The organism is Sphingobium chlorophenolicum (genome assembly GCF_000722875.1).
In the GTDB taxonomy this organism is placed as follows: domain Bacteria; phylum Pseudomonadota; class Alphaproteobacteria; order Sphingomonadales; family Sphingomonadaceae; genus Sphingobium; species Sphingobium chlorophenolicum.
The window spans coordinates 1-56,107 of sequence record NZ_JFHR01000029.1 but is presented as its reverse complement, the minus strand read 5'-3'; the positions used below and the strand labels follow the sequence as shown (position 1 = coordinate 56,107).

General features: G+C 64.6%; 52 protein-coding genes, 2 tRNA genes and 3 pseudogenes (1 of these 57 cut by a window edge). 27 read left to right on the top strand and 30 right to left on the bottom strand.

Annotation, left to right across the window (positions count from 1 at the left end):
* A protein-coding gene (locus BV95_RS13095; RefSeq protein ID WP_234703189.1) for a hypothetical protein crosses the window boundary here: on the top strand, positions 1-1,027 show its 3' portion. Its footprint begins 530 nt before the window's first position; the window shows 1,027 of its 1,557 coding nt (coding positions 531-1,557); its start codon lies beyond the left edge, outside the window; its stop codon occupies positions 1,025-1,027.
* Here the strand turns inward: BV95_RS13095 and BV95_RS13090 are convergent.
* Positions 1,001-1,702 carry a class I SAM-dependent methyltransferase gene (locus tag BV95_RS13090; protein WP_234703188.1) on the bottom strand — a complete coding sequence of 234 codons (702 nt, stop codon included), beginning with the start codon at positions 1,700-1,702 and terminating at the stop codon, positions 1,001-1,003. The genes BV95_RS13095 and BV95_RS13090 overlap by 27 nt on opposite strands.
* A complete protein-coding gene (locus tag BV95_RS13085) occupies positions 1,699-2,721 on the bottom strand; it encodes a glycosyltransferase family 2 protein (protein ID WP_037452547.1) in 1,023 nt (340 codons plus the stop codon). Before BV95_RS13085 ends, BV95_RS13090 begins: the two co-directional genes overlap by 4 nt.
* A gap of 155 nt (positions 2,722-2,876) precedes the next feature.
* On the opposite strand from BV95_RS13085, the pseudogene BV95_RS24980 reads away from it, so the two are divergent.
* Positions 2,877-3,536 (top strand): annotated as a pseudogene (locus BV95_RS24980) (integral membrane-like protein); the annotation flags it as partial.
* Between the two features lie 827 nt (positions 3,537-4,363).
* On the opposite strand, the gene BV95_RS13075 reads toward BV95_RS24980, so the two are convergent.
* From BV95_RS13075 to BV95_RS13060, 4 genes are all read right to left on the bottom strand, one after another.
* Positions 4,364-4,435, bottom strand: a tRNA-Gly gene (locus BV95_RS13075).
* Between the two features lie 95 nt (positions 4,436-4,530).
* Entirely contained in the window at positions 4,531-5,436 is a 906-nt protein-coding gene (locus BV95_RS13070; RefSeq protein WP_234703187.1) for a tyrosine-type recombinase/integrase, read from the bottom strand.
* A complete protein-coding gene (locus tag BV95_RS24560; RefSeq protein ID WP_234703186.1) occupies positions 5,436-6,428 on the bottom strand; it encodes a hypothetical protein in 993 nt (330 codons plus the stop codon). Before BV95_RS24560 ends, BV95_RS13070 begins: the two co-directional genes overlap by 1 nt.
* A gap of 430 nt (positions 6,429-6,858) precedes the next feature.
* Positions 6,859-6,933 (bottom strand) — tRNA-Val (locus BV95_RS13060).
* Between the two features lie 128 nt (positions 6,934-7,061).
* Between BV95_RS13060 and BV95_RS13055 the strand changes: the two genes are divergently transcribed.
* Entirely contained in the window at positions 7,062-8,396 is a 1,335-nt protein-coding gene (locus BV95_RS13055; protein WP_037452561.1) for a dicarboxylate/amino acid:cation symporter, read from the top strand.
* A gap of 7 nt (positions 8,397-8,403) precedes the next feature.
* Here BV95_RS13055 and cpdR read toward each other — a convergent pair whose 3' ends face one another.
* Positions 8,404-8,781 carry a cell cycle two-component system response regulator CpdR gene (gene cpdR / locus BV95_RS13050; RefSeq protein WP_037452534.1) on the bottom strand — a complete coding sequence of 126 codons (378 nt, stop codon included), beginning with the start codon at positions 8,779-8,781 and terminating at the stop codon, positions 8,404-8,406.
* Positions 8,782-8,916: 135 nt separating this feature from the next.
* Here cpdR and BV95_RS13045 point away from each other — a divergent pair, with 135 nt between their 5' ends.
* Both BV95_RS13045 and BV95_RS13040 read left to right on the top strand, forming a co-directional pair.
* A complete protein-coding gene (locus BV95_RS13045) occupies positions 8,917-9,825 on the top strand; it encodes an N-formylglutamate amidohydrolase (protein WP_051749764.1) in 909 nt (302 codons plus the stop codon).
* Positions 9,826-9,905: 80 nt separating this feature from the next.
* Positions 9,906-11,279: a porin gene (locus BV95_RS13040; protein WP_037452528.1), complete on the top strand. Its 1,374-nt coding sequence runs from the start codon at positions 9,906-9,908 to the stop codon at positions 11,277-11,279.
* Between the two features lie 66 nt (positions 11,280-11,345).
* Here BV95_RS13040 and BV95_RS13035 read toward each other — a convergent pair whose 3' ends face one another.
* Positions 11,346-11,969, bottom strand: coding sequence for a hypothetical protein (locus BV95_RS13035; RefSeq protein ID WP_037452525.1), 624 nt, complete (start codon positions 11,967-11,969; stop codon positions 11,346-11,348).
* Positions 11,970-12,057: 88 nt separating this feature from the next.
* On the bottom strand, positions 12,058-13,506 hold the full coding sequence (locus BV95_RS13030; RefSeq protein ID WP_037452522.1) for a sigma-54-dependent transcriptional regulator: 1,449 nt from the start codon (positions 13,504-13,506) through the stop codon (positions 12,058-12,060).
* A 195-nt stretch (positions 13,507-13,701) separates the two neighbouring features.
* Here BV95_RS13030 and BV95_RS24035 point away from each other — a divergent pair, with 195 nt between their 5' ends.
* The 4 genes from BV95_RS24035 (at position 13,702) to BV95_RS13010 (ending at position 15,763) form a co-directional block, all read left to right on the top strand.
* Positions 13,702-13,827, top strand: a complete 126-nt coding sequence (locus BV95_RS24035) for an aa3-type cytochrome c oxidase subunit IV (RefSeq protein WP_013848662.1) — start codon at positions 13,702-13,704, stop codon at positions 13,825-13,827.
* A gap of 111 nt (positions 13,828-13,938) precedes the next feature.
* The gene (locus tag BV95_RS13020) at positions 13,939-14,208 is read left to right on the top strand and encodes a proton-translocating transhydrogenase family protein (RefSeq protein WP_037452519.1); all 270 of its coding nucleotides are present in this window, start codon (positions 13,939-13,941) and stop codon (positions 14,206-14,208) included.
* Positions 14,209-14,216: 8 nt separating this feature from the next.
* Positions 14,217-15,011, top strand: coding sequence for an NAD(P)(+) transhydrogenase (Re/Si-specific) subunit beta (locus BV95_RS13015; protein ID WP_037452558.1), 795 nt, complete (start codon positions 14,217-14,219; stop codon positions 15,009-15,011).
* Positions 15,012-15,070: 59 nt separating this feature from the next.
* Positions 15,071-15,763, top strand: a complete 693-nt coding sequence (locus BV95_RS13010; RefSeq protein ID WP_037452516.1) for an aspartate/glutamate racemase family protein — start codon at positions 15,071-15,073, stop codon at positions 15,761-15,763.
* 268 nt (positions 15,764-16,031) lie between these two features.
* Here the strand turns inward: BV95_RS13010 and rplL are convergent, their stop codons facing one another.
* The 3 genes from rplL to BV95_RS12995 form a co-directional block, all read right to left on the bottom strand.
* Entirely contained in the window at positions 16,032-16,412 is a 381-nt protein-coding gene (gene rplL / locus BV95_RS13005) for a 50S ribosomal protein L7/L12 (RefSeq protein WP_013848666.1), read from the bottom strand.
* Between the two features lie 78 nt (positions 16,413-16,490).
* The gene (gene rplJ / locus BV95_RS13000; RefSeq protein WP_013848667.1) at positions 16,491-17,006 is read right to left on the bottom strand and encodes a 50S ribosomal protein L10; all 516 of its coding nucleotides are present in this window, start codon (positions 17,004-17,006) and stop codon (positions 16,491-16,493) included.
* A gap of 432 nt (positions 17,007-17,438) precedes the next feature.
* Positions 17,439-19,544 (bottom strand): RelA/SpoT family protein, encoded by a 2,106-nt coding sequence (locus BV95_RS12995; protein ID WP_037452511.1) that lies wholly within the window; start codon positions 19,542-19,544, stop codon positions 17,439-17,441.
* 113 nt (positions 19,545-19,657) lie between these two features.
* Between BV95_RS12995 and BV95_RS12990 the strand changes: the two genes are divergently transcribed.
* The 3 genes from BV95_RS12990 to BV95_RS12980 all read left to right on the top strand — a co-directional run bounded on the left by BV95_RS12990 (position 19,658) and on the right by BV95_RS12980 (position 22,137).
* A complete protein-coding gene (locus tag BV95_RS12990) occupies positions 19,658-20,137 on the top strand; it encodes a winged helix-turn-helix transcriptional regulator (protein ID WP_037452510.1) in 480 nt (159 codons plus the stop codon).
* Positions 20,138-20,233: 96 nt separating this feature from the next.
* Positions 20,234-21,340, top strand: coding sequence for a sensor histidine kinase (locus BV95_RS12985; protein WP_007687467.1), 1,107 nt, complete (start codon positions 20,234-20,236; stop codon positions 21,338-21,340).
* Positions 21,337-22,137, top strand: a complete 801-nt coding sequence (locus tag BV95_RS12980; RefSeq protein ID WP_037452507.1) for a LytR/AlgR family response regulator transcription factor — start codon at positions 21,337-21,339, stop codon at positions 22,135-22,137. The genes BV95_RS12985 and BV95_RS12980 overlap by 4 nt, the downstream gene beginning before the upstream one ends.
* Positions 22,138-22,239: 102 nt before the next feature.
* Here BV95_RS12980 and BV95_RS12975 read toward each other — a convergent pair whose 3' ends face one another.
* On the bottom strand, positions 22,240-22,656 hold the full coding sequence (locus tag BV95_RS12975) for a GtrA family protein (protein WP_037452505.1): 417 nt from the start codon (positions 22,654-22,656) through the stop codon (positions 22,240-22,242).
* Positions 22,657-22,700: 44 nt separating this feature from the next.
* On the opposite strand from BV95_RS12975, the gene BV95_RS12970 reads away from it, so the two are divergent.
* Positions 22,701-24,602, top strand: a complete 1,902-nt coding sequence (locus tag BV95_RS12970) for a hypothetical protein (RefSeq protein WP_037452501.1) — start codon at positions 22,701-22,703, stop codon at positions 24,600-24,602.
* On the opposite strand, the gene BV95_RS12965 is transcribed toward BV95_RS12970, so the two are convergent.
* Positions 24,564-25,022, bottom strand: coding sequence for a nucleoside deaminase (locus tag BV95_RS12965; RefSeq protein WP_037452557.1), 459 nt, complete (start codon positions 25,020-25,022; stop codon positions 24,564-24,566). The two genes, BV95_RS12970 and BV95_RS12965, sit on opposite strands and share 39 nt — an antisense overlap.
* Positions 25,023-25,097: 75 nt before the next feature.
* On the bottom strand, positions 25,098-25,319 hold the full coding sequence (locus tag BV95_RS12960) for a hypothetical protein (protein ID WP_013848674.1): 222 nt from the start codon (positions 25,317-25,319) through the stop codon (positions 25,098-25,100).
* A 148-nt stretch (positions 25,320-25,467) separates the two neighbouring features.
* Between BV95_RS12960 and rpmB the strand changes: the two genes are divergently transcribed.
* Positions 25,468-25,761: a 50S ribosomal protein L28 gene (rpmB, locus tag BV95_RS12955; protein ID WP_037452498.1), complete on the top strand. Its 294-nt coding sequence runs from the start codon at positions 25,468-25,470 to the stop codon at positions 25,759-25,761.
* A gap of 227 nt (positions 25,762-25,988) precedes the next feature.
* Here rpmB and BV95_RS12950 read toward each other — a convergent pair whose 3' ends face one another.
* On the bottom strand, positions 25,989-26,975 hold the full coding sequence (locus BV95_RS12950) for an esterase-like activity of phytase family protein (protein WP_037452496.1): 987 nt from the start codon (positions 26,973-26,975) through the stop codon (positions 25,989-25,991).
* A gap of 242 nt (positions 26,976-27,217) precedes the next feature.
* Here BV95_RS12950 and BV95_RS12945 point away from each other — a divergent pair, with 242 nt between their 5' ends.
* Positions 27,218-27,628 carry a glycine zipper 2TM domain-containing protein gene (locus BV95_RS12945; protein ID WP_013848677.1) on the top strand — a complete coding sequence of 137 codons (411 nt, stop codon included), beginning with the start codon at positions 27,218-27,220 and terminating at the stop codon, positions 27,626-27,628.
* A gap of 129 nt (positions 27,629-27,757) precedes the next feature.
* Here BV95_RS12945 and BV95_RS12940 read toward each other — a convergent pair whose 3' ends face one another.
* On the bottom strand, positions 27,758-27,985 hold the full coding sequence (locus tag BV95_RS12940) for a hypothetical protein (protein ID WP_013848678.1): 228 nt from the start codon (positions 27,983-27,985) through the stop codon (positions 27,758-27,760).
* A 214-nt stretch (positions 27,986-28,199) separates the two neighbouring features.
* Between BV95_RS12940 and BV95_RS12935 the strand changes: the two genes are divergently transcribed.
* From BV95_RS12935 to metH, 4 genes are all read left to right on the top strand, one after another.
* Positions 28,200-29,171, top strand: a complete 972-nt coding sequence (locus BV95_RS12935) for an ArsR/SmtB family transcription factor (protein ID WP_037452492.1) — start codon at positions 28,200-28,202, stop codon at positions 29,169-29,171.
* Positions 29,168-30,097, top strand: coding sequence for a methylenetetrahydrofolate reductase (metF, locus tag BV95_RS12930; protein ID WP_037452489.1), 930 nt, complete (start codon positions 29,168-29,170; stop codon positions 30,095-30,097). The genes BV95_RS12935 and metF overlap by 4 nt, the downstream gene beginning before the upstream one ends.
* Positions 30,098-30,234: 137 nt before the next feature.
* On the top strand, positions 30,235-31,281 hold the full coding sequence (locus BV95_RS12925) for a homocysteine S-methyltransferase family protein (RefSeq protein WP_037452487.1): 1,047 nt from the start codon (positions 30,235-30,237) through the stop codon (positions 31,279-31,281).
* 89 nt (positions 31,282-31,370) lie between these two features.
* Positions 31,371-33,971, top strand: coding sequence for a methionine synthase (metH, locus tag BV95_RS12920; RefSeq protein WP_037452485.1), 2,601 nt, complete (start codon positions 31,371-31,373; stop codon positions 33,969-33,971).
* Positions 33,972-34,079: 108 nt separating this feature from the next.
* On the opposite strand, the gene BV95_RS12915 is transcribed toward metH, so the two are convergent.
* The gene (locus BV95_RS12915; protein WP_409372088.1) at positions 34,080-35,237 is read right to left on the bottom strand and encodes a serine hydrolase; all 1,158 of its coding nucleotides are present in this window, start codon (positions 35,235-35,237) and stop codon (positions 34,080-34,082) included.
* Between the two features lie 157 nt (positions 35,238-35,394).
* Between BV95_RS12915 and BV95_RS12910 the strand changes: the two genes are divergently transcribed.
* Entirely contained in the window at positions 35,395-36,231 is an 837-nt protein-coding gene (locus BV95_RS12910; RefSeq protein WP_037452478.1) for an alpha/beta fold hydrolase, read from the top strand.
* A 267-nt stretch (positions 36,232-36,498) separates the two neighbouring features.
* On the opposite strand, the gene nadB is transcribed toward BV95_RS12910, so the two are convergent.
* Genes nadB through purM form a run of 5 tightly spaced genes read right to left on the bottom strand, consistent with a single transcriptional unit; the run spans position 36,499 to position 41,628 of the window.
* Entirely contained in the window at positions 36,499-38,103 is a 1,605-nt protein-coding gene (gene nadB, locus BV95_RS12905; RefSeq protein ID WP_037452475.1) for an L-aspartate oxidase, read from the bottom strand.
* A gap of 9 nt (positions 38,104-38,112) precedes the next feature.
* Complete coding sequence (locus BV95_RS12900) at positions 38,113-38,580, bottom strand: endonuclease domain-containing protein (RefSeq protein ID WP_234703185.1); 468 nt, start codon at positions 38,578-38,580, stop codon at positions 38,113-38,115.
* Positions 38,577-39,518: an ABC transporter ATP-binding protein gene (locus BV95_RS12895; RefSeq protein ID WP_037452472.1), complete on the bottom strand. Its 942-nt coding sequence runs from the start codon at positions 39,516-39,518 to the stop codon at positions 38,577-38,579. The genes BV95_RS12900 and BV95_RS12895 overlap by 4 nt, the downstream gene beginning before the upstream one ends.
* Before the next feature lie 45 nt (positions 39,519-39,563).
* Complete coding sequence (gene purN / locus BV95_RS12890; RefSeq protein ID WP_037452469.1) at positions 39,564-40,511, bottom strand: phosphoribosylglycinamide formyltransferase; 948 nt, start codon at positions 40,509-40,511, stop codon at positions 39,564-39,566.
* Positions 40,512-40,533: 22 nt separating this feature from the next.
* Positions 40,534-41,628, bottom strand: a complete 1,095-nt coding sequence (gene purM / locus BV95_RS12885) for a phosphoribosylformylglycinamidine cyclo-ligase (protein ID WP_037452466.1) — start codon at positions 41,626-41,628, stop codon at positions 40,534-40,536.
* Between the two features lie 43 nt (positions 41,629-41,671).
* On the opposite strand from purM, the gene BV95_RS12880 reads away from it, so the two are divergent.
* Genes BV95_RS12880 through BV95_RS12865 form a run of 4 tightly spaced genes read left to right on the top strand, consistent with a single transcriptional unit; the run spans position 41,672 to position 47,311 of the window.
* A complete protein-coding gene (locus BV95_RS12880) occupies positions 41,672-43,018 on the top strand; it encodes a translocation/assembly module TamB domain-containing protein (protein WP_037452462.1) in 1,347 nt (448 codons plus the stop codon).
* A complete protein-coding gene (locus BV95_RS12875) occupies positions 43,015-43,629 on the top strand; it encodes a P-loop NTPase family protein (protein ID WP_037452459.1) in 615 nt (204 codons plus the stop codon). The genes BV95_RS12880 and BV95_RS12875 overlap by 4 nt, the downstream gene beginning before the upstream one ends.
* A gap of 26 nt (positions 43,630-43,655) precedes the next feature.
* Positions 43,656-45,794 (top strand): RNA degradosome polyphosphate kinase, encoded by a 2,139-nt coding sequence (locus BV95_RS12870; protein ID WP_037452456.1) that lies wholly within the window; start codon positions 43,656-43,658, stop codon positions 45,792-45,794.
* A gap of 5 nt (positions 45,795-45,799) precedes the next feature.
* The gene (locus BV95_RS12865; protein ID WP_037452453.1) at positions 45,800-47,311 is read left to right on the top strand and encodes a Ppx/GppA family phosphatase; all 1,512 of its coding nucleotides are present in this window, start codon (positions 45,800-45,802) and stop codon (positions 47,309-47,311) included.
* A 182-nt stretch (positions 47,312-47,493) separates the two neighbouring features.
* Here the strand turns inward: BV95_RS12865 and BV95_RS12860 are convergent, their stop codons facing one another.
* The 4 genes and pseudogenes from BV95_RS12860 to BV95_RS12845 form a co-directional block, all read right to left on the bottom strand.
* Positions 47,494-47,784 carry a hypothetical protein gene (locus BV95_RS12860; RefSeq protein ID WP_037452449.1) on the bottom strand — a complete coding sequence of 97 codons (291 nt, stop codon included), beginning with the start codon at positions 47,782-47,784 and terminating at the stop codon, positions 47,494-47,496.
* Between the two features lie 109 nt (positions 47,785-47,893).
* Positions 47,894-49,135: an SAM-dependent methyltransferase gene (locus BV95_RS12855; RefSeq protein WP_037452444.1), complete on the bottom strand. Its 1,242-nt coding sequence runs from the start codon at positions 49,133-49,135 to the stop codon at positions 47,894-47,896.
* A gap of 31 nt (positions 49,136-49,166) precedes the next feature.
* Positions 49,167-49,918: pseudogene (locus BV95_RS12850) on the bottom strand (molybdopterin-dependent oxidoreductase).
* Positions 49,915-50,616 (bottom strand): cytochrome b/b6 domain-containing protein, encoded by a 702-nt coding sequence (locus tag BV95_RS12845; RefSeq protein WP_037452440.1) that lies wholly within the window; start codon positions 50,614-50,616, stop codon positions 49,915-49,917. Before BV95_RS12845 ends, BV95_RS12850 begins: the two are co-directional and overlap by 4 nt.
* Positions 50,617-51,017: 401 nt before the next feature.
* Between BV95_RS12845 and BV95_RS12840 the strand changes: the two genes are divergently transcribed.
* A complete protein-coding gene (locus BV95_RS12840) occupies positions 51,018-51,530 on the top strand; it encodes an outer membrane beta-barrel protein (protein WP_037452435.1) in 513 nt (170 codons plus the stop codon).
* 145 nt (positions 51,531-51,675) lie between these two features.
* Here BV95_RS12840 and BV95_RS12835 read toward each other — a convergent pair whose 3' ends face one another.
* The 3 genes from BV95_RS12835 to BV95_RS12825 form a co-directional block, all read right to left on the bottom strand.
* A complete protein-coding gene (locus tag BV95_RS12835) occupies positions 51,676-52,101 on the bottom strand; it encodes a hypothetical protein (RefSeq protein WP_037452430.1) in 426 nt (141 codons plus the stop codon).
* Between the two features lie 84 nt (positions 52,102-52,185).
* Complete coding sequence (gene rlmN / locus BV95_RS12830; protein WP_037452555.1) at positions 52,186-53,445, bottom strand: dual-specificity RNA methyltransferase RlmN; 1,260 nt, start codon at positions 53,443-53,445, stop codon at positions 52,186-52,188.
* A gap of 125 nt (positions 53,446-53,570) precedes the next feature.
* On the bottom strand, positions 53,571-54,050 hold the full coding sequence (locus BV95_RS12825; protein ID WP_037452427.1) for a hypothetical protein: 480 nt from the start codon (positions 54,048-54,050) through the stop codon (positions 53,571-53,573).
* Between the two features lie 168 nt (positions 54,051-54,218).
* Between BV95_RS12825 and dnaN the strand changes: the two genes are divergently transcribed.
* Complete coding sequence (dnaN, locus tag BV95_RS12820; RefSeq protein ID WP_037452421.1) at positions 54,219-55,331, top strand: DNA polymerase III subunit beta; 1,113 nt, start codon at positions 54,219-54,221, stop codon at positions 55,329-55,331.
* Positions 55,332-55,580: 249 nt separating this feature from the next.
* Positions 55,581-56,107, top strand: a pseudogene (locus BV95_RS12815) (diguanylate cyclase); the annotation flags it as partial.

The following is a 56,107-nucleotide window of genomic DNA, read 5'->3' as shown; positions in this document are numbered from 1 at the left end:
GCTCGCGATGGGAAGTCAGCTCTTCGCTGACCGGCGATCGCGTATGACCGGCTTGACAATATTCGTGCTATTTTCAGGCATGGATGCGCTTGGCGATCTGCTGATGCAGGGAATGCTCACAGGTCACATGGAAGATTGGGCGGAAATCCAGTATTCTTCGACCATCACCCTGCTGTTCTGGGTGCCGCAGCATGCGATCGCCGGGTGGGTGGGCGCCGTCGGATATATGATGTGGCGGGAAGGCCGGTTGCCCCTTGCGCCATGGCTCGCAATGCTGCCGCTGACAGCGCTGTGGTCTCCTTTGGGGCTGATGGGGGCGATGCCATTCGTTGCTCTGGCTGGATTGCGGACGATTATAGCACGCGTGCTTCGTCCGCGCGACGTTGTGGTTCCCGCAGCGTCGCTTGTCCTTTGCATACCCTCTCTCATTTATCTGGGTGCTGCATCGGATGACGTCGGCTTTCATTTGCAACCGATCCCCTTCATCCAGTGGATGCTGTTCCAATCGTTCGAAACGCTGCCATATCTGATCCCGCTGGCGATCGCCGGACGTTCGACGCGGTTCGGCAACGACAGCCTGTGGCTTGCCTTTGTATGGCTCATGCTGATTCCATTCGTCCAGATTGGCTGGTCGACCGATTTCATGATGCGCGGTTCTATCACTGCGCTGGCCCTGGTCACGGTGATGGTGAGCGATCACGTGGTGCAGCGGGGCGAAAAACGACGCTGGTTGTTGATCGTTTTGTCGGTTGGTAGCTTGACCGGCCTTGCGGAAATCCGGCGGGCGCTGGTTTATCCCGCAGCGCCGGAAGTGCGATGCAGCTTTTTCAAGGCATGGGATCAGACGTTCGCGGCCTTTCCCAAAGGTTCCTATATTGCCCCGTTGAATAAGGTGCCGGCGCTGATCCGTCCGCATCATCCCTTCCGAGCCACGGCAAATGAGCCGCCGCGCTGCTGGGATGGTTCCTGGAATCTGCCCTTCGACCCGCGAAATGCTCCGTCAGGCCGAAAGGATGGCGTAAAGTGACAGTCCCACCGGGAATGGAATACGCCCCAGAACATGTCGCTCGGCCGCAAAAACCCGCTGCAACGCGGCGTTGATAAGTGGTGAGGGGCGCGCATCCAGTGGAGCGTCACGCCGCAGCCACTGATGGGCGAAGCGCTGCGCCACGGCGAGCGGGAAAAGCAGGCTGTTGAAATATCCTGAGACTTCGACCTTCAGCCCAGCGGCACGGACCACTTGCAACAAGCCCTCATGGGTGTAGCGGCGCTTGTGATGGTGCAGCACGTCATGGTCCGACCAGAGCCAGGGCGCTGCGGGAACCGTTAGCAACAATCGCCCGTTTGGCGCCAGCCGTGCGCCCAGGGCGTGAAGCGATGCTTCATCCTGATCGATATGCTCCAGCACATCGAGCAGCGCGATCATATCATAGCGCGTGTCGCCGAAGCCGATCGCGTCTGGCAAAGCCCCCGGTTCGACACGACACAGTCCTCGCGCAGATGCCAGTGCGCGCGCGTCGGCGTCATATTCCATCGCATCGAGCGTACCAAATTGTGCCAGCAGCGGGATATTGCCGCCGGTACCACAGCCAGCCTCAAGAATATGTGCTTCAGGGGGCAGCGGCACATGGGCGCGGATCAGGCTATCGATGATAGCGCGGCGAGCCACAAACCACCAATGATCCTGTTCCTGCGCGCTCATGCTCGCATAGGCTGATCGATCCATTTGTCCTTTTCCTCGATATGCGGCTGCATGACAGGTCGCGGCGTCTGCTCGCTTTCCTCTGCCACAACATAAAGCGGCCGTTTACGCACTTCCTGTGCGACCCGACCCAGATATTCGCCGATGATGCCGAGGCTCATCAGATTAAGGCCGCCCAGCATCAGCACCGCAACCATGATGGATGCGTAGCCCGGCGTGTCGACCCCAGTCAGCACCGTGTGCAGCACGAGAAACGCGGCGTAGGCAAAGGCCATCAGGGCGATGCCGCCGCCGATATAGGACCAGATGCGTAGCGGCATGGTGGTCGACGCAGTGATGCCGTCCACCGCCAGCGACCAGAGCTTGCTGACACGCCATTTGCTGTTCCCCGCTTCGCGTGGGGCACGTTCATAATCGACGGTCGCCACGCGGAAGCCGACCCAGGAAAAAATGCCTTTTGTGAAACGCGCCTGTTCACCAAGCTGTTTGATGACGTCCACCGCCTGTCGATCGAGCAGCCGGAAATCGCCGACATTCTCAGGAATCGGATGGTCGGAAAGCCGGTTGATGATGCGATAGAAGCCTTGTGCACTCCAGCGCTTGAACCAGTCGTCGCTCGATCGATCCGCACGGCGCGCATTAACCACCTTCGCACCTGCCAGCCAATGGCGCACCATGGCAATTATGACTTCGGGCGGGTCCTGAAGATCGACGTCGATAGGGATGACGGCATCTCCCCGCGCCCGATCGATGCCTGCTGCCAGCGCAGCTTCCTTGCCGAAGTTGCGGGACAGGGTGATGTGCCGCACGTCGGGATCCCGGCGTGTGAGGATTTCCAGTATGTCGCCGGTCCGGTCGGTGCTGCCGTCATTGACAAAGAGATATTCTGCCTCGGCGTTAGGCCCAATGAGCGCAAGCGCTCGTGCAACTGCGGGGCGTGCGGCATCCAGAAACAGCGAGATAGTCTCCTGTTCATTAAACACCGGAACGACGATCGACAGCAACGATGGTTCAGCCATGCCTTCAGCCCCCCTGCGGGCTAACGCCCACCGCAGCTATCGACAAAAATGGTTAACAAAACGCCACCCGCTAGTGCAGCCTATAACACGTCCGAGGGAATGAACATATTTTTTACCATTTTTGGCGATCACGCCACAATGTATCAAATGGGCAGATGGCGCGGATGATCACCCGGAACAGCCTGGCTATTGTCAGCATTTTGGCGCTGGTGGCCGCGCTCGTCCTGTTGCCGACCTTTCTTCTGGGTCCCGGCTTTTCCCATTCTGTCACCTATAACTACGTCTGGACCAGTCAGTTCGGGACGGAGATAGCGAAAGGGAACTTGTACCCGCGATGGTTGCCGGGGAGTTTCGAAGGTCTGGGAAGCCCCGCCTTCTACTTTTACCCGCCGGTCGCATTCTGGATCGCCGGTGCTTTCGACGCGAGCGGCCTGTCTACGCTGGCAGCGATCAACATGGCTGCCTTCGTGACGCTGTTGCTGTCGGGCATTGCCATGTATTATTGGCTATCAGCGCGACGCACCTATCCGCTGATTGGCGCAATCCTCTATATGGTTGCGCCCTATCATCTCCTGGACTTCTATGTGCGAGGCGCACTGGCGGAATTCACTGCCTTCATATGGTACCCTCTCATCGCCTTGGCGATAGTTCGCCTTCCTGAACGCAGGGGTATTGTCCTGCTGACGCTGAGCTATGCCGGGCTTGTGCTGACACATTTACCGATGGCGATGCTGACAGGGTTCTTCCTAATCGCTCCGCTCGGTGTGTATAAAATCTGGCGGGACCGGGGCGCCTTTGGGCCTTTGGTCGTCAGCGGTGCACTGGCCGTGGGCCTTGCGGCTTTCTATCTTGTTCCCGCGCTGACGATGCAGGGCCAAATTTCCTCGCAGCTTCTGTGGGGACCTTGGTATAGGGCGTCGTCCTGGGGGTTGCTGGCACATGGTCCACTACTCCAGATGCTTTATATTCCGGTCCTCATCGGGGGTCTTGCGCTGCTGTCGCTGTCCGCACGTTCGATCTGGACGTTCATAAGCCTCTTGGCCTCATTGGCGGCGCTCGGTCTGATCCCCTTTATCTGGGACATCCCGCCCTTCAGCCAGGCGCAGTTTCCCTGGCGACTTCTCGGCCTGATCGAATTTGCTGCCATAACCGCAATTCTGAGTTGTCGTCCGAAGCCGATCCTGTTGGGCCTGGGCTTGGGCCTCGTCCTGTTCTCCTGCATCAGGTGGATTTCGGAGGCGTCAGAATATCTGAAGAAGCCGGTGCCTTACGCGATGATGGGGCGAGATCTACCAGATGCGGCCGAATATCTGCCTGTCGGGTTCGACACGGCAAAGATCACGGACTTCGAGCGCAAGCCGGACTTATCAGCCTGGCGCGGCGTCCGATCGAATGAAGAGGTCGTCGTGGAAGCGGCGGGCGAGATAACGATGCGCCGCGCTGCATTCCCGATTTGGCGCGTCATGCGAGGCGAAGAGGTGGTGCCCTATAAAGGTCCCGTCATCCGATTCCACGCTCGACCCGGGCATTACCGCTTAGAACGCGTATATGTGTGGCAGGAATGGGCGGGCCTTATCTTGAGCCTGTGCAGTCTGCTAATGTTCGGACTGGTTTGTAGCGGGCAACCAAGTCGGAAGGTCACTGGAGCGGGTAGCGGCACGAACCCGCATCACAAGCTTGGAAGGCTAGAGCTCTACCATTGAGCTATGCCCGCCCGCAGGTCCAGCGCCCTGCCATCTGTCAGCAGGGCTCGTCAACATCAAATCGCGGCGGCGAATCTGAGACTTGCGAACGTCATTGGCCCACTCGTCAGTCGAGTTTGTTGATAGCTGCGCGCATATGATCGACCCCCACGCTCGCATAGCGCTGGACCATCCGAAGCGATTTCCAGCCGCCCATATGCATGATCGTGATGAGGTCGATCCCGGCCATCACGCAGTGCGAAGCCCAGTGATGGCGCCAGTCATGGATGGTGAAGTCGTTGATCTCCGCCCGGATGCACGCTGTTTTGTGCTGGTTCCTGATCGGATTGCCGCCAGGAACTCGCGACAGTCGGGTATCCTGATAGGGTTTGCCGAACCGGTTCAGGAATACATGCCCCTTCATCCGCCGCCCCTGCTTTTCCCAGATCGGTAACAGCATCTCCTTCACGCGGGGGTGCATCGGGACTGACTGGATTACCGCGTTTTTCGAATGGTTGAGCCGGATCGCTTCCCGCTGCATGTCCACCCCGTTGACGCCCCACGGCATCTGTAGCGCGGTTTGGATGCGCGGCCCATGAAAAGCCAACATGGTGATGATCGGTTGGACGTGCGGCGCATAGGACGCAATCAGTCGATCGCGATCCTCTTTCGTCAGGAAGCGCACACGCTCATTGTCGAACGGGATGGCCTTGATCTTGAGCGGGGGAAGGTCATGCAGTTCGTAATAGGTGTTGATCGCCGCCTGGAATACCGCGCGGTAGCGGTCTTGGCCGCCGGGGGCATGCCCGGTCAGGTTGGCGAGCCGGAACGTCTCCCAAGCCCGTTTCGGTTCCCGCAGCGACAAGTCGCCGATCTGGGCGTTGAGCTTGCCGATCCGCAATATGTCTGCGGGGCAGGGCCGCTTCGCCTTCGCCAAATAGCTGGCGAAAGCATCCGCGATGGTGCCCTGCGCGACGATTGCGGCAGGTCCGAACATCAATTGATGGCGCAGCTTCGTCTCATATTCGGCCATCAGGTGCGACGCAGCATCTGCGTCACTTGTTCCTGAACTGAATTCTTTGACGACGATCTGCTTGTCGCCGAGCGTGACTGTGCCTCGGATATAGTAAATGCCGTTCTTCCCACGGGGGCGGATGGAGAGCATGTGATTTTTTCCAGTAGCAGCTGGTACTGCTCCTCTGTCGCGCGCATCTTTCCGCACGCATGGACGTAGGGCACACCATGTTTGTTGAAGATCCGGCGCATCCATTTCGTCGGCTCGGCACTGGTCATGCTGAGCCGCGAGAGGATGTCGCGCGGGGTAAGAAGTCGTTCGCCGGAGCTGGGGGCAAGGGTATGCGGTGGCGGCCGCGCGCCACCGGAAACCTCGGTGATGGCGCGGCTGCTAACCGCAGACACGGCCGATCGCTGCGGGGTAGCCGCAGGACGTTCAGGCGATGCCATGGGCATCGCGCCAGCCTGCAGCGCCTCACGCGGCGCAGCTGCATCGGCCGGACTGGCTGCCGCCGTTGCAGGGTCTTTTGTCGACATGTGGAAATCCCACTCGTCGGCGCGTACGAGTCCCCGGCCTAGCACTCGACGATAGCCGGAGACCCGCACGCGCCGTGCTTTTGGGTCGCCGTCGAGCCGGGCCTCGTCCGCTTGAGCGAGCGAGGCGCCTGAAAGAGTTATAGGAGATTTTTTCAGGACCGCCAGAGCGCCAGAATCCTGGCCCGCTGGATCATGGCCATTGAGCTTGCCGCGCAGGGACCCGGACGGGAAGGGCGACGGGGCCTTAGGCGTGGAGTTGAGGATTGCCGCCTTCGCTTCATCAGCGACCGGGGCTGCGGAACCGAACGGCAGCTGTTGGTGCAGCTTCGTCGCATATTCGGCTATCATCTGCGTCGCGGCCTCTGCGTCGCTCGTTCCTGAACTGAACCCCTTCACGAGGATCTTGTCGCCGCGCGAGACGCTGCTGCGATTATGGTGGATGCCGTTCTTCTCACGGGTATGGATGGAGGACATGTGATCTTTCCCAGTCGCATCTGATCTGGCGCCTGCGCCACACGGCTCTCGGCACGTGTGGCGCAGGACATCCCTGACTTCATCGAAATATGCGTGTTCCGTTCCCGGGCGCGGCGCGGATCCTGCCGGCCCGACCGAGGGTATCGCGCAACAGATAGGGGGCGGGTTCCGGGAGGGGCTCGGACCCCCATTGAACCAAGCGCGCGGCTTCCTCTGGTGCTGGCCGGAGCGATCAACCAAGGCTGTTTCAACCGCGTGCGCGACTCGGGATTTCGCCCTGATCGCCCGACCTCGGCGTGCCCAGAATTTGCCAAACGAGGGGGACGATTTGCCCAAAATCTGCCCAGAAATTTGGCTGCCCGGGCCGCTCCTTCGCCTTTTTCAGGCAAACAAAAACCCCGCCAAATCGTTGATTTGACGGGGTTTTCGATGGTGGGCGTGGCAAGGATTGAACTTGCGACCCCTGCGATGTCAACACAGTGCTCTACCACTGAGCTACACGCCCACGGTGGAGTGGGCCAATAGCGGGGGCCGACAGGCTACGCAAGCGGGAAATTGAGCCTCGCCGCTATTCTTCTGGACAGCAGCATGACAGGCCATATGCTGCGTTGCGAAAAGGGGACGCCAACCATCATGCTGCCATCGCCAACGCCGTCGGATCAGCCGATCACGCGCCTGCCATTCTACCGCCAGCTCTATGTCCAGGTGCTGATCGCCATCGCTGCTGGCGTGGCGATAGGGCATTTTTTCCCCGAAACCGGCGTGGCGCTGCAACCGTTGGGAGAGGCCTTCATCAAGCTGGTGAAGATGATCATCGCGCCGGTCATCTTCCTGACCATCGTGACCGGCGTGGCGGGCATGAAGGAACTGGGCGCGATCGGCCGGGTGGCGGCGAAGGCCTTCGCCTATTTCCTGACATTCTCCACCCTGGCGCTGATCGTCGGGCTGGTCGTCGCCAATGTCGTGCATCCGGGCGCGGGGCTGAATATCGATCCCGCCACGCTGGATGTGGGCAAGGTCGCCCAATATCAGCAGCAGGCGCATGACCGGACGCTGACCGGCTTCCTGCTGGACATCATCCCCGGCACGCTGATCTCCGCCGTGGCGGACGGGCACAATATCCTGCAGGTGCTGTTCGTCGCGATCCTGTTCGGCATCGCCCTCACCATGATCGGGGAAAAGGCCGATCCGCTGATGACGGTGCTCGAATCGGCCAGCCATGCCATCTTCAAGCTGGTCTCCTTCCTGATGAAGGCCGCGCCGCTCGGCGCTTTCGGCGCGATGGCCTTCACCATCGGCAAATATGGCGTGGGCGCGCTGGCCAATCTGGCGGGGCTGGTGGCGACCTTTTACCTGACGTCGCTGCTGTTCGTGCTGGTAGTGCTGGGCACGGTGGCGCGGCTGGCGGGGTTCAACATCCTGCACCTGATCCGATACCTGAAGGCGGAACTGCTGCTGGTGCTGGGCACCTCTTCATCCGAAGCGGCCCTGCCCAGCCTGATCGAGAAGATGGAGCGCGCCGGTTGCCGGAAATCGGTGGTCGGGCTGGTGGTGCCGACCGGCTACAGCTTCAACCTGGACGGCACCAACATCTATATGACGCTGGCGGCGCTGTTCATCGCGCAGGCGACCAATGTGCACCTCAGCCTGGAGGAGCAGATTTTGCTGCTGCTGGTCGCCATGCTCTCCAGCAAGGGGGCGGCGGGCGTGACCGGGGCGGGGTTCATCACCCTGGCGGCTACCCTTTCGATCGTCCCTTCGGTGCCGGTGGCGGGCATGACGCTGATCCTGGGCGTAGACCGTTTCATGAGCGAATGCCGCAGCCTCACCAATTTCATCGGCAACGCGGTCGCCACCGTCGTGGTGTCGGCATGGGAAAAGGGGCTGGATCGGGAGCGATTCGCCGCGGCCATGTCCGGACATCCCCTGCCGCCCACGCCGGATATGGAAGAGGTTGTCTCCGCCTGACCCGGCGTCAATTCTGGCCGGTCAGGCTTTCCGTGCCGAACATGCGCTCCACCTCCAGCACCAGATCGCGCAGGTGGAATGGCTTGGACAGCACCTTCGCCTGCGGCACCATCTTTCCTGCCTTCAGCGTGACGGCGGCAAAGCCGGTGATGAACATGATGCGCATGTCGGGTGCCACGGCGGCGGCGTGCTGGGCCAGTTCGATCCCGTCCATTTCCGGCATGACGATGTCGGTCAGCAACAGGTCGAACCGGTCGCCGTCGATATGCGGCACCGCCTGCGCGCCGGTGGAGACGGCGACGACGTCATAACCCGATCGCTCCAGAGCACGCGCCAGATAGGCGCGCATGCTGTCATCGTCTTCGGCTAGCAGAATTCGAACCATTGCCCCGTATGTCTCGCCCCAGGCCTGTGACGGCCAAACCCCCGTTCGCCTCCTTCGCGGATGGCGTGAAGCGCCTATATATGCGACAAGGTGTAAATATTATCCAGCCAAGTAACCATTTTTGGGCGGCGGCCCATGGAAGGAGACCTTTTGGGACAGAGCGCGCCGCCGGCCCCGACCGAAACCACGCCCGCCTACGATCTTTACGAGCCGGATGTCCCGCCCGGCCCGGTCGTCATTTCCGTGCCCCATGCGGGCCGGGATTATGAACCGGCGCTGCTGGCGCAGGCGCGGGTGCGGCAGGATGTGCTGCAAAGGCTGGAGGACCGCTGGGCCGACCTGCTGGCCTATCCCCTGATAGAGCGCGGTTTTCCGGTGCTGGTGGCGCGGGTGCCGCGCGCGGCGATCGACCTCAACCGGCATGAGCGGGAGATTGACGCCGGCATGGTCAGCGGCATTCCACGCGACATGCCCCTGCAAAGCAGCGCCAAGTTGCGCGGCGGGCTGGGCCTGATACCGCGCCGCATGCCCGGCGCGCATGAACTTTGGCAGCGGCCGCTCGGCTGGGCGGAGGTGGAGCGCCGGATCGACCGTTTCCACCGGCCCTATCATGCGGCGCTGTCCCGGCTGATGCGGGCGGCTCGGGACGCCCATGGCCATGCGATCCTGATCGACCTGCACTCCATGCCCCCGCTGCCGCCGCCCACCGCCGGGCAGGCTGCACCGAACATCGTGCTGGGCGACCGATTCGGGCGTAGCGCTTCGGCCCGCCTGATGACGCTGGCGGCGGACGTGGCGGCCGCCCATGGCCTGACCGCCGCCCAGAATCACCCCTATGCGGGCGATCATATGATCGATCGTCACGGCCGACCCGCGCACGGCCTTTACGCGATCCAGTTGGAATGCGACCGCAGCCTCTATCTGGACAGCGCCCTGGACCGGCCGGGGGCAGGGCTGCCCCGCCTGCAACAGGTGGTCGGGGCCATCGCCAACGCGCTTGCCCACGAACTGCCGCGCTCGACCTACGCCCTGGCGGCGGAGTGATTGTCATGAAAATGTCATGAAATCGACGCTGAACTGTAACGCAATCTTCATAATGGCATCCTGATTTTCAGGGGATCCCCATGTATCTAACCTCCCGATTGGCCGGCGGGCTGGCGATGTGCATCATCTCTTCGCCGGTCGCCGCCCAGGCCATCAGCGAAAGTGAAGCCGCCGAACTGCGCGCCCAGATCGCGGCGCTCAAGGCCCAGGTCGAACGGCTGGAGGCCCGGCTGGACAGCGCGCCGCCGCCGCCTCTAGCGCAAGCCCCCGCCGTCCAGCCCCCGGCAACCCCGCCGTCATCCGAAACGACCAGCATCGGCTGGAAGGGCGGCCCGGTCTTCAGCAAGGGCGCGGCCAGTTTCAAGGTGAAGGGGCGCATCCAATATGACGCCGGTTTGCTGATGACCCCGGAAAGCGTGCAGGATCGGGCCAAAGGCTATTCCAACGAACTGCGCCGCCTGCGCCTGGGCGGGGAAGGGCAGTTGGGCGGCGGTTTCGGCTATAAGCTGGAACTGGAACTGTCCGACAACAGCGTCGATCTGGTCGATACCTTCATCAGCTATGAGAAGGGCAAGTGGCTGGTCACGCTGGGCAATCAGAACGCCTTCCAGTCGCTGGACGAACTGATCAGCGATACCGGCGGATCGGTGATGGAGCGCGCCGCCTTCACCGACGCCTTCGGGTTTGAGCGGCGGCTGGGCCTGTCGGCGCAATATCGCTCCGGCCTGCTGCTGGCGCAGGCGGGCATATTCTCCGACAGCGCCGATTCGCTCACCAACGACGCGGACGGACCGGACGGGGGCGACGAAAATAACAGCTACGGCGTCGACGGGCGGATCGTGCTGGCGCCGAAACTGGGCAAGACCCAGTTGCATTTCGGGCTTTCGGGCCATTGGCGGGACTTTCAGCGGCTGTCCGAAACGCCGCAGCGCTACCGCCAGCGCGCCTATCTCCACAGCGCCAACAGCCGTTTCCTGTCGACGCCCCGCATCGCGGCGGACGGCGAAACCCATTATGGCGCCGAATTCGCGGGCGTGCGCGGGCCGCTCTGGTGGGCGGGCGAGGCGCACTGGCTGCGCGTGTCGCGCCCCGGCCTGGCCGATCCGACCTTCTTCGGCGGCTATGGCGAAGTGGGCTATGTGCTGACCGGGGAATCGCGGGGCTACAGGAACGGGATATTCGGCATAGTGAAGCCCGCCCGCCCGGTCGGCAGCGGGGGCTGGGGCGCGCTTCAGGCGACGCTGCGCTACGACTATCTCAGCCTGAACGACAGGGACATTGTCGGCGGCACGCAAAACGCCATCATCGCGGCGCTGGTCTGGACGCCGGTCGAATATCTGCGCTTCAACGTCAATTATGCGCGGCTGGACTATAGCGACGCGGCGATCCTGGCCGGAGGACGCAGGGATTATGGCGTCGACGTCATCGCCTGGCGCGCCGAACTGGATTTCTGACCGTCAGCTCGGCCGATGGCGGAGGGGATTGGCGCAGCCCGCGCCTTTTCCCCAGTCACCACGATATCAAGGCCGCGCAGCATTGCTCCCCGCCGCCGGAACCGCGCCTTCGGGCGTCCGGTCCCTGGGCGCGAAGATGCGCAGGCTGTCCAGCGTCCTTTCCGCCATCGCCTGATATTGCTCGCTCAGCATTTCGGGATAGACGAAGCTGGCCGTGACGATGGAGCCGTCCGGCTGCTTCATCAGGCGCAGGGCGACATTATTGCCTTCGCCGTCATTGGCCGTGCCGCGATATTCATTGTCGCCGACGAAATCGCCGCTGACCCCTTCGGACCCTTCATTCACCGTCGCGACGATCTGCTGCAACGTCTGCTCCCCATCCTTCTTCTGCCAGAAGATGCGGACATCCGCGCCCGCGCCGGGGTCCTGATAGACCATGCCGTCGGCATTGCTCGCGGCGGCGTCCTTTTCCCATCCTTCGGGGAAGGTGATGGAAAAGCCGCGCTCGACATTCACATAATTGCGGGATGCCGGGGTGTCCGCCTTGGCGCTGGCCATCGCCTTCGCGGCGGCGGCATTGGCGGCGGCGGCCAGTTCCTCCTGGCTCGGCAGATCCTCGACAGGTTCGGCGCGGCCGCAGGCGACCAGCAGCAACAGGGGCATGGCGACGGCAAGGGAAAAGCTCTTCATTCCCCTCCCAAAGCATAGCCGCCGCGACATTTCAACGCCGCAGCCGCCGATCCCGCGATGGGGCGATGGAGCGGCGGGGCCGCGCCGGTCAGGCTGCGCTGTCGATCCCCAGTTCGGCCAGCTTGCGATAAAGGGTCGAACGGCCGATCCCCAGCCGCCGGGCCACTTCGGTCATGCGCCCACGATAATGGCCGATGGCCAGGCGGATCACATCCGCTTCGATCTCGGCCAACTGGCGGACATGGCCGTCGCCTTCGAACAGGGTGATGCCCGCGGCTTCGCGATGGGGCTGCGGCACGGCGCGCAGTCGCGCATGCGGCGTGTCGCCCGTCGCCCGCCCCCGGATATGGGCCGCGATCTCCGGAAAATCCTGCGCCGTCAGCGCGTCGCCCTCGCACAGCACCGCCGCCCGGAACAGCGCATTCTGAAGCTGCCGGACATTGCCCGGCCAGTCATGCTGCATCAGCAGCGCCAGCGCGTCGTCGGTCAGGCCCAGCCCGCGCATTCCCGGCTGACCGGCGATGCGGGTGAGCAGGTGGCGGCACAGGGCAGGCACGTCGCCCAGCCGGTCGCGCAGCGGTGGAATGGTGAGTTGGACCACGTTGAGGCGATAATAAAGATCCTCGCGGAACCGCCCCGCCTCTATCTCGTCATGCAGCCGCTTGTTGGTGGCGGCGATGACGCGGACGTCGACATGGATCGGGCGGCGCGCGCCGATGGGCTGCACCTCTCCGTCCTGCAACACCCGCAGCAGCTTCACCTGTGCGTCCAGCGGCATTTCGCTGACTTCGTCCAGGAAGATGGTGCCCATGTCGGCGGCGACGAACTTGCCCACCTGCCGGTCGAAGGCCCCGGTGAAGGCGCCACGCTCATGACCGAACAGGTCGGATTCGACCAGATTGGCGGGAATGGCGCCGCAATTCACCGTGATCATCGCCTGCTTGTGGCGGGGCGATGCGGCATGGATGGCGCGGGCCAGAACGTCCTTGCCGACGCCGCTTTCACCCTCGATCAACACGGGCACGCGGGCGCGGGCGGCCTTGGCCGCGATGGCCAGCGCGGCGCGGAACTGCGGCGCGGCGCCCACCACATCCTCGAACGACAGGGCGGCGGGAATCTTCTCCGTCAGCGGCCGCAACTCGCCCTTGCCATGTTCGCCGTTCAATGTGGCGTTCAGCGCGGCGAGCAGCCTTTCCGGCGCGATCGGCTTGGCCAGATAGTCGGTCGCGCCCGCCCGCATCGCCTCCACCGCGACCGCGACATTATTGTGCGCGGTCAGGATCATGATGGGCAGGGCCGGGCGCCGAGCGCGCAATTCGCGGATCAGGCCGGTGGGTTCGTAGCTTGGACTCCACTGGTCCAGCAGCACCGCATCCAGCCGCATGCCGTCCTGCGTGCCCAGCGTCGCGATGGCGGTATCCCCGTCATTGGCGAAGATGGTGCGCCAACCGGCGCGGGCCGCCAGGGCGGAGACGAGCCTGCGCTGCGCAGGCTCGTCATCGATCAACATCAGCATCGGAACGCCGTCGCGCGCCATCTTACCCCTCATTTGCGACCTTAGCGCCCGAAGGTAGGGCAGAGGGGTAAAGACCCGCTTAACCGAAAAGATTTTCTTGCCCGCCCCGGCTTGAGGGGGGCATGGCTTGACGATAAGAGGATGCCGACGAACGGGCCGAACCCTTTTCGACCTGGCCTTTGCGGCCGGCGGCCCGGAAACAGAGAGGGACAGAGCATGGCGTCGGAATCTAATATGGACAGCGCGAACCAGACCTACGCGGGGTTCGTGGCCCTCATCAAATGGGGCACGGTCGCCAGCGTTGCGGTCGGCGCCCTGGTCGTGCTGCTGATCGCCAGCTAAGCCAGGCTGCGGGGCGATTGCGCCTTTCCTGAGGGATAGAGCATTGCCCCATCCTTCCCTGCCGCATCCCTTTTCTCCCTCGGCCAGCCGCGCAGGCAGGCGCGGCGGGGCTTGACTGTCCCTGTCCTGATCGCCTTTTCGGCCGCCTGCGTCCTGGGGGCGGTCGCGGCGTGGCGGGCGCGGCCGGATGACGGCTGGCCGCTGGTCGCCATCCTCCAGATGCTGTCGTCCGCGATAGTGATCGGCGCGCTCATCGTCGCGGCGGAGGCGGGCGGCAGCGCGGCGCGGACCCTGGGCCTGCTCGCCATCGTGGCGGGCAGTGCGGGGCTGTGCGGCGGCTTCATCGCGGCGCTGCGGTTCGGCGCGCCTCCTGAACCGTGATGGAAGACATGACTCCAACGGTCCTCACCGGCTGGTCGCTGGCGGCCCTGCTGTTCGCGGCGGCCCTGCTCGTGCCTTCAGCGCTTCGGCGACGGGCGCATCTGGCGCTGGCCGCGATGGTGGTGGCCGGGGCGGTGACGCTCTACAGCCATGATGTCATGGCCCTGCCGCACATCTGCGCGGCGCTGATCACCGGCGGCGCGATCGGGCTGGCGCTGGGGCGCGGCGTGCCCCGGTCCGCCCTTCCTGCGTTGCTGGCCGGGTTGATCGGCCTCGCCGGGCTGGCGGCGCTCCTCCTCGGCGGAGCAGCCTGGCGCGATCCCCACGCCTTCGGCTTATTGGACGATGCGACGGACCGGCTGCGCGTCGATGCCGCCGCCGCCATGGCCGCTGTCATCGCCTGGGGCGCGATGGCCTGCGCGGGCGCGGCGAGCATCCTGCGGCGTGGACCGGCCGGGCGCGGGCATGTCCTGACCGGGGGCGTGATGCTGTTGGCGACCGGCGGACTCGTCTGGGCGTTCGCCGCGACTCCGGAGGTCGGCCGCCTCCTGGCATGCGGCGGGGCGGCGCTGTTCGCGGGACGCGGGCTGACGAAAAGGGCCATGGACGCCGGGACCGGGCCTGCCCTGGCGCTGATCGGCGGCTTTTCCGGCTGGGCCGTCGCGGCTTCCGCTTTCCTTATGGAAAATATGGCGATGGCCGTCGCGGGCGGGCTGGCGGGCGCGGCGGGAAGCCTGTTCTGCGCGCGCCTTTGCGGCGGGCCGGGCAGGAAGGGGCTTGCCGACGCGGAACGCCATCCTTAACGCTTCGCAGGAAGAGGCAGGCCCTTTCGGCCCTGCGGCGCATTGGGGTAAGCGGATAAATGAGGAAGCTCGGTCTGATAGGCGGTCTTAGCTGGACGTCGACGGCGCGCTATTATCAGATCATCAACCAGGCCGTGTACCGCGCCAAAGGCGGCCAGCACAGCGCCCCGCTGCTGATCGAAAGCCTGGATTTCGCGGACATAGGCCGCTCCACCACTGAACAGGAATGGGCGCATGCGGCGCAAGTGCTGACCGCCTCCGCGCGCCGTCTGGAACAGGGCGGCGCGGCGGCGCTGCTGATCTGCGCCAACTCCATGCACCGCGTCTATGACGAGGTGCAGGCGGGCGTGGACATCCCGATCATCAACATTGCCGAGGCAGTCGGGCGCAGGATGCAGGCCGACGGCATCGAAAAGGCCGCGCTGATCGGCACGCGCAACGTGATGACGGAGAAATTCTATCGCCAGCGGCTGGTGGCGCACGGCATCTCCCTGCTGCCGCCCGACATGGAACTGGCCGAGCGGATCGACCGGATCGTCTATGACGAACTGACCATCGGCAAGGTCAGCCGCGAGTCCGAACGCTATATGAAGTCGGAATTGACCGACATCGCCAAGGAACAGGTGCAGGCGGCGATCCTGGCCTGCACCGAACTGGAGATGATCGTCGACGTGAAGGCGAACGTGCTGCCCATCTATGACGGCACCAGCATCCACGCCCGCGCCGGCGTGGACGTGATCCTGGGCGAATAGCTGCCACTAAATCCTCCCTACGCGCAGCGTGGGGAGGGGGACCATGCGCAGCATGGTGGAGGGGAAATTCGGAGGTCGTGCCCCATTCCCCTCCACCAGCCTTCTGCTGGTCCCCCTCCCCATCTCTCGATGGGGAGGAATAGGGCAGGTCCACCTTCCACCCCACACCATCACGCAAAGAAAAAGGGCGGCGCCATCAGGCACCGCCCCAATTCTCCCAGCGCGAGCCGGGCAGCTAGGCCCCGCAAGTGCGAGGCCCGACCCGAACTTACTTGAGTTCGACGGTCGCGCCGGCTTCTTCGAGCTGCTTCTTGAGCTTCTCGGCTTCGTCCTTGCCAACGCCTTCCTTGACGGCCTTCGGCGCGCCTTCGACCAGAGCCTTGGCTTCGGTCAGGCCCAGGCCGGTGATGGCGCGGACTTCCTTGATGACGTTGATCTTCTTGCCGCCGTCGCCGGTCAGGACGACGTCGAATTCGTCCTTGGCTTCTTCAGCGGGAGCGGCGCCGGCAGCGCCACCGGCCGGAGCGGCCACAGCGACGGCAGCGGCGGCCGAAACGCCCCACTTTTCTTCCAGAGCCTTGGAGAGCTCAGCGGCTTCGAGAACGGTCAGGGCCGAGAGCTGGTCGACCAGTGCATTGATGTCTGCCATGTTGATATTCCCTTCTGGGCGGGGCACAGGCCCCTTGAATGAGAGTTGAAAACGGTATTCCGGAAAAATCCGAAGCCCTCAGGCCGCGTTCTTTTCCGCATAGGCGTTGAAGACCCGTGCGAGCTGAGCAGCCGGCGCCTGGGTGACGGTTGCGAGCTTGGTAGCCGGGGCGACCAGAAGGCCGACCAGCTTTGCGCGCAGTTCATCCAGCGACGGCATCGAGGCGAGCGCCTTGACGCCCTCCGCGTTCAGCAACACTTCGCCCATCGCGCCGCCAACGATCTCAAGCTTGTCGTTGGTCTTGGCGAATTCGACCGCAACCTTGGCGGCTGCGACCGGATCGGCCGAGGAGGCGAGGCCAACCGGGCCGGTCAGCAGGTCGCTGATGCCGGTGTAGCTGGTGCCTTCAAGGGCGATCTTGGCGAGGCGGTTCTTCGTAACCTTGTAGGTGCCGCCGGCATCGCGCATCTTCTGGCGAAGCTGGGTCGACTGAGCGACCGTCAGCCCGAGGTTGCGGGTCACGACGACCACGCCGACATCGGCCAGATATGCGTTCAGCGCGGAAACGACCTCAGCTTTCTGATTACGATCCATGCCTTTACTCCACTTCATGTTCCCCGGAACGTCCGGAGAACGGCAAAAACCCGCGACTTGCGCGGGGCATTGGTCCGAAGGGGAGAGATCGACCGGCCCGCATCCCTCAGGAAAAACAGGCAGACCCGGACAGGCGCTTGCGCCCGGCCGGCAAAGAACTTTTCCCCGTCTAGGCTGGAAATTAAGAAGGGCATATTCCCTTCACCAACTGTCTCGGACGGAAGACCCCCAAGGGGGTCCGCTGAGCGCGCCCCTACAGATTTGGCCGCGCCCTGTCAAATCCTCCCTATGCGAAGCATGGGGAGGGGGACCGCCGCCGAAGGCGGTGGTGGAGGGGAAATGCGGAGGTCGTGCCCCATTCCCCTCCACCACCGCTTTCAGCGGCGGTCCCCCTCCCCATCTACCGATGGGGAGGAATAGGATAGGTCCGTTCTAAACCCGATCCGCCTGCACCACCGTATCCAACCCGCGCAGCGCCGACAAAATCCGGTTCAGATGCTGCGCGTCCGCCACCTCCAGATCGATGATGTCGGTGTGGAACGGCCCTTCGCGGTTCACCAGTTGCAGGTTCAGAATGTTCGCCTTGGTCGCGCCGAACACATTGGTGACGGCGGCCAGCGCGCCCGGCTGGTTCTTCACGATCACCGACAGCCGCGCCGTGCCGCCCTTCGACTTGCTGTCCCAGCTCAGGTCGACCCAATCATCGTCCTGATCCACCTCCAGCGAGCGGCAGTCGATGGTGTGAACCTCGATCGGCTCTCCGGTGCGGCGGACGCCGACGATGCGGTCGCCGGGAACGGGGTGGCAGCAGTCGCCCAGATTATAGGCGATGCCCGGCGTCAGGCCGCGGATCGAGACCGGAGCATGCTGGCGCGGATGAGCTTCCTCCATCCCCTCCGCGCTGGTGGAGCCGGGAATAAGCGCCTCCATTACCTCCGAATCGAGCAGGCGATGCGTGGCGATGGCGACCATCAGCGAAGCGCGATCATCCAGCTTCAGCCGTTTCAACGCCGCCTTCAGCGCCTTGTCGCCCAGTTCGCTCGCCAGTTCGGGGGAGAAACGGCCGATAATCTCTTCATAGAGCTTCTCGCCCAGCGCCACTTCCTCGCCGCGCTGCTTCTGGCGGATATAGCGGCGGATGGCGGCGCGGGCCTTGCCGGTGATGGCGAAGGTCAGCCAGCCCGGCTGCGGCTCCTGCCCCTCCGACTTCAATATCTCGACCTGATCGCCATTTTCCAGCGTGGTGCGCAGCGGCACGACCCGGCCGTTGACCTTCGCGCCCACCGTCTGGTTGCCCAGCGACGTATGCACCGCATAGGCGAAGTCGACCGGGGTCGACCCCTTGGGCAACTGGTGCAGTTCGCCCTTGGGGGAGAAGGCGAAGATGCGGTCCTGATACATCGCCATGCGCGTATGTTCGAGCAGTTCGTCCGCGTCCTGGCTCTGTTCCAATATTTCCACCAGGTCGCGCAGCCACGCCGCCTGATGGTCGCTGGCGTCGCCGCGCTGCTTGTAGGCCCAATGCGCCGCCAGACCCAGTTCGGCATCATGATGCATGTCGCGGCTGCGGATCTGCACCTCGATCCGGGCATTGTCCTGATGGATGACCGTGGTGTGCAGCGAGCGATAGCCGTTGCGTTTGGGCGTGGAGATATAATCCTTGAACCGCCCTGGCACCATTTTATAGGTCTGGTGGATGACGCCCAATGCGCGGTAGCAATCCTCCGTCGTCTCGGTGATCACGCGGAACGCCATGACGTCGGTCAGTTGCTCGAAGCTGATATGGCGCTCCTGCATCTTCTTCCAGATGGAATAGGGATGCTTTTCCCGGCCCGACACCGTGACCGGCAGCCCCTTGCCGCCCAGCAGCAGTTGCAGTTCCGCGCCGATCCGGTCGACCTTGTCATGGCCGCCTTCCTTCAGTTGTTCCAGCCGCTTGGTGATGCTGTCATAGGCTTCCGGCTCCAGTTCGCGGAAGGCGAGCAACTGCATCTCGCGCATGAAGTCGTACATGCCGATCCGCTCCGCCAGCGGGGCATAGATGTCCATCGTCTCGCGGGCGATGCGGCGGCGCTTCTGCTCATTCTTGATGAAGTGCAGCGTGCGCATATTGTGCAGCCGGTCGGCCAGCTTCACCAGCAGCACCCGGATATCGTCCGACATGGCGAGCAGGAATTTGCGCAGATTCTCCGCCGCCCGCTCATTTTCGGACATGGCCTCGATCTTGCTGAGCTTCGTCACGCCGTCGACCATCTTGGCGACGTCCTTGCCAAAGGCCTGCTCAATCTCCGCATAGGTGACCAGCGTATCCTCTATCGTGTCGTGCAGCAGCGCGGTCACGATGGTCTGGTCGTCCAGGTTGAAGTCGGTCAAAATGCCTGCGACTTCAATCGGATGGCTGAAATAGGGGTCTCCGCTGGCGCGCTTCTGGCTGCCATGTTTCTGGACCGAAAACACATAGGCGCGGTTGATCATCGCTTCGTCCGCATCCGGATCGTAGCGCTTTACCCGTTCGACAAGTTCATATTGGCGTAGCATTGCCCTACCGATTGTCCGCGATGACCCTTGCAGCGCAACAAAAAAATCCCATTTAGGGGCAAGTGCGATGCAGTTTTGCAACGCGGGTGGCTTTAAGCTATCAAGTGAAGACGATGACACAAAATCTTGCGCAGGATCTGGAACAATGCGCGCTGCCCAGCGCATTGGAGGTGATGGTCGAACGCTGGTCGTTCCTCATTTTGCGGGGCGCTCTTTCGGGAATCCGGCATTTCGAGGAGTTTCAGTCGATCCTCGGCATCGCCCGCAACATCCTGGCGAATCGGCTCGCGCGGCTGGTGGAAAACGGCATCATGGTGCGTCAGCCGATGCAGTGCGACCGGCGCAAGGTCGAATATCGCCTGACGCAAAAGGGCGAGGATCTGGCACCCGCCATGATCGCGCTGCGCCAATGGGGCGAAAAATGGGGCTGCGGTCCCATTTACTGCCAGGTGCTGGCCGACAGCCGCGATCGGCAACCGATCCGCAAGATGACCATCCAGGCCCATGACGGCCGGGAACTGGAGCCGAGCGACCTGATCTGGCTCTGCGTCGATGAGGAAACGCCGCTCCGGCAGGAAGCGGCCGCCGCCTGACGATAATGGGGGTGCGCCCTGCATCTGCCAGTCATGCTGAAACAAGTTCAGCATGACGGTTGTTCTGACAGCCCCTGATGCTTTAGGCTGACGCCAATGTCAGTGCATCGTTTCCAGCCCCAACCCTTTTTCGCGGACAAGAACCGCGCTTTCTGGAACCTCCAGTCGGTGGGATGGGCCGGGGCCTTCCTGCTGCGCGGGTCGTCCACCATCGCCAATGGGCAGCCGCTTTCCAGCCTGATCCCGGTGATGATATCGACCGTGTCGGGCTATTCGGTGACGCTGCTGATCGCGGTGGTGTTCCGCTTCCTCCAGCGTCAACGGCCGATCGTCACCTGGGGCGCGTCCATCGTCACCGTTGTGGTCGCGGCGGGCCTGGTGGCGTTCATCGACGCCTGGGTGTTTTCGACCCAGAACCGGGGCAGCGACACGGCGGGGCTGCAACTGTTCCTGGGCGCCTTCTACCTCTCCATGACCCTGCTGGGCGCATGGTCGGCGCTTTATTATGCGATCAACTTCTACCTGACGGTGGAGGAGCAGGCGGACCAGTTGCTCCGGCTGGAAAATCAGGCGTCCAGCGCGCAACTCGCCATGCTGCGCTATCAGCTCAATCCGCATTTCCTGTTCAATACGCTCAACAGCATCTCGACCCTGGTGCTGCTGAAGCAGACCGACCGGGCCAATGCGATGCTGTCCCGCCTGTCCTCCTTCCTGCGCTACACGTTGATCAACGAACCGACCGCGCAGGTGACGATCGAGCAGGAGATAGAGACGCTGAAACTCTATCTGGAGATTGAGAAGATGCGGTTCGAGGATCGCCTGCGCCCCGTTTTCAACATCGATCCGGCGGTGGCGCAGTCGCGCCTGCCCTCCCTCCTGCTCCAGCCGCTCGTCGAAAATGCGATCAAATATGCGGTCACGCCCAAGGAGGAAGGCGCGGAAATCTCCGTCACGGCGCAGCCTGCCGGTGAAAACGTCCGGATCATCGTATCCGATACGGGTCCGGGATTGAATGAGGGGTTCACCCGCCCGAACAATCCCGTCAGCGAAGGCACGGGCGTTGGTCTGGCGAACATCCGCGACAGGCTTATTCAGGCCTTCGGGGAACGACAGAGCTTCGAAACGCGTTCCACGCCTGGCGGCTTTTCGGTCCTGATCGAAATGCCGCTTAACCTGGATGAACCATCGAGAGTGGCCGCATGACCATAAGAACAATCCTCGTCGACGACGAAAGCCTGGCTATCCAAGGCCTTAAGCTGCGTCTGGAAGCGCATGAGGATGTCGAAATCGTAGAAACCTGTTCCAACGGCCGTGAAGCCATCCGCGCCATAAAGACGCACAAGCCCGACCTTGTGTTCCTCGACATTCAAATGCCCGGCTTCGACGGATTTTCCGTCGTGCAGGGGCTGATGGAGGTGGAACCGCCGCTCTTCATCTTCTGCACTGCTTATAGCGACCATGCGATCCGCGCTTTTGAGGCGCAGGCCGTCGACTATCTGATGAAGCCGGTGGAGGAAGGCCGCCTTGCCGACGCGCTGGACCGGGTGCGCCAGCGCCTGTCCGAAAAGAAGCAGGTGCAGGAAGCGGAAAAGCTGCGCGAAGTGCTGGCCGAAGTCGCGCCGGACGCGATGAACGATTTTGCGGGGGAGGGCGACGCGCCCGCCGCCAACCGCTTCGAAAAGCTCATCAACATCAAGGATCGCGGGCAGATTTTCCGCGTGGACGTGGATTCGATCGAACGGATCGATGCGGCGGGCGACTATATGTGCATCTATACCGCCGACAATTCGCTGATCCTGCGTGAGACGATGAAGGATCTGGAAAAGCGGCTGGACCCGCGCAATTTCCAGCGCGTGCACCGCTCCACCATCGTGAACCTCAGCCAGGTGCGGCAGGTGAAGCCGCACACCAACGGCGAATGTTTCCTGGTGCTGGAATCCGGCGCACAGGTGAAGGTCAGCCGCTCCTATCGCGACGTCGTGGCGCGGTTCGTGCACTAACAACCTCCCCTCCCGCAAGCGGGAGGGGCCGGGGGTGGGCAGCGAGCGAAGCGAGCTCCAGACGGCAGGGCGCAGGCAATCGCGCCCCCACGCCTTATTTCTTCACCGAAACACCCACTGCCGATTCAGCCCGAACACCAGCGCGGGCGTCACGAACAGCATGGCCGGGATGGGCGACCATTCCGGCCATCGCATATGGGTGACGCACAGCCACACCCACAGCGCGTTCAGCGCATAGCTCACCAGCGACACCGCGACGAAGCGAAACCCCCGCGCCGCCTGATTGTCGCGCCCGCCATGCCCGCGAAAGGTGAAGCTGCTATGCGTCACATAGCCGATCGCCACCGCCGCCAGATAGCCGATGCCGTTGGCGACCTGCGGATGCAGCCCCACCGGTGCGGCCAGCGTCCAGTAGATCGCCGCCTGGCAGGCCGTCACGAACAGCCCGGTCAGGCCGTAACGAACGATCTGCCAGAACAGCGCCTGTTTTTCCGGTGTGAAGATTTGTAGGATTTTCATGCCGCCCCGTTGCGCTTTGATGCGGAGCCTCTAATCCACCGGCCATGAAACTGCAAAGCTGGCCAGCCCTGCGCGCCCGTATCGCTCCCCTGGCGACGAAATTGTCCCATCATGCGGAGCGGAACTGGAAATGGCTGACCGTCCTGCTGTGGATCGGCGCCATGGCCTGCCTGTTCACGATGCGCTGGCCGCAAATCCATTGGCTGACGCTTAGCGATACGGACGACAATATCCGCTTCCTCCAGGTGAGGGACTGGCTGGCGGGGCAGGGCTGGTATGACCTGCGGCAATATCGGCTCGACCCGCCCGCCGGGTTCAACATCCACTGGTCGCGGCTGGTGGACCTGCCGCTCGCGGGGCTGATGCTGTTCTTCCGCGCCTTTCTGGATCAGGGGCTGGCCGACCGGCTGGCCTGCGGCATCGCGCCGATGCTGCCGCTGTTGCCGCTGATGCTGGGGCTGGGCTTCATCGCCCGGCGGCTGGCGGGGGGGAATAGCTGGTTCCTGGCCGCCCTCGCCCCCTTCGCCGCGCAGATGGGCATCGGCATGTTCGTGCCGATGCGGATCGACCATCATGGCTGGCAACTGACCTTCACCGTGCTGATGCTGGCGGGGCTGATCGACCGCAACTGGCTGCGCGGCGGCATCGTCGCGGGGGTCAGCAGCGCCCTGTCCATCGCCATCGGCATGGAGATGATCGTCTATCTGGCCGCCGGCGGAGCGCTGATCGCGCTGCGCTGGGTGTTCAAGGATGGCGCGGCGCGGCGGATGCTGCCCTATGCGCTCAGCCTGGGGGGCGCGACGTCCATCCTGTTCCTGCTCTTTGCCAGCTACGCCAATCGGGAAATGGTGTGCGACGCCATCTCACCCATCTGGGTCGCGATCTTCGCCACGGCTTCGGCGGGGATGGCGCTGCTGGCGCTTCTGCCGCTCAGAAACTGGCCTGCGCGGCTGGGCGCGGGGCTGGTGGTAGGCGCGGCGGTGGCGGCCTTCGCCTGGCTCAATTGGCCGCAATGCCTGTCCGGCGCCTATCAGATCTCGCCCGAACTGGACCGCCTGTGGCTCGCCAACATCCGCGAGGCCAAGCCGATCACCGTACAGGCGCGCAGCCTGATCGTGCCGCTGATGGCGATACCGGTCGCGGGCCTTTTCGGCCTGATCTGGGCGCTGTGGGATTCGCGGCGCGACGGCGACCGACTCTGGGCCTGGGCCACGGTCGGCCTGATGATGCTCTTTTCGACCGCCCTGCTCTTCTGGCAGTTGCGCGCAGGCCCGGCGGCCCAGTTGCTGGCCATCCCCCCTGCGGCCTGGGCGGCCTATCGCCTGCTGTGCCTCATTGGAAGCGGGCGACCACTGGCGCGCGGTCTGGCGGCGGCGGGCGCCGCGCTGCTGGGCGTGGCGGCCTTCGCGACGCCGCTCTATCCGCAGATCAACCAATTCTGGGTCAAGACCACGGGGGAGCAGCCCAAGCCGCCGAAACCTGCGCTCCAGGCCCGCCGCAAGGCGATAGACAAGGCCAATGGCCGCTGCCGCACGCTTCCCGCGCTGGAGGTGCTGAATCAGGTGCCCGCGGCGACCATCTTCACCATGGTCGACCTCGGTCCGCGCCTGATCGTCGCCACCCACCATAGCGCCATCGCCGGTCCCTATCACCGCAACGGCGCGACCATATTGGACATGCACCACGCCTATGACGGCCCGGCGGAGGCGTTCCGCCCGATCGCGGCGAAGCATCACGCCACCTATTTGCTGGTCTGCCCCGGCTTCCCCGAAGGCACCATCTACCAGTCGCGCAGTCCCAAAGGCTTTTATGCGGCGCTGATGCGGGGCGATGTGCCGAACTGGCTGAAGCCCGTGACGCTGCGGACCGGCATGACGCTGCCCTACACCCTCTACCGCATCGATTATTCAGCGCCGGGCGACGAAAAAGTCCCGCAGCAGCGTTGATGCCTCGGCTTGGGCGAGGTCGCCATAGACTTCGGGCCGGTGCAGACATTGCGGCTGCGTAAAGAAGCGCGGTCCCTGCTCAATGGCGCCGCCCTTGGGATCGGCGGCGGCATAATAGAGGCGGGCGATGCGCGCGTGGGAGATCGCGCCCGCGCACATGGCGCAAGGCTCCAGCGTGACCCACAGGTCGCAGCCGTTCAGCCGGAAATCCCCCAGAAGCGCCGCCGCCGCCCGGATCGCGACGATTTCGGCATGGGCGGTGGGGTCATTGTCGCGCCGGTTGCGATTCTCGCCCTCCCCAACGATCCGGCCATCAAGCGTAACGACCGCGCCAATGGGAACCTCCCCCGCTTCCGCGGCGCTGCGGGCAAGGTCCAGGGCGCGCCGCATGGCATCAGGCAGGGGAAAGGGCGAAGACATGGCCTCACCCATAGAGGATGGCGGCCCGCAGGGGGAGGGGGAACAGGGTGCGTCTTTTACAGGCTAAGCCCTATCTCACGGCTTCTTCACATCCACCGTCGGCACTTCGACCGTTTCCTTGCGCTTGCCGACCTCGACCTTGGCCACATTGGCCTCATATTTGGGCAGGGAGCCGCCCTTGACCGCCACATCCGGCAGGCTTCCCTCCTGCGTCTTTTGCAGGTCGATGAAGCCAGTCGCGATGCCGCCAGCCAGAACCAGCAACAAAATCAGCACCAAGCCACCAATGAATCGCATTTCGGCCTCCTTTGGCTTATGGGGCGTCAACGCTCATGAGTCGGAAAGGGTTGCGGCCCCGAAAGGCTCCGGGCGGGTTGACGTGCGCCGGGAATCCCGTTATCGGCGCCGCTTTCCGAACGAACCCGAATTACAAGGTTGATTGACTATGTCGCGCATTTGCGAGCTGACCGGCAAGGGCCGCCAGGTGGGTCACAATGTTTCCCACGCCAATAACAAGACCAAGCGCGTGTTCCTGCCCAACCTGCAGAACGTGTCGCTGATCTCCGAAGCGCTGGAAACGACCGTGAAGCTGCGCGTGTCGACCCATGGTCTGCGTTCGGTCGAACATAATGGCGGCCTGGACAACTGGCTGCTGAAGACCAGCGACGAGAAGCTGTCGCTGAAGGCCCGTCGCCTGAAGCGCGACATCGCGAAGAAGAAGACCGCCGTCGCGGCCTGATTCCCTCCGCTTCGTTCGCTTGAAAGAGCGGCCCCGCAACGGGCCGCTTTTTTGCGTTGGCCCAATATAATTCCTCCCTACGCGAAGCGTGGGGAGGGGGACCGCTCGCGGAGCGAGTGGTGGAGGGGAAATACGCAGGTCGTGCCCCATTCCCCTCCACCAGCCTTCGGCCGTCGAAGAGAGTCACGTGCCTCTCTTCGACCCTCCCCATCTCCCGATGGGGAGGATTAAAAATCCAACCCAAATTTCAGCAACAGGGTCCGCTGGAAGAATTCATGATTATCGTCGGACGCGATCCAGACGATCCGGCGCCCGCCCTCCCGCGTCACGGCCAGCCCCTCGAAATTGTCGGCCAGCAGCGGCGGCGCCAGCCGGGCCAGCGCCCGCGCCTTAAGCCGGTCGCCGGGTCGCGGCCTTTCCGGCAGCTCGACCATCGCCAGCGTCGCGGTGAACAATGACTGCAAGGTCAGCCGCCGGTTGAGCACCAGCACATGCCGCGCGTCCAGCGCCACCGCGTCGGTCGGGCGATAGCCCCGCGGCGGCACATAGCGCAGGTGCATGGGGCGCGCAGTCGCGGCCTCCGCCGGGTCGCCCGCGAACAGCAGCGCGTCATGGCTGCCGTCGGCGGTCATGCCCATCTCCGCCAGCACCAGGAACCGCCCGTCGGGCAGCCGCGCCAGCGATTCGATCGATCCGGTTTCGGGCCAGGCCTCTATCTCCGGCCAGGTGCGGCATGCCTCCACGCGGGCGAAGCCGGGCGAATAGCGGCAGATCATCTGCTGCAACTCGAACCCCACCCAATATCGCCCGGTCGCGGGATCGCGGGCCATCGCCTCCGAATCCCAGGCCCACCAGGGGCGGTCGCGGTCCTGCGGCCGGATGGGGAGGGGGGCGATGAACGGCCGCCGCTCCGCCCGGCCGGAACCGACGTGAAAGCCCATCAGCGTGCCGGAATCGCTGAGCGCCAATATCTGCCCGTCCGGCTCCGCCAGCAGGGATGATATGCCGCCGAACCCATGATGCGCGCTGCTGAGTTGCCATCCGCCCAGATAATGAAGCGGCCCCAGGTCGCGCTGGCCGGGATCGGCGGCGTTCAGCGGCAGGGCGCGCGCGCTCACCAGCAGCGGACCGGCGGCGAAGGGTTCGGGCTTGTTCTTGTGCGGCGCGGGCAGGAGCAGGATCGCAAGCAGCAGGACGATCAGGATTCGGCGCATCGCCCTTGCCATAGGATATTATCGCGTGGCGTGAAGGGTTTTTCGCCGGGCATCGTCCCCGCTGGCCTTGCGGCCCGAAAAGCGCGATGATGTTGGTCGTGGTCGTGGATGACACGGCGCTTAGCTGAACGATGGCTGACATGGCCATTCAGGCTCGGCTCAATGCGAATCGGGCAAAAGGGCGTCAATCGATGGCGAGTCCCGGCACGGACGAGCCGATGGCATAGTCGAGGAGCAACGCCATGAAGACGAAATTCCTGATCAATCTGGGCGCGGCGCTGGCGATGGGCGCTGCTTCCCTGGCCGCCACCGCGACGCCCGCCATGGCCCGCGACGGCTGGGGCCGCCATTATGAACGCGGCGACTATTATCGCGGCGACCGGGGCTACCGCGGCTATCGCGACGGCTATTATCGGGGCGGCGGCTATTATCGCGGCGACGGCTATCGCTATCGCGGTTATCGCGGCGGCTATCGCTGCCGGGACAATGGCACGGGCGGCACCATCATCGGCGCGATCGCCGGCGGCCTGCTCGGCAATGAAGTCGGCAAGGGCAGCGGCCGCTATGGCCGTCGCGGCGATGGTACGACGGGCGCGATCATCGGCGCGGGCGTGGGCGCACTTGCCGGGCGCGCCATCGACCGGGATTGCTGATCCAGCGCCGGAAGGACGAACGAAAGAGGGCCGCTCCATCGGGGCGGCCCTTTTTTCGTCTGCTCAGGGCAAAGAAAAAGGCCGCTCCGTTTCCGGCGCGGCCCCTTTCCAGACATTCCCGAAAGGGAATTACATCGCGTTCGCAGCAGCGTTGCTCGCGGTGTTGGCAACGTTCGAAGCGGCGTTCGAAGCGTTGTCGGCAGCGTTCAGCGCGGCGTTCATGGCGTTGTCGGCAGCATTCGAAGCATTCTCGGCAGCATTGGCGGCGTTGTTGGCGGCATTTTCCGCACCGCCCGAGCAGGCGGCCAGGCCGAGCGACGCGGCGAGAACGAGCGAAAGAGCAATCGACTTGGTCATGGGTTAACCCCTCTCTGAGAATAATAACGGCGCAGACCACTCTCGGAGAAAAGTTCACCCCCCATTGCGTCTGCGGGCCGATTCGTAATGAATCCGGCGACTCATGGCAATCCCAATCATGCGCCAAGCCCGTGATTTGGGGCTGGAAGGGGCGGGAAGGGCGCGGTCCGAACGGCCATTGACGTATATAAAGATTTCTTTATATGATCCTGTCATGAGCGCGGCACTCGACATTTTCCGGGCATTGGGCGACCCCACGCGGCTGCGCATCATCCATCTGTTGCGCGCCATGGAACTGGCCGTGGGTGAGATTGCGCAGGTCGTCGGGCAAAGCCAGCCCCGCGTGTCGCGCCATGTCCGCATCCTGGCCGAAGCCGATCTGGTGGAACGGCGCAAGGAAGGCAATTGGGTTTTCCTGCGCCTGGGCAAAGGACCGGAAATCGCGCCTTTCCTGACGCTGTTCGACCAGCTTGTCCCGTCGGAGGGCGAACTTCTGTGGCAGAAGGCCGACCTGGCCCGGCTTGCTGCGGTACGGGCGGACCGCGCCCAGGCGGCGGAAAGCTATTTCGCCGAACATGCCGAGCTATGGGACGCGATCCGGTCGCTGCACGTGCCGGAGGGCGATGTGGAGGCGGCGATGACCGCGCTGCTGGGGGCGGAGCCGATCGGCCATCTGCTCGACATCGGCACCGGCACCGGGCGCATGATCGAATTGTTCGGCCCGTCGGCGGATCAGGTGACGGCGCTGGACCGCAGCCCCGACATGTTGCGGCTGGCCCGCGCCAAGCTGCCGGAGGATGCGGGCGACAAATATGCGCTGGTGCTGGGCGATTTCGGCGCCCTGCCGCTGGAGCCGGGCAGCGCCGACACCGTGGTGCTGCATCAGGTGCTGCACTATGCGCAGGCCCCCGAAGCGGTGATCGAGGAAGCGGCGCGGGTGACGGCGGCGGGCGGCCGGGTGCTGATCGCCGATTTCGCGGCCCATGAACGGGAGGAACTCCGGCTGCGCGACCAGCATGCGCGCCTGGGCTTTTCCGACGAGCAGATCGAAAGCTGGTTCCGGCAAGCGGGACTGGAACTGGAGCGGGTGGAGGTGCTGCCCGGCCAGGAACTGACGGTGCAATTATGGCTGGGACGGCGCCGTGGCGCGCGCGTCCTGCCTATCGAAGGACGACTTTCCGCATGACCCTTGGTTTCCCCTCCGTCGAAGCGGCCCAGGCGTGGCAGGCGCCGCTCTATGCCGATCTGGCGGGCGACGTGAATGTGAGCTTCGAATTCTTCCCCCCCAAGTCGGAGAAGATGGAGGAGCAACTTTGGTCCGCCATCCAGACGCTGACGCCGCTGGCGCCGAAATTCGTGTCGGTCACCTATGGCGCGGGCGGATCGACGCGGGAGCGGACGCACAACACCGTGGCCCGCATCGCGAAGGAGACGCCCCTGTCGGCGGCGGCGCACCTGACCTGCGTCGCGGCGAGCAAGGCCGAGATCGACGAGGTGGCCGACGCCTATTGGGAAGCGGGCGTGCGGCATATCGTCGCCCTGCGCGGCGATCCGCCGGAAATGGGCGCGAAGTTCGAGCCCCATCCGGAAGGCTATAAGGGCGCGGCGGAACTGGTCGCAGGGCTGGTGAAACGTCACCCGTTCGAGATTTCGGTGGCCGCTTATCCGGAAACCCATCCCGACGCGCAGAGCGCGCAGAGCGACATCGATAACCTCAAGCGCAAGCTGGACGCGGGCGCGACGCGGGCGATCACGCAATTCTTCTTCGAACCGGAGACCTTCTTCCGCTTTCGCGATACGGTCGCGGCGGCGGGGATCGACGCGGACATCATCCCCGGCATCATGCCGGTCAGCAATTTCGCGGCGGTCCAGCGCATGTCGGCCATGTGCAACACCGACGTGCCCGGCTGGATGGGCAAGCTGTTCGAGGGGCTGGACGACCACGCCGCCGCCCGGCAACTCGTCTCCGCCACGCTGGCGGCGGAACTGTGCCGGAAGCTTTATGCGGGCGGGGTGCGCGACTTTCATTTCTATACGCTCAACCGGGCGGAACTCAGCTATGCGATCTGCCATCTGCTGGGGCTGCGGCCGGTGGCGACAAATGCGGTTTGAAATTTTCCGTTCGTCCTGAGTAGCCATTGAGCCTGTCGAAATGGCGTATCGAAGGACTGTCCTTCGATACGGGTCTTCGACAAGCTCAGCCCCTACTCAGGACGAACGGTGGTTATTCAGGAAGCGAGTTTGGTGGAATGACTCCCGAACAACAATTCCGCGCCGTGGCGGCGGAAAAGATCATGATCTTCGACGGCGGCTACGGCACGTCGATCCAGAAGCACGGCCTGACCGAGGCGGATTATCGCGGGAATCTCGACCTGCCGAAGGACCAGAAGGGCAATAACGACCTTCTGTGCCTCACTCGCCCGGACATAGTAGAGGGCATCCATGCCGCCTATCTCGACGCGGGCGCGGACATGATCGAGACCAACACCTTCTCCTCCACCAAGATTGCCATGGCCGATTATGGCTGCGAACATCTGGTGCGGGACATCAACGTCGCCGCCGCGAAGCTGGCCCGCGCCGCGTGCGAGAAGGCGACGGCGAAGGACGCCCGCCCGCGCTTCGTGGCCGGGTCCATCGGCCCGACGAACAAGACCCTGTCGATCTCCCCCGACGTGAACGACCCCGCCTATCGCGAGGTCGATTACGACACGCTCAAGGCCGACTATCGCGAGCAATGCGACGCGCTGATCGAGGGCGGGGTGGACTTCCTGCTGGTGGAGACCTGCTTCGACACGCTGAACGCCAAGGCGGCGGGCATGGCGGCGCGGGAAGCGGAGGCGGCGGCCGGACGGCCCGTGCCCCTGATGCTCAGCTTCACCATCACCGACATGTCAGGCCGCAACCTGTCGGGCCATACGATCAACGCCTTCTGGTATTCGCTGCGGCATTTGAAGCCGCTGACCATCGGCGTGAACTGCGCCTTCGGGGCGGATTTGCTGCGGCCCTATCTCTCCGAACTGGCGAAGAATGCCGATACGCTGATCCTGGCCTATCCCAATGCGGGCCTGCCCAACGAACTGGGCCAATATGACGAACTGCCCGAAACGACGGCGAAGCTGATCCGCCAGTGGGTGGATGAGGGGCTGGTGAACATGGTCGGCGGCTGCTGCGGCACCACGCCCGCGCATATCGGCGCGGTGGCGAGGGCGCTGGCGGGGCAGAAGCCGCGTCAGGTGCCGGAACTGCCCGTGGTGACGCGGCTCGCGGGCCTCGAACCCATGCACATCGCGGCCTGAATCCCAGCCTCCGTTCGTGTCGAGCGAAGTCGAGACACGGGCGCACAACCGCTTCTCGACTTCGCTCGAAGCGAACGGATATTGTTAGAATGACCCAGCAATCGACCGCCACTTTCGTCAACATCGGTGAACGCACCAACGTCACCGGTTCGGCCAAGTTCAAGAAGCTGATCATGGCGGGCGACTATGCCGCGGCCATCGACATCGCCCGCGATCAGGTGGAGAACGGCGCGCAGATCGTCGACGTCAACATGGACGAAGGCCTGCTCGACGCGGTCGAGGCGATGACCACCTTCCTGAAGCTCATGACCTCCGAACCGGACATCAGCCGCGTTCCGGTGATGATCGACTCCTCGAAATGGGAAGTGATCGAGGCGGGCCTGAAATGCGTCTCCGGCAAGCCGGTCGTGAACTCCATCAGCATGAAGGAGGGCGAGGAAGCCTTCCTGCATCACGCCCGCCTCTGCATGGCCTATGGCGCGGCGGTGGTCGTCATGGCCTTCGACGAAACCGGCCAGGCCGACACGAAGGACCGCAAGGTCGAGATTTGCGAACGCGCCTACAAGCTGCTGCTGTCCATCGGCTTCCCGCCGGAGGACATCATCTTCGACCCCAATATCTTCGCCGTGGCGACCGGGATCGAGGAGCATAACAATTACGGCCTCGACTTCATCGAGGCGTGCCGGGAAATCAAGAAGCGCTGTCCGCACGTCCATATTTCCGGCGGCCTGTCGAACTTCAGCTTCTCCTTCCGCGGCAATGAGCCGGTGCGGCGGGCGATGCACAGCGTCTTCCTCTACCACGCCATTCCCGCCGGCCTCGACATGGCCATCGTCAATGCGGGGCAGCTTGACGTCTATGACGCCATCGACCCGGCGCTGCGCAAGGCGTGCGAGGATGTGCTGCTGAACAGCGATCCCGAAGCGGGCGACCGCCTCGTTGCGCTGGCGGAAAGCTACAAGGGCAAGGACGCCGCGTCGGAAAAGGCGGCGCAGGAATGGCGCGGCTGGCCGGTCGCCAAGCGGCTGGAGCATGCTTTGGTCAAGGGCATCGACATGTATGTGGTCGAGGATACGGAGGAAGCCCGCCTCGCTGCCGAAAAGCCCATCCAGGTGATCGAAGGCCCGCTGATGGACGGCATGAACGTGGTCGGCGACCTGTTCGGCGCGGGCAAGATGTTCCTGCCGCAAGTCGTCAAATCCGCCCGCGTCATGAAGAAGGCGGTCGCGCACCTCCTCCCCTTCATCGAGGCGGCGAAGGAACCCGGCGCCAAGGGCAAGGGCAAGATCATCATGGCCACGGTCAAGGGCGACGTCCACGATATCGGCAAGAATATCGTCGGCGTCGTGCTCCAGTGCAACGGCTTCGAGGTGGTCGACATGGGCGTGATGGTGCCCTGGCAGGACATCATCAAGGCCGCGAACGATCATGACGCCGACATGATCGGACTGTCGGGCCTGATCACCCCCTCGCTGGACGAGATGGTGACGGTCGCTGCGGAGATGCAGCGGGCGGAGATGACCATGCCGCTGCTGATCGGCGGGGCGACGACATCGCGGGTGCACACCGCGCTGCGCATCGATCCGGCGTTCACGGGACCGGTGGTGCATGTGCTGGACGCCAGCCGCGCGGTCGGCGTGGCGACGGCGCTCGTTTCCGAAACGCAGAAGAATGATTTCGTCCAGAAGACCAAGGACGATTATGAACATGTCCGCGTCGCCCGCGCGAACAAGGGGCAGAGCAAGCTGCTCAGCATAGAGGAAGCCCGCGACAACGCCTTTGAGATCGATGAGAGCCTGAAACCCGGCAAGCCCCGCCTGCCCGGCGTCCATCGCTTCCCGGATTGGGATTTGAAGGATCTGCGCAACTATATCGACTGGACGCCCTTCTTCCGCGCCTGGGAACTGGCGGGCAATTATCCCGCGATCCTGGACGACGAGGTGGTCGGCGAAAGCGCGACCAGCCTGTTCAACGACGCGCAGGCGATGCTGGACCGCGTCATCAACGAGAAGTGGCTGACGGCTCGCGGCGTGGCGGGCCTGTGGCCCTGCCGCCGGGAGGGCGACGACATCATCGTCCATGTCGAGGATGAAAAACATGTCACGCTTCCCATGCTGCGCCAGCAGATCGCGAAGAGGGAGGGGCGGGCCAATATGTGCCTGGCCGACTTCATCAGCCATGACGGCGACTGGATGGGCGGTTTCGCCGTGTCGATCCATGGCATCGAGCCGCATCTGGCGCGGTTCAAGAACGCCATCGACGATTATTCGGACATATTGCTCAAGGCGCTGGCCGACCGTCTGGCCGAAGCCTTCGCCGAGCGGCTGCACCATTATGTGCGGACGGCGCTCTGGGGCTATGCCGAGGGGGAGCAGCTTACCAACGAAGCGCTGATCAAGGAACAATATCGCGGCATCCGCCCCGCGCCGGGCTATCCCGCCTGCCCGGAACACAGCCTGAAGCCACTGCTGTTCGACATGCTCGACGCGCACCACGCAACCGGCGTCACCCTGACGGAAAGCTTCGCGATGTTGCCGACGGCGGCGGTCAGCGGCTTCTACTTCGGGCACCCGCAGGCCGAATATTTCGGCGTAGCGCGGGTCGGACGCGACCAGTTGGAGGATTACGCCCAGCGGCGCGGCGTGGATATGGAAACGGCGGAACGCTGGCTGCGGCCGAATTTGGATTGAATCCTACTCCTCCGTCATTCCCGCGAAGGCGGGAATCCATCTCCCATAAGAACGGACTTGATGCATGGTCAGGAGATGGATTCCCGCCTTCGCGGGAATGACGGAAGCCTACCGCGCCTCGTGGTTCGCCGCCACCGCCTTCGCCACCGCCTGCATCAACTGCCAGCGCGTGGGGATCGGTTCGGTGGTGCTGCCGATCATCACCGCCACGGCATAGCTGGTCCCATCCGGCGCGGTCATAATGCCGATATCGTTGAACCCGGTCGAGCGCGCGCCCAATTCCTGGCCCGTGCCGGTCTTGTGCAGATAATGCCACCCCGTCGGCACACCGCCCTTGATCCGCTGTGGCCCGGTCTTCGCCTCGCTCATGATCGACATCAGCAGTTGCGACGATGCAGGCGACAGCATGTCGTTCTGCTTCAACTTCGCCAGCGCCTGCACGATGGAGGATGGCGCGGCCCCGTCCGGCGGGCTGGCCAGATAATTGTCCAGCGCCTTCTGCCGCGCCGCCATGGGCAGCTTGGCGCGGGCGGCGTAGAAATTGCGGCCGATCGAATAATCCTGCCGCCATTCCAGCCCCGCCGTGGTCGATTGCAGCAGCCGCTCGCCCGGCCCGAAACGAATATCCTTGATGTACCGCCGCGCCAGATAGCCGCGCACCGCGTCCGGCCCGCCGACGGCGCGCAACAGCGTGTCGTTGGCGGTATTGTCGCTCTGCGTCATGGCGCGGCGCATCAGGTCGGAATAGGTGGTCGTCCAGCCCGAATTGCCCACCAGAGCGGCGGTCGGCTGGTGGAAGAGGGTCAGATCCTTCTTCGTGATGGTGGTGCTGTCGCTCAGGCGGATCTTGCCCCGGTCCACCGCGTCGAGGAAGGTCATCGACACCCACAGCTTCGACACGCTCTGCTGCGGGAAGAGCAGATTGCCGTTCCACGCGACCGTCCAGTCGCTGCCGATGCGGCGCACGGCGATGCCGACCTTGCCGTTGAAGCTTTGCCCCAGGCTGCGGACCACGCTGACCAGTCCGGGCGGCGGCGTCTCCCGCTGGTCGACCTTCAGCGCCTCGAACGGCTTGGGCGGATTGGCGACCGGCTTGATCGGGAAGGTCGCGGTGGAGGGCTGCGGCCGCTGCTGGACCGCCGCATAGGGTTGCTGCGGCGCGCTGACGCAGGCCGAAAGCGCCGCCATCAACAACACAGGACGGCCCCAGCCGCCATTGCTGCCGCGATTTGGACGCTTGCCGCGCCCTCCCTTCGTCATGATCATCAAAATCCCCGCACTCTCCTTATCCATTAGGGTTCAGACCCGCGCCGGGTGACAAGAATCATGCGACGAATGATTCCACAAATGCGATGTAAGGAGGCTGAACGGGATGCGCCTTAACTCAGTTGAGGTTCAGGCGGCGGGCTGCAAGAAAGCGTCGATGATGAACAGAAGAAGCATGATGCAGGGTGCGGCGGCCCTGTTGGCGGGCGGCATGCTGCCCGCAAAGGCGTGGGCGGCGCCCTTCGCATCCCGCCGGATCGCGGTGACGACCCGCGGGGCGGGGCGGGACGTCGTGCTGATCGCCGGGCTGGCGAGCGGGCCGGGGCTGTGGAACGGGGTGGTCGGGGCGCTGCCCGGTTATCGCTGGCATCTGGTCCATGTCCGGGGCTTCGCGGGCCTCCCTGCGGACGCCAACGCCAGCGGCCCGCTGGTCCAGCCGCTGGCGGACGAGATCGCGCGCTATATCGCGGCAGCGGGGCTGGACCGGCCCGCCATCGTCGGCCACAGCATGGGCGGCACGCTGGCGATGCTGCTGGGATTGAAGGGGCTGGCCGGGCGGCTGATGGTGGTCGACATGCTGCCCGAAGGGGCGGCGATGGTCGGCGGCACGGCGCAGGGCATGGGCTTCCTGGCCGACCAGCTAGGCCAATATTTCACGGGGACCAAGGCGGGGCGGGCCTATCTGGCGCAGATGCTGGCGGAGATGCCGGGCGCGCAGGGCAGCGATCCGGACGTGATCGCCAATGCGCTGCGCGACCTCGCCAATGTCGATCTGGGGCCGCAACTGGCGCGGCTGACCGCGCCGATGGAGGTGGTCTATGCCGTGGGCGACGACGCGGCGCAGGCGGGCCAGATCGGCCGCACCTTTCGCACCGCCTATGCCGCCAAGCGCGGCGTCCGGCTGGTCCCCATCGGCCCCAGCGGCCATGTCGTCATGGCGGACCAGCCCGCGCGCTTCAACGCGGTGCTGGGCGATTTTCTGAAGACGGTTTGACGCGGATCAAAGCAGCGGCGGCACGGCCCGCCCATAAGGATGACGGCGCTTGCAGCGTCACTCCTCCCCCCTCATGGCGCAGCGCGATGGACCGCTGCGCCACTTTTTTTGGGGACGCTTTAATCCTCCCTACGCGAAGCGTGGGGAGGGGGACCGCCGCTGAAAGCGGTGGTGGAGGGGAAGTTTCGGAGGTCGCGCCCCATTCCCCTCCACCGCCTCACAGCGGTCCCCCTCCCAGTTTTGGATAGGCCCGCTCTCCACCCTGTCCTAAGGCGCCAGCACCGTGTCCACCGCCTGCGGCAGCATGTCCGGATAGTCGAGCGTATAGTGAAGCCCCCGACTCTCCTTGCGCTGCAACGCGGACCGCACGACCAGCCGCGCCACCTCCAGCAGGTTGCGCAGTTCGATCAGGTCGGGCGTCACGCGGAAATGGCCGTAATATTCGTCCACTTCCTTGGCCAGCAGGTCGATGCGATGCTGGGCGCGCTCCAGCCGCTTGGTGGTGCGGACGATGCCGACATAGTCCCACATGAAGCGGCGGATTTCCTTCCAGTTATGCTGGACGATGACCTCTTCGTCGGAGTTGGTGACGCGGCTTTCGTCCCACGGGCGGACGGGCGGCGGCGCGGGCAGTTCGTCCCAATGGGCGCGGATATGCCGGGCGGCGGCCTCCCCGAAGACGAAACATTCCAGCAGGGAATTGGACGCGAGCCGGTTCGCCCCGTGCAGCCCGCTCTCGGTCACTTCCCCCGCCGCATAAAGGCCGGGCAGGTCGGTGCGCCCGTCCAGGTCGATCACCACGCCGCCGCACGTATAATGCTGCGCCGGGACGACCGGGATCGGCTCCTTCGTGATGTCGATGTCCAGGTCCAGCAGGCGCGCATAGATGGTCGGGAAATGGGTCCGCACGAATTCCGGCGGCTTGTGGCTGATATCCAGATGGACATAGTCCAGGCCCAGCCGCTTGATCTCATGGTCGATGGCGCGGGCCACCACATCGCGGGGCGCCAGCTCGCCGCGCTTGTCGAAGCGGGGCATGAAGCGTTCGCCGCCGCCGGGGACGCCGGGCGGCAGCTTCAAATGCCCGCCCTCGCCGCGCACGGCCTCGGTGATCAGGAAATTCTTGACCTCCAGATTGTAGAGGCAGGTCGGGTGGAACTGGTTCATCTCCATGTTGGAGACGCGGCAACCCGCGCGCCACGCCATGGCGATGCCATCCCCCGTCGCGCCCCTGGGCGCCGTGGAGAAGAGATAAGTCCGCCCCGCGCCCCCGGTGCACAGGATCGTCGCCCTGCCCAATATGGCGTCGACATGCTTGCTCTGCTTGTTGAAGGCGTAGACGCCCCAGACATGGCCGTTGCCCGAATAGCGCTCCCCATGGCGGCTGGTGATCAGGTCGATGGCGACCCGATCCTCCAGCAGGGTGATGTTGGGATTGGCGCGGGCGGCCTTCAGCAGGGCGACCTGAACGGCATGGCCGGTGGCGTCGTCGACATGGACGATGCGTCGATGGCTGTGGCCGCCCTCCCGCGTCAGATGCCAGCGTTCCCCGAATTCCTCGCCGCCGTTAAAGGGCACGCCCAGTTCCGCCAGCCGCTCGATGGCGGCGGGCGCTTCGGAAACGACGAACTCGACGGTGCTGCGGTCGTTCAGCCCCGCGCCCGCGACCATCGTATCCTCTATATGCGCTTCGAAACTGTCGCCCCCGTCGAGCACGGCGGCAATCCCCCCCTGCGCCCAGTTGGTCGACCCCCCGTCCAGCGCGCCCTTGGCCAGCACCACGACCTTGCGGTCCTGCGCCAGGTTGATGGCGGCCGTCAGCCCCGCCGCGCCGGAGCCGATGATGACGACGTCATAGGTGGTGATGGGCATGGGTTCTTCTTACTCCCCTCCCGCTGGCGGGAGGGGCTGGGGGTGGGCCTGCGCAAGCGTCGCCTGAACATGCGACACAACGCCTTCGAGATTTTCCATCACATCGACATTTGAAAAGCGCAAGATTCGATAGCCCTGGGAACGGCAGAAATCGTCTCGGCGCGAGTCATATCCCACGCTGTAATCATGGCTTTCGCCATCCAGTTCGATGATGAGTTTCAGTTCACGGCACAGGAAGTCCGCGAAATAGGGGCCGACCGGCATCTGGCGGCTGAACTTGCAACCCAGTTTTCGGCTGCGCAGTTGCTGCCATAATAGCCGTTCTGCTGTTGGAGCGGCGTTGCGCAGCTCTTTTGCGCGAGCGGTAGCGCGCGGTTTGAAAGGTTGCGCCAGCCCACCCCCTCGATCAGAGGCACGTGACTCTGATCGACCCCTCCCGCCAGCGGGAGGGGGAACAGCATGAGCCTCTTCCCTCACGCCGCCGCGGTCAGGTTCAGGAACACATCCTCCAGATCCGGATCGCGCGTCACCACATCGACGATCGCCAGCCCGCTCGCCTGCACGGCGCTCAGCACCTGCCCGGCATTGGCGCGGTTCTTCATATAGGTGATGGTCAGCGTGCGCTCGTCCGACAGTTCGATCTTCTCGAAACAGGGGTCGGCGGGCGGGGTCGCGACGTCGCGGTCGACCGTCACCTGCACCACCTTTTCCTGCGCCATGGCGATCAGTTCGCGGGTCGGCTTGTCGGTGATCAGCTTGCCATGGTTGATGATGCCGATGCGGTCGCACAATTGCTCGGCCTCTTCCAGATAGTGGGTCGTCAGCACGATGGTCACGCCCTGCCGGTTCAATTCCCGCACATAGGCCCAAAGCTGCTGGCGGAGCTGCACGTCGACCCCTGCGGTCGGCTCGTCCAGCACCAGGATCGGCGGCGAATGCACCATCGCCTTCGCCACCAGCAACCGGCGCTTCATGCCGCCCGACAGGGTGCGGGCATAGGCGTTGGCCTTATCCTCCAGATGCACGGCGCGCAGCAATTCCATCGACCGGCGACGGTCCCTCGGCACGCCATAATAGCCCGCCTGGTTCTCCAGCGTCTCAAACGGGGTGAAGAAGGGATCGAAGACGATCTCTTGCGGCACGATGCCGATGCTGTTCTTGGCGTTGCGGGGGTTCTGGTCGATGTCGAAGCCCCATATCCTCGCGCTGCCGCTGGTCTTGTTCACAAGGCCCGCAAGGATGTTGATCGTGGTCGACTTGCCCGCCCCGTTCGGCCCCAGCAGGCCGTAAATCTGCCCCCGCGGGATGGAGAGGCTGATATTGTCGAGCGCGCGCTTCCCGCCCTTATACACTTTGGTGAGATTGGTGATCTCGATGGCGGCTTGCGGGGCGGGGGAGGGGGCGGTGTCGGTCATGGCTGCCTATAGTGGGGTGAGGCCATCGCAAAAGGAAGGGCGCGGTTAAAATTCGTCGGCGGCGTCCAGCAGGGCGGTGAGCTTGCGCGGCGCGACTTCGCGCCAGCTACGATGCAGCCGCTCGCCGATCTGCTCCCAGTCCGTATCGCCCAGGTCGAGCCGGATGCCCACCCAGCCGTCCCCGAAATAAGCGGGCCGGTAATAGCGCGCCGGATCGCTTTCGATCAGCATCGCCTGCTCTTCGGGCGCGGTGGTCTTGACGAGGATGGCGATCACGCCGTCGCCATGATGATCCTGCGTGAAATAGGCGAATTTCTTGCCCTTCTCGATCCCGAAGCAGGGCATGCCGTGCGACGTCACCTCATCCACCTGCGGCAGGGACAGGGCGCTCTCCCGCACCTTGTTCAGCAGCCATTCGGGCTGCCGCTCGCGGGTCACGAAATCGGCCAGTGTGCGGGAATAAAGCTGATGCTCGGCGATCAGGATGCGCGCCGCCAGACTGTCGGCGGTGTCGCCGGGCAGGATCGCGACTTCGGTCTGGCCCAGCACCGGCCCGTCGTCCAGTTCGGCGGTGACGATATGGACTGAGCAGCCCGCATGGCTATCGCCCGCGTCCAGCGCCTTCTGGTGGGTATCCAGCCCCTTATATTTGGGCAGCAGACTGGGATGGATGTTGAGCATCCGCCCCTCCCACCCCGCGACGAACTCCGGCGAGAGCAGGCGCATATAGCCCGCCAGCGCGACATATTCCGCGCCCGCCCTGCGCAGTTCCGCGTCGATGACGGCGTCGAATTCGGCGCGCTTCATCCCCTTGTGGCTCTGCCCGAAGGTGGCGACCCCCTCGGCGGCGGCCAGCGTCAGGCCGGGCGCTTCGGGATCGTTGGCCGCGACCAGCACGATCTCATAGGGGCAGGCCGGATGCTTGGCGGCATAAAGCAACGCCGCCATGTTCGAACCGCGCCCGGAAATCAGAACGCCGACCTTTGCCTTCACTTACCAGTCTCCGTTCGGTGACTTACCCCAGATGCGTCGCGGTCCAGTCCGCCTTGGCGCTCCAGCTTTCCTGCGATCCCTTGACCGTGCAGCCCTTTTCGCCCGCTTCCACGGCGCCGACGCGAACCACCGTCTCGCCCGCCGCTTCCAGCTCGGCCGCAACAGCATCCGCGACATCCGCATCCACCGCCAGCACCATGCCGACGCCGCAGTTGAAGGTGCGCGCCATCTCTTCCGGCTCGATATGGCCCTGCGCCTGCAGGAAGGCCATCAGACGCGGCTGTTCCCATCCATCGGCGTCGACCACCGCATGGGTTCCTTCGGGCAGCACGCGCGGAATATTCTCCAGCAGGCCGCCGCCGGTGATATGGGCCAGCGCATTGATCTTCCCCGCCCGCACCAGCGGCAGCAGAGACTTCACGTAAATCCGCGTGGGCGCCATCAGCGCGTCGATCAGCAGCACTTCATTGTCGAAGATCGCCGGACGGTTCAGCTTCCAGCCCTTGTCGGCCGCCAGACGACGCACCAGCGAGAAACCGTTGCTATGCACGCCCGACGAAGCAAGGCCCAGCAGCACGTCGCCCGCCTTGACCCGGTTGCCGGTCAGCGCCTGCGACCGCTCCACCGCGCCGACGCAGAACCCCGCCAGATCATAGTCGCCCGGCCCATACATGCCCGGCATCTCGGCGGTCTCTCCGCCGATCAGCGCGCAACCCGCCTGCTTGCAGCCCTCCGCGATGCCCGCGATCACGCGCTCGGCGACGCCGCTCTCCAGCTTGCCGGTGGCGTAATAGTCCAGGAAGAAGAGCGGTTCGGCCCCCTGCACGATCAGATCATTGGCGCACATGGCGACCAGATCGATGCCCACGCCGTCATGCGCGTCGTGATCGATCGCCAGTTTCAGCTTGGTGCCCACGCCGTCATTGGCCGCGACCAGCAGCGGATCGTCATAACCCGCCGCCTTCAGGTCGAAGAAACCGCCAAAGCCGCCCAGTTCCGCGTCAGCGCCGGGGCGGCGGGTGGCCTTGGCCAGCGGGGCGATGGCGCGGACCAGCGCATTGCCCGCGGCGATGTCGACGCCAGCCTTGGCGTAGCTATAGGATTCGGTGTCGCTCATGGCCGTGGCTCCTAGATCAATAGGAAGGAAAACGGAACGGGAAATGGGTTGCCGCTTGGCAGGGCAGTCAAATCCCGCCAAAAGGACGCGCGTGAGCCTGCCCATTGTCCTTCGCGGCCTTAACTTTCGGCCTCTGAACCCGATTCGCGTACCCTGGTTTCGGGTATTGGCGCGACCACTCCAGATTCTGGGCGCCATCGCGCTCGGCCTCGCGGCGGCGGCCCTGTTCGCGCAGATGGAGGGGGAACGCGGCGTGCCCCCCATCGCCAGCGGCGGCGATTTTCAGGTCAGCCATGTGAAGGTCGACGTCTTCGCCAAGGATGCCGATGCGGCGCGCAAGGCGGGCTGGCGACTGGCGCAGCGGCGCGCCTGGCAGATGCTGTGGACCCGCACCCATGGCGGAACCGGCGCGCCGGGCCTGTCCGATTCGCAGCTTGAGGGCATGATCTCCGGCATAGAGATCGAATATGAGCAGGCCGGCCCCAACCGCTATGTCGCGACGCTGGGCGTCATGTTCGACCGGGCGCGCACCGGGCAGGTGCTGGGCGTCACCGGCAGCAATGTCGTGCATTCGCCGCCGCTGCTGGTGATCCCGGTGCTGTGGGACGGCGGTTCGGCCGTGTCCTATGAACGGATCAACGAATGGCAGAAGGCATGGGCGCGCTTCCGCACCGGGGACAGCGCCATCGACTATGTGCGCGTGGCCGGATCGATCGCCGATCCGGTCCTGCTGAACGCCGGGCAGACCGGACGGCGCGGTCGCTTGTGGTGGCGCGTGCTGCTCGACCAATATGGCGCCGCCGACGTGGTGATCCCCATCGCCCGGCTCGACCGCCAATATCCGGGCGGCCCCGTGACCGGCACCTTCACCGCCCGCTACGGCCCCGACAATTTCCTGATCGGCAGCTTTTCCCTGCGCGCCTCCAACGACAGCGCGATTCCGCAGATGATGGATCAGGCGGCGCAGCGGATCGACCAGCTCTACACCCAGGCGCTCAGCGATGGCCGCCTGCGTCCCGACCCGTCGCTGATCATCGAGGAACCGGTCGATCCCGACGCGCTGGCCATCGAAAACGCTTCCGACCTGCCGGTGGAGATGACGGACGCGCCGACGCCCGCCGCCACGACCGGCAGCTTCGCGATCCAGTTCGACACGCCCGACGTGGGTTCGGTGGCGCAGGGCGAGGCGGCGGTGCGCTCCATCGCGGGCGTGCGCTCCGCCGCGACCAGCAGTCTGGCGCTGGGCGGCACGTCGGTCATGCAGGTCAGCTTCGACGGCACGGTCGACGCGCTCCGCGCCGCCCTGGCGGCCAAGGGCTATGGCGTGGCGGTATCCGGCAACACGCTGCGCATCCGCCGCGCCGCCGCCGGAGCCGCCCCGGCGCAATGAGACAGATCAGCCTGCCGTTCGACCGGCCGGATAGCGCAAGCGCCGACGAATTTCTGGTCAGCGAAGCAAACCGCATCGCCGTGCGCCATCTGGAAAATTGGCGTAACTGGCCGCTGGCGGTCAGCCTGCTCAGCGGCCCGCCCTTGTCCGGCCGTTCGACGCTGGGCCGCCACTTCGCCGCGCAAAGCGGCGGCACGGTGATCGACGATGCGCAGCGGCAGGACGACCGGACATTGTTCAACGCCTGGAACGACGCGCAGACCGCGCAGCGCCCCCTGCTGCTGATCGCCGACGCGCCGCCCGCGACATGGCAGGTGGCCTTGCCCGACCTGCGTTCCCGCCTGGCCGCCGCGCCGCATGTCGCCCTGCACCAGCCGGACGAGGCGCTGGCCCGCGCCCTGATCGAACGGTCGCTCGCCTCGGCGGGGGCCAGCTATGCCGCCGACCTGCCCGAATGGCTGCTGCGCCGCATCGAACGCAGCTATGCCGCCATAGCGGCGGCGACGCGCCTGCTGGATGAGGCTTCTTTGTCATCGGGACGTAAGATTTCTACCGCTATGGCGAAACATGTCCTGCAAGATGCGGGATTTTTGCCTATAGTCCCGGACTGAACCGGTTCTGAAACGATGAGAGACACGTGGCCGAAGCTGACCCCTCCGCCAGCCTGACCCTGCCCGGCGACCGCTATTTCAACCGGGAACTGTCCTGGCTGGCCTTCAACCAGCGCGTGCTGGAGGAGGCGATGAACCGCGCCCATCCGCTGCTGGAACGGCTGCGCTTCCTGTCCATCTCCGGCGCCAATCTGGACGAATTCTTCTCCGTGCGCGTGGCGGGGCTGAAGGGGCAGCAGTTGCAGGATGTCGACATGCGCTCCGCGGACGGGCTGACCCCGGCGCAGCAACTGGCCGCTATCACGGATGAGACGGCGCGGCTGATGGGCGCGCAGCAGAAGGTGTGGGGCGCGCTGCACGGCGAACTGGCGCGGGTGGGGATAGAGGTGATCGGCCCGTCCACCGCGCTGGACGCCTCCTGCGAAAACTGGCTGCGCGACCATTTCCTGACCCAGGTCTTCCCGATCCTGACGCCCCAGGCACTGGACCCCGCGCATCCCTTCCCCTTCATCCCCAATCAGGGCCTGTCCATCGTCTTCGACCTGGAACGGCTGTCGGACAAGGAATCGATCCGCGAACTGGTGATGATCCCGTCCTCGCTCGCCCGCTTCGTGCGCATGCCGGGCGAAACGGCGCGCTACATGGCGCTGGAGGCGGTGATCCGCCGCTTTTCCGCCGATCTCTTCCCCGGCTATCGCGTGCGCAACAGCGGCGTCTTCCGCATCATCCGCGACAGCGACATCGAAATAGAGGAAGAGGCCGAAGACCTCGTCCGCTATTTCCGCAGCGCCATCAAGCGCCGCCGCCGTGGCCGCGTGATCCGCATGGAGATAGAGGAGCGCATCCCCGAACCGGTGGAGGAGATGTTGCAGGACATGCTCCAGGGCCATGAGGCGATCATCGCGGAGGTGGAGGGCTTTGTCGGCATCGGCGACCTGTCGGGCATCGTCGATGAGGACCGTCCGGACCTCAAGTTCGAACCCTATGCCCCCCGCTTCCCCGAACGCATCCGCGAATATGGCGGGGACTGTTTCGCCGCGATCCGGGCGAAGGACATCGTCGTCCACCATCCCTATGAAGCGTTCGACGTGGTCGTCTCCTTCCTGAAGCAGGCGGCCTCCGACCCCGATGTCGTTGCGATCAAGCAGACGCTCTACCGCGCCGGCAAGCAGTCCGCGATCATCCGCGCCCTGATCGACGCGGCGGAGGCGGGCAAGTCCGTGACCGCCGTGGTCGAACTGAAAGCCCGCTTCGACGAGGAGCAGAACCTGATGTGGGCCGACGCGCTGGAACGCGCGGGTGTGCAGGTGGTCTACGGCTTCATCGACTGGAAGACCCATGCCAAGGTGTCGATGGTCGTCCGGCGGGAGGGGGAGCAGTTCCGCACCTACTGCCATTTCGGCACCGGCAACTATCATCCGGTGACGGCGCGCATCTATACCGACCTCAGCTTCTTCACCGCCGACCCGGCCTATGGGCGCGACGCGGCGGCGCTGTTCAACTACATCACCGGCTATGTCGAACCGCAGCGGCTGGAAAAGCTGGTCATGTCGCCCCGCAACCTGCGCGACCGGCTGTGCGACCTGATCGACGCGGAGATCGAGCATGTCCGCGCCGGGCGGCCCGGCACCATATGGGCGAAGATGAATTCGCTGGTGGACCCGGCGATCATGGAAAAGCTGTATGCGGCCAGCAATGCGGGCGTGCAGATCGACCTCATCGTGCGCGGCATATGCTGCCTGCGGCCGGGCGTGCCGGGCATGTCGGACAATATCCGGGTGAAGTCGGTGGTCGGCCGCTTCCTGGAACATAGCCGCATCACCGTGTTCGGCAATGGCAAGGCGCTGCCCAACAACGGCGCGAAAGTCTATATCAGCTCGGCCGACTGGATGCCGCGCAACTTCGACCGGCGCGTGGAGTTTCTGGCCCCGGTCGAAAACCCTACCGTGCACGACCAGATATTGGATCAGGTGATGGTCGCGAACCTGATCGACACCGAACAAAGCTGGGTGCTGGACAGCGAGGGCCATTACAGCCGGGTCGAGGCAGGCGACCGGCCGTTCAACCTGCACCGCTATTTCATGACCAACCCGTCGCTGTCGGGCCGCGGCGCGTCGCTGGACAGCGTGGCGGTGCCGACGCTGCGCCTGCGCGGGCGGGCCTGACGCGCATGAATTCCATGCTGAGCCAGGTCCGGGCGCTTGCGCCGGGCATGGTGACATCGCCCCAGCAGGCGAAGGCGCGCACGGCGATCATCGACATCGGCTCCAACAGCGTGCGTCTGGTCGTCTATGACGGGCCGCGCCGCATTCCCTTCATCCTCTTCAACGAAAAGGTGATGGCGGGCCTGGGCGCGTCGCTGGGCAAGACTGGCCGGATAGAGGCGGAGGCGATGGAGCGCGGCCTGCGCGCCGCCGCCCGCTTCGCCCATCTCTGCCGCGAGATGGAGGTGCAGGAGGTGCGCTGCGTCGCCACCGCCGCCGTCCGCGACGCGGAAAATGGCGACGAATTCATCCGGCGCGCCAGGGCGATGGGGCTGGAGGTCGAACTGCTGACCGGCGGGCAGGAGGCTATCGCGGCGGCGCATGGCGTGCTGTCGGGCATTCCCGGCGCGGACGGCATCGTCGGCGATCTGGGCGGCGGCAGCCTGGAACTGGCCCGCATCCGCGACGGCGCGGTGCACGAAACGGTCTCGCTGCCGCTGGGCGTGCTGCGCCTGCCGCAGATCAGGGCGAAGGGGCCGGCCGTGCTGGAACGGCTGGTCCGGAAGATGCTGGCGAAGGCGGGCTGGGACGCGCCTGCGGACCTGCCCTTCTATCTGGTCGGCGGGTCATGGCGCGCATTGGCGCGGTTCGACATGGAACTCACCCAATTTCCGCTGCCGGTGGTGCATCAATATGAGATGCCCGCCACCCGCGCCGAACAATTGACGCGCATCGTGTCCCATGTCGACAAGGCGCGGTTCAAGGATATTCCCCAGATCACCGGATCGCGCGTGCCGACCCTGCCCGACGCGGCGGCGCTGCTGTCGGTGATGGTCCGCCAGTTGAAGTCCAGCCGGTTGATCGTATCGGCCTATGGCCTGCGCGAAGGTCTGTTGTTCGGCGACCTGCCGCCGGACATAAGGGCGCACGACCCGCTGCTGGTCGCGGCCGAGGCGGAGGGGGAGGCGCAGGCCCGCTTCACCGGCCATGGCGACATGATCGAACGCTGGATCGCGCCTTTGTTCCAGGATGACGTCGCCCCCTGGCGCCGCATCCGCCGCGCCGCCTGCCTGCTGGCCGATGTCGGCTGGCGCGCCAATCCCGATTTCCGGTCGGAACGGGGCGTGGAGATCGCGCTGCACAGCAATTGGGTGGGCATCGACGCGGTCGAGCGGGCGATGCTGGCGCAGGCGCTGCACAGCAATTTCGGCGGCGGCCTGTCCACCCCGCCGGGCATCGAACGCCTAGCCCCCCCCGAAGCGCTGCGCCGCGCCACCCTGTGGGGCCTGGCGATCCGCCTGGGCCAGCGCCTGTCCGGCGGGGTGGAGGGACCACTGCTCGCCTCCAGTCTGGAGATGGAGGGCAATATACTGACCCTGCGCCTGCGCGGCGTGGACGCGGACCTGTTCGGCGAAGCGGTGGAACGCCGCCAACGCCAGTTGGCCCAAGCCATGGGCGTAAAACACCGCCTGGCCTGACAAACGGCCCAATTCCTCCCTACGCGAAGCGTGGGGAGGGGGACCGCTCGCGAAGCGAGTGGTGGAGGGGAAATTCGCAGGTCGTGCCCCATTCCCCTCCACCAGCCTTCGGCCGGTCCCCCTCCCCATCTCCCGATGGGGAGGAACAGGATAGGCCGGCTTTGCACTCCGGCCTATCCCCCTCAGTTACAGATACGCACCTTCACGCGCCGGTCGCGATAATGGTTATACCGCCACTCGGTCCAGCAACGCTGGCGATAATGGCCCCGCCAATAGCGGCGGTCGCCCCGCCAGTCGCGGCGGTCGTCATGCCGCCAGTCGCGCCGTCCATCCCAGCGCCGATCGTCATAGCGATCGCCGCGATAGCCGTCGCGATAGCCATAGCCGCCATAATATTGCGCCTGCGCCGGGGCCGCACCCATGGCTGCGACCGTCAGGCCCAGGACCGCAGCGCCTTTCCACAAGATATTCATGTCCGTCTCTCCTCAGCATGCGCCCGTCGCCGGGGCCATGAAGGGGAAGATGCACATGTCCGACTGAACCGTCCGCGAACGGCGCCGTCAGCCGATGTTCAGGGAAAAATCAGCGCCCCCGCAGGGCGCTTTCCGCCTCCAGCATATAGTCCCGCGTGATCGGCAGCGCGCGGCGGTCGCGCACATATTGCACCTGATAATTCACCATCCCGCCATGTTCGAACACGGTCGCCGCCCCGGCCAGATAGAAGGTCCACAGCCGAAAGAAACGCTCGTCGTAAAGCGCCACGATATCCGCCTTGTGCGCCAGCGTCCGCTTATACCATTGGCGGATGGTGAGGCCATAATGGATGCGCAGCACCTCCACGTCCGTGACCATCAGCCGCGTGCCCTCGCTGCCCTGGATCATCTCCGACAAAGCGGGGATATAGCCGCCAGGGAAGATATATTTCTGGGTGAAGGCGTCGGTGATGCCCGGCCCGTCGACCCGCCCGATCGTGTGGATCAGCATCACCCCATCCGGCGTCAGCAGTTCGCGGCACTTGTTGTAGAAGGTGCGGTAATCCTTGGTCCCGACATGTTCGAACATGCCGACCGACACGATCCGGTCGAACGGCCCGTCCATGTCGCGATAGTCGATCAGTTCGAAGCGCACATGATCGGCCACGCCCGCATCCTGCGCCCTCTGCCGCGCCACCTTCAACTGCTCTTCCGACAGGGTGATGCCGGTCACGTCCACCCCGCAGGTGCGATGCAGATACAGCGCCATGCCGCCCCAGCCGCAACCTATGTCCAGCACCTTCATGCCCGGTTTCAGGTGCAGCTTGGCGGCGATATGCGCCTTCTTGTCCTCCTGCGCCTGTTCCAGGCTGATGCCCGCATCATTGTCGGCATCGGGGAAATAGGCGCAGCTATATTGGCGGTCGCGGTCGAGGAAGAGCGCATAGAGCGCGCCCGACAGGTCGTAATGATGCGCCACATTGGCCTTGGCCCGCGCCCGGTGGTTGGCGGCCCATAATTTGCGGCGGACCGCCTTGAACCCGCGCCTGACCGATCCCAGGTCGCTGATCGACTTGCCCGTTTCCCACGCATTGTTCATGCGGATGAGGGAGATGAACTCCATGATCCCGCCGCCCTCTATGGCGACGCGCCCGTCGATGAACGCCTCCGCCATGCCCAGGCGCGGGTCTTTGATGATGTCGAAGGGCACCCGCGAATCGTGGAATTTCAGCGCCAGCGAGGGAAGGCCGGGTTCGGGCGCGCCGACCGTGATCTTCCTGCCGTCATGATAGTAGATGCTGAGCTGGCCCCGCGTGACCAGCCGCTTGATGACCCTATCGAACAATTTCATGCGCGCACCCTGTCAGGTGATTCCGCCCGCGTCAAATGCCCGCATACCAGTCATAGCCGGCCCGGTCCTCCCAATAGCCGCCCTTGCCCCCGCCTATGCCCTCCAGGGAGGCAAGCGCTTCAATTCCCATCAGATATTTCGCGTGCTTATACCCCAGTTGCCGCTCCACCCGCAGCCGCAGCGGCGCGCCGTTCGCGACGCGCAGGGGTTCGTCGTTGAGCGCGAAGGCAAGGATGGTCTGCGGGTGGAAGGCGTCGCTCAGGTCGATGCTCTCATAATAGCCGCGCCCATCCCCCATATCGTCGGCGCAGCGAAAGACGATGTAGCGCGCCCCGTCCCGCAGCCGCGCCGCGTCCAGAATGCGCTGCAACGCCACGCCGCGCCATTTGCCGATGGCGCTCCATCCCTCGACGCAATCGTGGCGGGTGATCTGCTCGCGATGGGGGAAGGCGTGAAGCTGCGCCAGCGACAGCGCCAGCGGCCGCTCCACCAGCCCGCCCCCCCGCAACCGCCAGTCGGCAAAGCCATTGCGCCACAGCGCCTTATATTCGGGCGTATTGGGATTGGCGGTGCCGTTGGGGCGGAAGAAGGGGGATATCTGGTCCGGGCGGAATTCCTGCGCCATCGCGTCCCGCGCATCAGGCCCCGCTGCGCCCATTGGTGGAAATTCCCGGCGGAAAAGAGCGCCTCCCGCACCGCCCCCTTCTTCGCCAGCCGGTCGCATCCCGCCAGACTGGCGGCGGCGCCCAGCACCAGCGCCCGGCGGCTGAGGATGAGGCTCATGACGTCTTGCGCCCGCTGATCATCGACCGGACCTCCTCCACCGGCCCGGCCAGCAACACCATCAGCATATGCACGACGAAAAAGCCCGCCAGCGCGAAGGCGGCGATGAAGTGGATCGACCGCGCCGATTGCCGCCCGCCGAACAGGTCGACCAGCCAGGGCCATGCCGCGTTCATCCCCGGCGACATGGTAAGGCCGGTCAGGATGACCAGCGGCAGCGCGACGAAGATCACGCCGACATAGCTGGCCTTTTGCAGGATATTGTAGCGCAGCGCCGCCTCCCCGGTGGGAAAGCGAAGCCGCGCATGATCCTTGATGTCCTGCCACACATGGCGCGGCGCCAGTTCCCCGCGCCGAAAGGCAAGGTCGCGCCGCAAATGCCCGCCCAGCAGGCTCCAGATCATGTAGAAGAGCAGCGCGAAGGCGAAGACCGGCGCGGCGGTCAGGTGCCAGTGCCGCGACATGGCCAGATCATAGCGGGCGGGCAGGGTGATCCAGCCGCCAAACCGCTCCAGCACCAGCCAGGCATGGTCGTAATTCGCGCCATATTGCCCCCAATAGAGGCGGGGATGCGCGTTGAAGATGCCCAGCCCGCTGGTGAACAGCACATAGAGCAGCAGCGCGTTCAGCCAATGCCACAGCCGCACCGGCAGCCTGTGGCGCAGCACCGTTTTCCGCTGGGGCAGGGCGCTATCCATGGAGGACTGTTACCCTTTTGCGCCATGGGCGTCAAAAAGGATGGGCAAGTTGGCAGGCGGACCCCTTTTCCCCGGTCGTTCATCCCGGAGTCAGCTTGCCGGTCCATATGCGGGGCAGGGCGGTCCTGCATCGGGGGTGCGTCATTGTCGTTCGAAGTCAGACTGTTGCGAAAAAACATCATACATCAGTAAAGTTCATATCCAACTTGCAACGATGACAATCAGGTTACATATGCGCCCCGTCAGCGACGACCATCGCTGCATGCAGGACGGGAGGATGGACCGAATAGAATCGGCATTCCAAATGGCGATGAAATAAAAAACGCAACGCCATCCCGTAAAAAGAACAAAAACGTCGGTCCTGTTCCTGGACTGCGCGTTTCTGATGACATGAGGACTATATGAAGACTGTGATTTTCGCAGCCCTTGCTGCTGCCGCCGTTTCCGCTCCCGCTTTCGCCCAGGACGCCGCCCCCTTCACCGGCCCGCGCGCTGGCGTTACGCTGGGCTACGACAAGATGGCTGGCGAAGACGGCTTCGCATACGGCGTTTCGACCGGCTACGATTTGGCCGTCACGCCGAAGGTCACCTTCGGTCCGGAAGTGGCATTCAGCGACACCACCACCAGCCTTGCACCTGGCGCTGAAATCAGCCGCGATCTTTCGGCTTCGGTCCGCCTCGGTTATATCCTGACCCCGCGCGTTCTGGCCTTCGGCAAGGTCGGCTATGCCACCACCCGCTTCGAAGTCGCTGGTCTCGGCAGCACCAACCTGGAAGGCGTGCGTTACGGCGGCGGCGTGGAATTCGCTGTCACCGGCAACACCTACGTCTCGGCTGAATATCAGCGCAGCGAGTATGAAAACAATGCTGGTGGCCGTGACGCTGGCGTCGTCGGCATCGGCTTCCGCTTCTAATCCCTCTCGGATAGAACAGGGAAAGGGCGGTCCTCACGGGCCGCCCTTTTTCTATGCCCTGCTTTTGCCGCTGCGATGACCGGCAGCGCTCCGTGTTCCTGCGAAGGCAGGAACCCAGTCCCGCCGCCCGCGTCACGCTCACAGCCTAATCCCACGGAAGCGCCCTCAAATCCGGCTCCACCCAGGTCCGTCGCGCCTCCACGGACATCAGCCGCTCCCGCGACCAATGGGCAAACAGCCAATCGTTGTCGGCCATGGGCGTCGCCATCAGCGCCGCAAAGGCCTCCGCCGGTGACGCCCCGCCCGGCAACCCCGCCAGCACCGCCCGCGCCGCCTTCAGCGAAGCCATGGTAATCGTCTCATGATAGCCGGACGTGTCGCTGTTCACCCCGCCGACGCTCTCATTATAGGCCGCGATCATGCCCGCCATGTCGCGCTCCGGCACGATCTCCGGCCGCCGCAGCATCAGCCATAGCGCCGTCGAGAAATGCGCCCAATGCGTCCATTCCTCCTTGGGCAGCGTCCGCGCACAAAAGCCCGTCGCAATCCGCTCAATCTCATCATCCGTCATCCCGCACACCCCAAAAGAAAAACCCCGCCATTCCGGGCGGGGTTTCCATCTCACGCCACACAGGCGCGTCCATTCGACCCCGCTCTATCCCAGCGCCGCTTGCTTCTCCGCCGCCAGCCGGTCCAGTTCCGCCCGGCTCTTCTTCTCGCTCGCCGACTTCAACTGTCCGCAGGCCGCCATGATGTCCCGTCCACGCGGCGTCCGCACCGGCGCGCTGATCCCACCCTCGAACACGATGTCGGAAAAGCGCCTGATCCGCTCCGGCGTCGAACATTCATAGTCCGTCCCCGGCCAGGGATTGAACGGGATCAGATTGACCTTGGCGGGCAGCTTATACTGACGCAGCAGCCGCACCAGCTCTCGCGCATCGTCGTCGCTGTCATTCTTGTCCTTGATCATCACATATTCGAATGTGATGCGCCGCGCATTGTTCGCGCTCGGATAATCGGCACAGGCCTGCAACAGATCCTCGATGCCGTATTTCTTGTTCAGCGGCACCAGTTCGTCGCGCACATCCTTGGTCACGGCATGCAGCGACACGGCCAGGTTGACGCCGATCTCTTCCCCCGCCCGCGCCATCATCGGCACCACGCCGGATGTCGACAGGGTGATCCGCCGCTTCGACAGAGCCAGCCCGTCGCCATCCATCACGACCTTCAACGCATCGCGCACATGGTCGAAATTATAGAGCGGCTCGCCCATGCCCATCATCACGATGTTGGTCAGCATCCGCCCGTCGGGGCTGTACTGGGAAGCGTCGTCCGCCTCATCGTCATTGGCCGACGCCATGCTGCCCTTGGGCCATTCGCCCAGCGCATCCCGCGCCAGCATGACCTGACCCACGATCTCGCCCGGCGTCAGGTTGCGCACCAGCCGCATCGTTCCGGTATGGCAGAAACGGCAGTTGAGCGTGCACCCGACCTGGCTCGACACGCACAGCGTCCCCCGGTCCGCGTCCGGGATGAACACCATTTCATAATCCTGCCCGTCGTCCGACCGCAGCAGCCATTTGCGCGTGCCGTCGCTCGACACCTGCGCCTCGACCACTTCAGGCCGCCCCACCACGAACCGCTCCGCCATCCAGCCGCGCATCGGCTTGGCAAGGTCGGTCATGGCGTCGAAATCCGTCTCGCCGCGATGATAAAGCCAGTGGAACAACTGCTTCGACCGCAGCTTCGCCTGCTTGACGTCAAGCCCGGCCTCTTCCAGCGCGCCCTTGATCTGCGGCCGCGACAGCCCCATCAGGTCGACGCGCCCATCCTCGCGGGGCGTCACGGCGCGGGGCACCGGCACAGGATCGATAGCGCCGGGAATCGGCATCATGGGATTGGCGACTGACTGCATGGCCGCGCCCTTAGCGGATTTCGGATGTTTTTGAAAGGGCGCCGCCAAGCCATCCTCCGTTCGCCCTGAGCCTGTCGAAGGGTTTTACTTTCTTTCGGGCGTTGAATGGGAAGGGGAGGGGGCGATCACCGCAACCGCGCACACCCCAAAGCCGCCGCATCGATCGCCGTAGCCGCGCCGCGCAACGCATAGGTATCCGCAAAACCCCGCCCCCGCGCATCCCGCGTCTGCACGCTCATGCTGGTGGCGGACCGCATCGCCGCGACGATCGCCGCATCCGCCCGCGCATCCGGCGCCCAGGCATCCACCTGCCCGGCCACCAAAGTGAACCGCCGGTCCCCGACATTCAGGATCACCGCAGCCTCATCCGCCCGCATCCGGCTCAACCGGAAATGCACTTGCCCACGCACCCTTTGCCGCGGCCAGCTTCCGACCGCCGCAAAGCCCTGCGACTTCGCCGCCACCGGCATGGCGATGGCATAGCAGCGCGGAGTCCCTGGATCGCGAAACGCCCCCCACGCCTCGAACACGCCCAGCGAGTCCCGCGCCTGCGCGACGCCGCCGACGGTCAGCAGGGAAAGAGCGAGGGGCCAAAGAGCTTTCACTCCCCCGGCAAAGCGCAAGCCGTTCCTTTTTGCAACCCTCAGCCCAACAAAGCGCCACCCAGCGCTTGCAGGGGCCGCAACAGCGGCTATGAAGGATCATCCATCATTGTCGCCCGGATTCGACCGTCTCCGGGCTTTCGCAAGAAAAGAAACGGACAGAACAGGGACATGAAGGCCACCATCGAACGCGCAACGCTGCTCAAGAGCCTCAGCCACGTCCAGTCGGTGGTGGAGCGGCGCAACACGATTCCGATCCTGTCCAACGTGCTGATCGAAGCGTCTTCGGACGGCGCGATCAAGCTGATGGCGACCGACCTCGACCTCCAGATCGTCGAAAGCGTCTCCGCCCAGGTGGAACAGCCCGGTGCGACCACGATCAGCGCCCACACCCTGTTCGACATCGCCCGCAAGCTGCCCGAAGGCAGCCAGGTCTCGCTCCACGCGGCCGAGGGCAAGATGCTGATCCAGGCGGGCCGCGCCCGCTTCAACCTGTCGACCCTGCCGCGCGACGATTTCCCCGTGATCGCGGAAGGCGACCTGCCGACCAGCTTCGAACTGCCCGCCGAAACGCTCAAGCAGATCATCGACAAGACGCGCTTCGCCATCTCGACCGAAGAGACGCGCTATTATCTGAACGGCATTTATTTCCATGTGTCGGATGACGGCCAGCCGGTGCTGAAGGCCGCCGCGACCGACGGCCATCGCCTCGCCCGCGTCACCGTGCCCCGTCCCGACGGCGCGGACGGCATGCCCGGCATCATCGTGCCCCGCAAATGCATCGGCGAACTGCGCAAGCTGCTGGATGAGGTCGAAGGATCGGTTCAGATTTCGCTCTCCGCCAGCAAGATCCGCTTCGGCCTCGGCAGCGCGATCCTGACCAGCAAGCTGATCGACGGCACCTTCCCGGATTACAGCCGCGTCATCCCGACCGCCAACGACAAGCTGCTCAAGATCGACCCGCGCAGCTTCGAGGAAGGCGTGGACCGCGTCGCCACCATCGCCACGGAAAAGACCCGCGCCGTCAAGATGACGCTGGACCGCGACAAGATCACCCTGTCCGTCACCAGCCCGGAAAACGGCACGGCGGCGGAGGAAGTCCCTGGCGCCTTCCAGGGCGAGGGTTTCGACATCGGCTTCAACGCCCGCTATCTGCTGGACATACTTGGCCAGATCGACAGCGACCTGGTGGAACTCCACCTGGCCGACGCCGCCGCCCCGACCCTGATCCGCGAAGACGACCGCAGCCCCGCGCTCTACGTCCTGATGCCGATGCGCGTCTGAACCTCTCAAATCCTCCCCATCGGAGATGGGGAGGGGGACCGCCGCCAAAGGCGGTGGTGGAGGGGAAATTCGGAGGTCGTGCCCCATTCCCCTCCACCAGCCTTCGGCCGTCGAAGAGAGTCACGTGCCTCTCTTCGACCCTCCCCACGCTGCGCGCAGGGAGGATTTTAATAGGTCAGCCCACCCACCTGCCAACCTCTCTCCGGCAGGTAAGTTTCTTTCAATAACTCATCGTTAGGCAGGGGGACCATGAAACCCCTGCGGACCAATCTGGCGGAATTGCATTCGCGAAGGACCGACCTCGTCGCCGCGCTGGGGCTGGCGGAGAGTGGCACGTCGGTGGACGCATCCTGGATATCGGGCACCTTAGTCCATATCGCCCGCCTCTGGCCGCTGGTCCTGCTGGGCAAGCTGTGCGTCGTCGCCCTGCTGCACATGCCCTTTTACGAAGCGGACAATGTCGCCCGCGCCGTCGCCCTGTCCGCCATGCTGCTGGTCGACGGCGTGGCCATCATGGCGCCGCGCGGCACGCGATTCCAGCGCCTGCGGCCCCATCACCAGAAATGGCTGATGCTGCCGATGGTGCTGCTTTCGGGCCTCAGCTTCAGCCTGATGCTGGGCACGTCGCTGGCCGCAGACTCGCAAAATGTTCTGGCGGCGGAAATGGCGGTGGCGCTGATGGCGGTCTCCATCTGCGGCGACCGGCGGCTGCTGGGGGTCAGCTATTTTTGCGGCCTGCTGATCGCCTCCATCCTGCACGGCGGCGATTTCGCCCA

Coding starts and splice junctions, on each gene's coding strand:
- BV95_RS13090 (WP_234703188.1), bottom strand. CDS start 1,702: ATGAGCGCGCAGGAACAGGATCATTGGTGGTTTGTGGCTCGCCGCGCT.
- BV95_RS13085 (WP_037452547.1), bottom strand. CDS start 2,721: ATGGCTGAACCATCGTTGCTGTCGATCGTCGTTCCGGTGTTTAATGAA.
- BV95_RS13070 (WP_234703187.1), bottom strand. CDS start 5,436: ATGGCCGAATATGAGACGAAGCTGCGCCATCAATTGATGTTCGGACCT.
- BV95_RS24560 (WP_234703186.1), bottom strand. CDS start 6,428: ATGTCCTCCATCCATACCCGTGAGAAGAACGGCATCCACCATAATCGC.
- BV95_RS13055 (WP_037452561.1), top strand. CDS start 7,062: ATGCTGCCATCGCCAACGCCGTCGGATCAGCCGATCACGCGCCTGCCA.
- cpdR (WP_037452534.1), bottom strand. CDS start 8,781: ATGGTTCGAATTCTGCTAGCCGAAGACGATGACAGCATGCGCGCCTAT.
- BV95_RS13045 (WP_051749764.1), top strand. CDS start 8,917: ATGGAAGGAGACCTTTTGGGACAGAGCGCGCCGCCGGCCCCGACCGAA.
- BV95_RS13040 (WP_037452528.1), top strand. CDS start 9,906: ATGTATCTAACCTCCCGATTGGCCGGCGGGCTGGCGATGTGCATCATC.
- BV95_RS13035 (WP_037452525.1), bottom strand. CDS start 11,969: ATGAAGAGCTTTTCCCTTGCCGTCGCCATGCCCCTGTTGCTGCTGGTC.
- BV95_RS13030 (WP_037452522.1), bottom strand. CDS start 13,506: ATGGCGCGCGACGGCGTTCCGATGCTGATGTTGATCGATGACGAGCCT.
- BV95_RS24035 (WP_013848662.1), top strand. CDS start 13,702: ATGGCGTCGGAATCTAATATGGACAGCGCGAACCAGACCTACGCGGGG.
- BV95_RS13015 (WP_037452558.1), top strand. CDS start 14,217: ATGACTCCAACGGTCCTCACCGGCTGGTCGCTGGCGGCCCTGCTGTTC.
- BV95_RS13010 (WP_037452516.1), top strand. CDS start 15,071: ATGAGGAAGCTCGGTCTGATAGGCGGTCTTAGCTGGACGTCGACGGCG.
- rplL (WP_013848666.1), bottom strand. CDS start 16,412: ATGGCAGACATCAATGCACTGGTCGACCAGCTCTCGGCCCTGACCGTT.
- rplJ (WP_013848667.1), bottom strand. CDS start 17,006: ATGGATCGTAATCAGAAAGCTGAGGTCGTTTCCGCGCTGAACGCATAT.
- BV95_RS12995 (WP_037452511.1), bottom strand. CDS start 19,544: ATGCTACGCCAATATGAACTTGTCGAACGGGTAAAGCGCTACGATCCG.
- BV95_RS12990 (WP_037452510.1), top strand. CDS start 19,658: ATGACACAAAATCTTGCGCAGGATCTGGAACAATGCGCGCTGCCCAGC.
- BV95_RS12985 (WP_007687467.1), top strand. CDS start 20,234: ATGTCAGTGCATCGTTTCCAGCCCCAACCCTTTTTCGCGGACAAGAAC.
- BV95_RS12980 (WP_037452507.1), top strand. CDS start 21,337: ATGACCATAAGAACAATCCTCGTCGACGACGAAAGCCTGGCTATCCAA.
- BV95_RS12975 (WP_037452505.1), bottom strand. CDS start 22,656: ATGAAAATCCTACAAATCTTCACACCGGAAAAACAGGCGCTGTTCTGG.
- BV95_RS12970 (WP_037452501.1), top strand. CDS start 22,701: ATGAAACTGCAAAGCTGGCCAGCCCTGCGCGCCCGTATCGCTCCCCTG.
- BV95_RS12965 (WP_037452557.1), bottom strand. CDS start 25,022: ATGTCTTCGCCCTTTCCCCTGCCTGATGCCATGCGGCGCGCCCTGGAC.
- BV95_RS12960 (WP_013848674.1), bottom strand. CDS start 25,319: ATGCGATTCATTGGTGGCTTGGTGCTGATTTTGTTGCTGGTTCTGGCT.
- rpmB (WP_037452498.1), top strand. CDS start 25,468: ATGTCGCGCATTTGCGAGCTGACCGGCAAGGGCCGCCAGGTGGGTCAC.
- BV95_RS12950 (WP_037452496.1), bottom strand. CDS start 26,975: ATGCGCCGAATCCTGATCGTCCTGCTGCTTGCGATCCTGCTCCTGCCC.
- BV95_RS12945 (WP_013848677.1), top strand. CDS start 27,218: ATGAAGACGAAATTCCTGATCAATCTGGGCGCGGCGCTGGCGATGGGC.
- BV95_RS12940 (WP_013848678.1), bottom strand. CDS start 27,985: ATGACCAAGTCGATTGCTCTTTCGCTCGTTCTCGCCGCGTCGCTCGGC.
- BV95_RS12935 (WP_037452492.1), top strand. CDS start 28,200: ATGAGCGCGGCACTCGACATTTTCCGGGCATTGGGCGACCCCACGCGG.
- metF (WP_037452489.1), top strand. CDS start 29,168: ATGACCCTTGGTTTCCCCTCCGTCGAAGCGGCCCAGGCGTGGCAGGCG.
- BV95_RS12925 (WP_037452487.1), top strand. CDS start 30,235: ATGACTCCCGAACAACAATTCCGCGCCGTGGCGGCGGAAAAGATCATG.
- metH (WP_037452485.1), top strand. CDS start 31,371: ATGACCCAGCAATCGACCGCCACTTTCGTCAACATCGGTGAACGCACC.
- BV95_RS12915 (WP_409372088.1), bottom strand. CDS start 35,237: ATGATCATGACGAAGGGAGGGCGCGGCAAGCGTCCAAATCGCGGCAGC.
- BV95_RS12910 (WP_037452478.1), top strand. CDS start 35,395: ATGATGAACAGAAGAAGCATGATGCAGGGTGCGGCGGCCCTGTTGGCG.
- nadB (WP_037452475.1), bottom strand. CDS start 38,103: ATGCCCATCACCACCTATGACGTCGTCATCATCGGCTCCGGCGCGGCG.
- BV95_RS12895 (WP_037452472.1), bottom strand. CDS start 39,518: ATGACCGACACCGCCCCCTCCCCCGCCCCGCAAGCCGCCATCGAGATC.
- purM (WP_037452466.1), bottom strand. CDS start 41,628: ATGAGCGACACCGAATCCTATAGCTACGCCAAGGCTGGCGTCGACATC.
- BV95_RS12880 (WP_037452462.1), top strand. CDS start 41,672: ATGGGTTGCCGCTTGGCAGGGCAGTCAAATCCCGCCAAAAGGACGCGC.
- BV95_RS12875 (WP_037452459.1), top strand. CDS start 43,015: ATGAGACAGATCAGCCTGCCGTTCGACCGGCCGGATAGCGCAAGCGCC.
- BV95_RS12865 (WP_037452453.1), top strand. CDS start 45,800: ATGAATTCCATGCTGAGCCAGGTCCGGGCGCTTGCGCCGGGCATGGTG.
- BV95_RS12860 (WP_037452449.1), bottom strand. CDS start 47,784: ATGAATATCTTGTGGAAAGGCGCTGCGGTCCTGGGCCTGACGGTCGCA.
- BV95_RS12855 (WP_037452444.1), bottom strand. CDS start 49,135: ATGAAATTGTTCGATAGGGTCATCAAGCGGCTGGTCACGCGGGGCCAG.
- BV95_RS12845 (WP_037452440.1), bottom strand. CDS start 50,616: ATGGATAGCGCCCTGCCCCAGCGGAAAACGGTGCTGCGCCACAGGCTG.
- BV95_RS12840 (WP_037452435.1), top strand. CDS start 51,018: ATGAAGACTGTGATTTTCGCAGCCCTTGCTGCTGCCGCCGTTTCCGCT.
- BV95_RS12835 (WP_037452430.1), bottom strand. CDS start 52,101: ATGACGGATGATGAGATTGAGCGGATTGCGACGGGCTTTTGTGCGCGG.
- rlmN (WP_037452555.1), bottom strand. CDS start 53,445: ATGCAGTCAGTCGCCAATCCCATGATGCCGATTCCCGGCGCTATCGAT.
- dnaN (WP_037452421.1), top strand. CDS start 54,219: ATGAAGGCCACCATCGAACGCGCAACGCTGCTCAAGAGCCTCAGCCAC.